Here is a 56,265-nt window from a genome sequence, read left to right on the forward strand (position 1 = left end):
ACAAGAAACCCCGCTCATCGAGCGGGGTTTTTTATTGGCTGCAATTTATTAAATAGTCTGATATTTGACCTGACCTATTCCTTTCATCGGTTTTTATTGCTACTCGCTGTTGCCTTTCAGTTCAACGAATAGCCTGATGTTACGCTTTAACTCTTTCTTCATGTAAAGCAGTTGCTCTGTATGGCTGCTCTGGTGCCGTCATAACCCGTGAATCCCATGATCGTTTATACGTCATGAGCTCTTGCTTGGGCTCTATGCTTCCTGAGTTAGCCGTCCCCTCTTTTTAAGCCGAAACCCCATCGTCCCTGCTTTTCTGTGACTGTGTTAACCGGCTATGACTTTATTCCGAAGAGGGGTTATTGGCGGTACCAACATGCTGGAGCCGTGGTCGCTGCGTTGGGTCGTTGTTGTTTGGGGCAATAAGGAAATGGGAAGGGATGCTCGCAGGAACGCAGAGGTTCGAGGTTGATGGGGGATTTTCTGGTAGTTATTGAGCCTGCAGGAGTGAAGATTAAGGAGGGTGATGAAGGAGGCTGATTTGCTGAGTGCTATGGGGAGTGGCAAATCGCAGGCAAATAAAAAGCCCACGCAACATGGTTGCATGGGCTCGGTATAAATGGCGGAGGAGGTGGGATTTGAACCCACGGATGGTCGCCCATCGCCGGTTTTCAAGACCGGTGCATTCAGCCGCTCTGCCACCCCTCCGCAGCAGTGCGGCGAATATTACCATGCTGATCCGGCTTGTAAATCCCCGTCCGGTTCGATTGCTGGTTAATTGCGCTAAATGACATGAAAAAGTGGCAATCAGAGCGTATCAAGCGCTTTTTTGGCCAGATAACTTGACTTGAAAACAGACTCAACCACTATAGTGGCCTTTATCATATCCTCTGCAAGATAACGTTATGACTATTAAAAATGCCCTGTTTTGCGCGCTGGCTGGTGTGACCCTGCTGGCGACGCCGGTACATGCAAGCGAGCTGACCAAAAGCGATGTCGAACAAATCGTTCGCGACTATCTGGTCAAGAACCCCGAGATCCTAGTCGAGATGTCCAATGCCCTGCGTGCCAAGCAGGAGAGCCAGCAGGCCGAGAGTGACAAGGCGCTGATCAAGGCTCACTCCAAGCAGCTTTATGCCAATCAGGATCCCGAGATGGGGAATCCGAAGGCATCGCTGACCATTGTGGAGTTTTTCGATTACAACTGCGGTTACTGCAAACGGGCCCATCCGCTGGTCAAGCAGCTGATGGCGGAAGACAAAGACATCCGTTACATCTACAAGCAGTTCCCCATTCTGAGCGAGTCCTCCTACTTCGCTGCCCGTGCCGCACTGGCCGTTCAGTTGGGTCAGCCCGACAAGTACCAAGCTTTCCATGAGAAGCTCTATACCCATCAGGGCCCGCTCGCTGATGAAGCACAGGTCAAGCAGTTGGCTGTGGCGGCTGGTGTTGACTGGAGCAAGGTGGAAGCCAAGATCAAGGATGGCAGCATTGACCAGAACCTCGGTACCAACCGTGCGCTGGCTGAAGCGCTCGGTATCTCCGGTACTCCGGCCTTCATCATCGGTGATCAGATCCTGCGCGGTGCCCCCCGTGATCTGGCCAGCCTGAAGGGGTTCATCAAGGACGTGCGTGCCGGCAAGAGCATTCAATAAGCAGTTGTCATGGTCGAGGCCCCTGCGCCCCGGCTATATAAAGAAAGAGGGTCGGTATCACTACCGGCCCTCTTTTTTATTATGTCCTTTGGCACAAGTGGTCGTCGCGAAAGGACCATAACAACGTGCTCAGGACCCGGCCTGCTGGCCTCAGTAACAAGTATTAGCAGAGTCGTTCGGAGTCTATTGATAAATATTTCGCCTCGCAGATGCGTGTCGTGAGCATTGCTTAATTCCGGTCAAGATTTTTTCTGCTGCTTGCCTTAGAATCGCCGCCCGTTGCAGGAGAAACCCCTATGTTAGTTGATATTTTACGGCTGGTTTTTATAGCCGGAGGCATCGTATTCATCTTTATGCTGGTGCAAGCCTGCTGGCGGAAGAAGCAGAGTGGAGCCTTTGAGGCGACCCCCTTCTGGCCGGTGGCGTTGATCGGTGGGGTTGCCAACTTCCTCGATACCCTGGGGGTGGGCAGCTTTGCGGTAAAGACCGCCTGCTACAAGCAGTTCAAGCTGATCGATGATCGAGTGCTGCCGGGTACCCTCAATGGGCAGTGTGTGCTGCCGACCGTGACTCAGTCGCTGATCTTTGTCGGCGCGGTCGCGGTGGATCCGCTGACGCTGATCAGCATGATGATGGCCGCCGCAGCTGGCGCGGCCTGGGGCGCTCGCCATGTGGCCTCATTTGATCGGCAGACCATCCGGTTGGTGATGGCAATCTCCTTGCTGGTCGTCGCAGGGCTTATCTTTGCCGGTCTGCTGGGTCTTTTCCCTGTAGGCGGCGATGCAATGGGACTCAGCGGCTACAAGTTGGCGATCGCCCTGCTCGGCAACTTCATCTTCGGAGTGCTGATGAATGTCGGTATCGGCCTGTTTGCTCCCTGCATGACGCTGGTTTATCTGCTGGGGATGAATCCGCTGGCGGCGTTTCCCATCATGATGGGCTCCACCGCCGTGCTTAGCGTTTTCTCCGCAGGCACCTTTATCCGCAAAGGGGCGTTTGATGCCAAGGCGGTGCTGGCGGTAGCCATCTTCGGCCCCATCGGTGTGGTGCTGGCCGCCATGCTGGTCAAATCCATGGATATGGAGATGCTGAAGTGGCTGGTTGCCTTTATCGTCATCTATACCTCCTGGACCATGTACGCCTCCTGGCGGGCGGCGCGTCGCTCCCCTGTGCAACTGACGGTGGAGAGCGCAGGCTAGCCTGTACCAGTGCCGCTTCGGCCTTGGCTCCCAGAAAGACATAGAGGCCAAGTGCCAGCAGCAAACCCACCGCACACCCCATCACCCCGACCGCAGGCCAGAGCAGCTCGCTCTGGCCGAGCGAACCCTTGAACAGCAGCAACAGTCCCTCGATGGAGACCGCGATCAGAATGGCGGCGATAAAGCGGGTGATGGTGCGGCGAATGGCACTGTGGCGGAAGATATCCTTATGCAGCAGTACCTCCTCTTCCAGAATGGTCTTGCCCAGATCGAACACCGCCAGTGCCAGTGTCAGGAAGATGATGGCGCTAAAGGCGCCGAGCTGGTTCTGCTGCTCGCCGCACAATAGCTGGTAGAGCTGCTCCAGCCCGTGCCAGATCAGGGTGGTGACGATGAGAAACAGCGCCATGCTGAGCACCACATAGACTGCCTTGAACCAGGGCATGGCGCGGCGGCGCTCCCTGTCCCCCATCAACCAGCCAATCAGCTGATTCAGACAGACGGTGATCTCTCGTCCTTGCCCCTGCACGATAAGGTGCAACCGGTTATGGGCGGCCGGTGCCGCAGGCTGGATGCACATCGGCCCCTGATAATGCTCAATGCTGACGACAAAGGGATACCCCTTGAGCGAGACAAGGGGGGCGCTGAGCAGCCCCTGCAGTAGCGGGGTCAACTCCTCCTGATACTCCTGATAGCGCCGCAGCACATCGATGGGGCTCATCTCTGCCATATGGACCTCGGTGACGTGGGCTCTTGTGGTGAATGTGCAAATTGTGGGCCTGCTTTATGACAGGGATGGTAGGGCAAGTTGCACCAGAGGATGACAAATTGGTGAGTGACGAAGAGGGAATGCACCAGAAATGGGCGTATCGATGCCCTGTCTGGTGATGAAGGCACTGCAATAGAAAAGGGCCCATGACGGGCCCTTTGCGACAACCAGCGGCGATTTAGCCAGCCAGCTTGGCGAAGCTGCGCTCGGCGGCAGCCAAGGTATGTTCGATCTCCTTGTCGCCGTGAGCCAGTGACAGGAAGCCCGCCTCGTAGGCGCTCGGCGCCAGATAGACACCCTCTTCCAGCATGAGATGGTAGAAGCGCTTGAAGCGTTCCATATCGCAGCGAGTAACCTGCTCGTAGCGGGTGATTTCGGGCTCGTCGGTGAAGAAGAAGCCGAACATGCCGCCCACATAGTTGATGGCGAGCGGGATACCGTGTTTGGTGGCGGCCGCTTTCAGCCCTTCTGCAACCCGCGCAGTCTTGGCGCTCAGCTGCTCATAGAGACCCGGCTCCAGCAGCAGATCCAGCATGGTCAGACCGGCTGCCATGGCCACCGGGTTACCGGAGAGAGTACCCGCCTGATAGACAGGGCCGGTCGGTGCGATGTGTTGCATCACCTTCTTCTTGCCGCCGAAGGCGCCAACAGGCATGCCAGCACCGATGATCTTGCCGAGGGTGGTGAGATCCGGGTCGATGTTGTAGTGACCCTGAGCACCGCGCAGGGAGACGCGGAAGCCAGTCATCACCTCGTCCAGGATCAGCAGGGCACCGAACTCGTCACAGATGGCGCGCAGCCCTTCCAGGAAGCCGGGGACCGGCGGGATGCAGTTCATGTTGCCTGCGACCGGCTCGACGATGATACAGGCGATTTCGCTGCCGTACTGGGTGAAGGCTTCACGCACCGAATCCAGATCGTTGAAGACGCAGGTCAGGGTGTGTTTGGCGAAATCGGCTGGAACGCCCGGGCTGTTCGGTTGACCCAGAGTCAGGGCGCCGGAACCGGCCTTGACCAGCAGGGAGTCGGCGTGGCCGTGGTAGCAGCCCTCGAATTTGACGATCTTGTCGCGGCCGGTGTAGCCACGGGCCAGCCGGATGGCGCTCATGGTGGCTTCGGTGCCGGAGTTGACCATCCGCACCTGCTCCATGGAGGGGACGATTTGGCGCACTTTCTCGGCCATCAGCACTTCGATCTCGGTCGGCGCACCGTAGCTCAGCCCTTTCTCAACGGCCTTGATGACGGCGGCCTTGATGGCCGGGTGGTTGTGACCCAGCAGCATGGGGCCCCAGGAGCCGATGTAATCCACGTAGGCCTGACCATCCACATCATAGAGATAGGCGCCATCGGCGTGATCGATGAAGCGGGGCGTGCCGCCGACCCCATTGAAGGCGCGGACCGGTGAGTTGACGCCACCCGGAATGGTCTGGCGGGCCTGTTCAAACAGCTGATCTGATTTTGACATGGATCATCCTTAATGGGATTTTGGTCGTCACACAAGGGATTGCAGCCGATTGAGACTCGGCAGGCCGGAGCATCAGGAGTATGCTTTGCGCTCTCGCCACCCGGACTCTCGGTCTGCTCCCGTGACAAAAATTTAACGGGCCGACTATAGCAGAAAGCCCCAGCCCTGGGCAGCCGAGCAACGCGCCGGGTGATCCTGATCTCAGCTAGCTGACGATATGGTTTTTCCAAGTTGGTGTAACAAGATGGCGCAACAAGCTCTCTCCTCTGAAGCCGATACCTCTGCGCGGGGGCCGCTTTCCCGCATTATCCGGCAAGACAAGATGCCCTTGCTGGTTCTGTTGCTGGCTGCGCTGGTCGGCACCCTGGCCGGACTGGTGTGCGGTCTGTTCGAATCTGGTGTCCACTGGCTGGCAGAACAACGTATCGCCTTGCTGGCAGACCGTCCCTGGTGGCAGCTCGGTCTGCTTGGCTTTGGCTTTAGCGCCTTGTTGGGATTTGTCGGCTACTTCCTCACTCATACCTTTGCCCCGGAAGCAGGGGGCTCCGGCATTCCCGAGATCGAGGGGGCGATGGATGATCTGCGCCCGGTACGGTGGTGGCGAGTGTTGCCGGTCAAGTTCTTCGGCGGCATCTGCACCCTGAGCTCCGGCATGGTGCTGGGGAGGGAGGGGCCTTCGGTACAGATCGGCGGCAACCTCGGCAAGATGGTGGCGGATATCTTCCGGCTGCCCAAGGAGCATGGCCACGCCCTGCTGGCCGCCGGTGCGGCGGGCGGTCTGGCAGCTGCCTTCAATGCGCCGCTGGCGGGCATCCTGTTCGTGATGGAGGAGATGCGGCCGCAGTTTCGTTACTCCTTTCTTGCCATCAAGGCGGTGGGGATCTCCGCCATCATGGCGACCCTGATGTTGCAGAACATGAAAGGGCAGGGGGCGGTGATCACCCTGCCCCACTACGATGCGCCAGCCCTCAAGGCGCTCTGGCTGTTCCTCTTTATGGGGGCCACCTTCGGCGTATTGGGCTTTGTTTTCAACAAGCTGGTGCTGGCCTGTCAGGATGGCTATTTGGCGCTGCATCAGAACAAGCGCCACCGTTTCGTGGCCATCGGCATGCTGGTCGCCGGAACGTTTGGTGTGCTGTCGCTGTTTGCCCCCGCGGTGACGGGGGGCGGCACCGAGCTTATTCCCCATCTGATGGGGGACGAGTATGCGATGGCGACCCTGTTCCTTATCTTCTCGGTGCGGCTGGTTGCGACCCTCATCAGCTTCTGCTCCGGTGCCCCGGGCGGGGTGTTTGCGCCAACCCTGGCGTTGGGCACCCTGTTTGGCGTGGTGTTTGGCCATCTGTTTCATGCGGCGTTTCCGGAGCTTGGCATCGAGCCCGGCGCCTTTGCCATCGCCGGAATGGGGGCGCTGTTTGCTGCCACCGTGCGTGCCCCCATCACGGGTATCGTGCTGGTCACCGAGATGACCGACAACTATCAGCTGATCCTGCCGATGATGATCACTACGGTCGGTGCGACTCTGGTTGCCCAGTGGCTGGGTGGCCGGCCCATCTATTCCCAGATCCTGGAGCGAACTTTACGGCTCGCCGCGCGTCAAAAGCGGGGTGATGGCAGCGCCACGGCCAGTTAATTTTTCCCTTTATCGCCTTTGGCCTCGGTCAGGGCGGTATAGTGAAGGGAGAGGCGCTGCCGTAAATGGCGTGATAACGGGATGAGGGGCTATGTCCAATCTATTGAAGTTATTGGTCGTGTTAGCCGTTGGCGGGCTCATTGGTTACTTTGTCGGGAACCGTCAGGAGCTGGCCCAGAGCAGTCTGTTGGTGGTACAGCAGGAGACGCTGGATCGTCAGGGCAAGGCCATCGGCCAGCTCAAGACCGAATTGGGGGTGAAAGATACCCAGCTGGCGACCCAGAAAGCGGCCTTCGAGCAGTTGCAGACCACCCTGAAGAGTCAGGAGGCGCAGGTGCAGGAGCTCAAGCGCCAGCTGGCCTTTTTCGAGCGGATCATGCGTCCCTCCGGCGAACAGGTGGGGGTAGTGATCGACAACCTGACTCTGCAGGAGACCAGCATTCCCGGTCGCTACCACTATCGTCTCGCCCTGACCCAGCCCGCCAAGAAGCGGGAGCTGTTTCGTGGTCAGGTGCAGATCCGGGTCGAGGGGAGTCTGGCTGACAAGCCGAAGACGCTAACCGGCCGCGATCTCGGGATGAAGGTGAGCGAGTGGCGTTATGCCCTGCGTTATTTCCAGCTGCTGGAAGGGAATTGGCAGTTGCCGGAAGGCTTTGTGCCGGATCGGATCCGTGTCACCATCAACAAGGATGGCAGGCAACCGGCGCAAGAGCTGCTGGTTGAGTGGGGCGAGGTGATCAAGCCGCTGGTCGCCGCGCCGCCTGCTCCGGTTCCCGCGGCCGGTTAAACGTGGTGAATACTTGAACTGAATGGTCGGGTATTGGATAATTTCGCGGTTTCCATGTTTGTGGATCTAATGGTTGTGAGGTCAGTAATGAGTGCAGTAGCAGAAGCCCCGCTGCCCATCCAGATGACGGATGCGGCGGCCAATAAGGTGAAGAACCTGATCACCGAGGAAGAGAATCCCGAGCTGAAGCTGCGGGTATACATCACGGGTGGGGGCTGCTCCGGTTTCCAGTATGGCTTTACCTTTGATGAGAAGATCAACGACGGGGACACCGTAGTCGAGAAGAATGGCGTCACCATGGTGATCGATCCCATGAGCCTGCAATATCTGGTAGGCGGCAGTGTGGATTACACCGAGGGTCTGGAAGGTTCACGCTTCACCGTGACAAACCCCAATGCCACCACGACCTGTGGCTGTGGCTCCAGCTTCTCCATCTGATCGGCATATCGGTCTGATGAAACGGCTCTCGGCAACGAGGGCTGTTTTTGTTTGTGGGCTCTGGGAGGACGGTAAAACAGCATCCCCCCTGAAACAACAAAGGCGCCTTGGTGGCGCCTTTGTTGTTTCAGGATGGCTTAGCGGGAGCTTGCCGCCGCGACCAGCGGGATCCGGTTTACTGCCTTGCCCATGTAGGCGAGGGTGATGGTCACAATGATGCAGGTGAAGCTCAGCCACATGTAGGGCAGGTAGTCGAGGGTTGCCACCCCCAGAACCCCGGCCATGAAGATGCCGTTGTCGCTCCAGGGCACCATGCCGCAGGTGAGGGTGCCGCCAAACTCGGCGTTGCGAGAGAGGTTCTTGCGCGCCAGTCCCAGTCGGTCGTAGTTTTTGGCCATGATCTTGGGGGTCAGGATCAGCGACACATACATGGCTGAGCCAAACACGTTGGCCAGAAACGCGGTGCCGATGGTGTGGCTGGTCAGGCTGCCGACGCTATTGATGCGCTTCTCGAAGGCGCTGGCGATCACTTCCAGAATACCGACCTTCTCCAGCAGGCCGCCAAACCCGAGACCGAAGATGATGACCGCGACCGAGCCCAGCATGGACTCCATGCCGCCGCGACCGAGAATGTTGTCGATAAAGTCGATGCCGGAGGTGATGGCAAACGGACTATAAGCCGAGTGCATTGCTTTCACCGGATCCATGCCCTGGAAGGCGATGGCCCAGATCAGGCCCAACAGGGCGCCGAAGCTGATCACCGGGAAGGCGGGCTTGCGATTGGCCAACAGGCCCAGCACCAGTACCACCGGCACGATGGCCAGCGGGGTGATGTTGAACTGGTTGTCGAGGGCCTCCATCACCAGATTGACCTGCTCCAGACTGACGTTGCCCGAATATTGCATGCCCACCACGGTGAACAGCACGGCGGTGATGACATAGGAGAGCAGGCTGATGGGCAGCATCCCCTTGATATGCTCCACCACGTCGACGTTGGACATGGTCGAAGCCAGCACTACTGAGTCGGAGAGCGGAGAGAGCTTGTCACCGAAGTAGACGCCGGAGAGCACGGCACCGGCTACCAGCGGCGCAGGCACGCCGAGGCTGTGGCCGATCCCCATCATGGCGATGCCGGCCGTGGCGGCAGAGCCCCAGGAAGTGCCGGTGGCCAGCGAGGTCAGGGAGCAGATGATCAAGGTTGCCAGCAGGAAGATGGACGGGTGAATCACCTTGAGGCCGAAGTAGATGATGCTGGGGACTATGCCGCCAGCAATCCAGGTGCCGACCAGAGCACCGACGGAGACCAGGATAAGGATGGCCCCCATCCCCTTGGCAACGCCGTCAACGGCAGCCTGCTCCAGGGATTTGTAATCGTGGCCGAGTTTGATGCCAAGCCCCATGATGACGAACCAGGCGATGAACAGCGCCAGCTGGATCGGCAGATCGAGCACGCTGGTGAACGAGAATGCCAGGGCCAGGAAAATGGCCAGACAGGCAAACACCTGTGCCATGCCCGGTAGTCGGATGTGGTTTTGTTGGTTTTGCATAGATACTTCCTAAACTCTTGCTCGCCAAGGTCACTCCCTCTCGTCCTGTGGATACATCGATCCCGAGGAGGCAACCCAAAAAGAGGCCGCAATCTACCACAAACCCGGCGGGTTAAAGCCCCATCAAATTGGCAAAAATGCACATTTGATTGAAAAAATCACAAATTAGTTGATCTCATAACCCGTTTTTGAGCGGCCTGTTGACACAAAGGGCCACATACGAAGCTTGCCTGTGACGCCACTTGCATCCCCAATAGATGCATATGATAATTATTATCAATTGTTGGTGGGGGAAAAAACAATGCGCTGGATATTGCGGGGTATGATGTTGCTGGTGGCGGTGGCCGTACTCGCATGGGGTCAGGATAAAGAGTACGGCACCTGGAGTGCCGGTTTTCTGCTGGCTGCCTGGGTGATGCTGGAGCCCGGATTGCGCCCCGCATTGATCTTGCTGCCAGTGGCCGGGTTGACCGGTATCGTTACCCTGCTCTGGCAGCAGCCCTGGTTATGAGCTTTTGACGGGAGCCTGCTTGATCTTCTGCTGTGCCACCTTGAGCGATTCGACCACCAGCTTTTCCATTTCGGTGCGCTTGGCGTCGGTCAGGAAGTAGATCATGTCGACATTGTGGCGAATATAGTGGGCGGGGAGCTGGTTGAGGGTGAGGCAGCAGAGGTCGGCCATCTGATCGCTGTTGAGCTTTTGCTGCAGCCCCTGTTTCTCAATCTCCTTGAGCACCAGATGTTCGTAAAAGTTGTGAATGTCGGTATCCAGTATCATATGCGTTCCTTGGCATGACGATGAGCGGGGAGTCGTCAAAAGCATAGCCATAACAAGGAGTAAAAACAAAAGGCCCATCACTTTCGTGATGGGCCTTTTGCGTAATTAATGGTGCGAAGAGAGGGACTCGAACCCTCACATCCGTGGGACACTAACACCTGAAGCTAGCGCGTCTACCAATTCCGCCACCTTCGCACACTGATTTTCTCCAGCTGGTTTTTAAATGCGGTTGGAGCGCATTGCTCTGTGTTTACATGTCAGAATCATGGTGCGAAGAGAGGGACTCGAACCCTCACACCCGGGGGGCACTAACACCTGAAGCTAGCGCGTCTACCAATTCCGCCACCTTCGCACATTCGGGTTTCCAGTCTGGATTTACATGCTGTCTGGATAAAGCATGGTGCGAAGAGAGGGACTCGAACCCTCACATCCGTGGGACACTAACACCTGAAGCTAGCGCGTCTACCAATTCCGCCACCTTCGCACATTGTGTTACCAGTTTTGATTTACATGCTGTCTGGAGAAGCATGGTGCGAAGAGAGGGACTCGAACCCTCACACCCGGGGGGCACTAACACCTGAAGCTAGCGCGTCTACCAATTCCGCCACCTTCGCACATTCGGGTTTTCTAGTTGGATTTACATGCTGCTGAATCAGCATGGCAGTATTGGTGCGAAGAGAGGGACTCGAACCCTCACATCCGTGGGACACTAACACCTGAAGCTAGCGCGTCTACCAATTCCGCCACCTTCGCATCACTGCGGAGGGGGATTCTATAGAGTTTTGGGGGAGCGTCAACAGCCAAAGGGGACTTTTTTCGCTGTTGACGCCCAAAGTGGCGCCAAGGGTACAAAACTTCAGCAATCAGCTGACGTTTGGCGTTCAGTAACGGCCCAATGCGCTCTGATACATCCGTTCATACTGGGTGACCGAGTCAGGCCAGTTGAAGCGGGTGCTCATGGCATTGCGCTGCACCTTGGCAAAACGCTCTTTGTCCTGCAGGAAATAGAGCAGGCTGCGGCGCATGGTATCGAGCAGGATGGCGGCAGTCGGATCGTTGAAGCAGAAGCCGGTGGCATGCTCGGGATCGGCATCCCAATCCACCACGGTATCTTTCAGACCACCCACGGCCCGCACCAGTGGCAGGGTGCCATAGGCGAGACTGTACATCTGGTTGAGGCCGCAAGGCTCGAACAGCGAGGGCATCAGGAAAAAGTCGGCACCGGCTTCGACCAGATGAGCCAGCCGATCGTCATAGGTGTTGATGAAGGCGAGCTTGCCCGGATAATCCCGGGCCATGGTTTGCAGTTGCGTGGCGAGCGCAGGATCGCCAGAGCCGACGATCACCACTTGTACCTGATGGTGGAGGAATTTCTCCAGCGCAGGGAGCAGCAGGGGAACGCCCTTTTGCTCGGTCAGGCGGCAAACCATGCCGTAGATGGGCAAGTCCGCCACGGCCAGCCCCGCTTCCTGTTGCAGGCTCTCTTTGCAGATCTGTTTGCCAGCCATGTTGTCGATGCTGTAGGTCGCAGGCAGGAATTCGTCGAACTCCGGATCCCAGTCCTTGTAGTCGCAGCCGTTGAGGATGCCGCAGAGATCCGCCGCCCGCTGCTGGAAGATATGCGCCATGCCGTGGGCGCCGAGGTGAGTCAGCAGCTCCTGGGCATAGTTGGGGCTGACCGCATTGATCTTGTCGGCGTAGAGCACCCCGCATTTGAGCAGATTGACGTGGCCGTAGTCGTAGTTGATGCGGCGTTCGTAGTCGGCGATCTCGGGCATGGCCCAGAACTGCTCGCGGCCAAACACCCCCTGAAACGCCGCGTTGTGAATGCTGATCACGCTGCGGGTCTGCTGGAAGAAGGGGTTGTGGGCGTGACGGGTTTTCAGCAGCAGTGGCAGCAGGCCGGTGTGCCAGTCATTGCAGTGGGCGATATCCGGGGCAAAGCCAAGCTGCTCGCAGGCATGGAGGGCCGCGGCCGAGAAGAAGGCAAAGCGCTCGCCATTATCCGGATAGGCCTGATTGTTCTCGGCGTAGAGCTGGGGACGATCGAAATATTGCGGGCAGTCGAGCAGATAGACGCAGACGTCATCCAGCTCCATCTGGTAGATGCGATAACCGATATCCGGCAGCCCAGGGTGGGTTGGCAACCAGCGTGACGCCACCAGTCTGGCCTCATCCCGTCGCTTTATCGTCTTGTAGAAGGGGAGCATGATCCTGACATCATGTCCCTTCTGGGCCAGGTACATCGGCAGGGCTCTGGCGACATCGGCCAGGCCCCCGGTCTTGACCAGCCCCTCAACTTCCGAGGCAACAAACAGGATTTTCAGTGGGTTAATAGCCAACTCTTGCTCCCTTAGGTACCACCACGATACCGCCTTCGGATACGGTAAATCGCTCTCTATCGTGGTCCAGATTTTCACCGATAACGGTGCCTGGCGCAATTTCAACGTTTTTATCAATGATCGCGCGCCGGATGGAGCAGCCTTCGCCAATCTTCACATCCCCCAGCAACACGGATTCACTGATATGGCTGCACGCGCCGATATTGCAGCGGAAACCAAGGATAGATCGCTGGATCTGGCTGCCCTGAATGAAGCAACCGGCGGAGATCAGCGAGTTGGCGATCTTCACCTTGCACTCGTCGCTGTCGATGAAGGTGGCCGGTGGCAGCGCCGGATAGTGGGTGTGCAGGGGCCACTTGCGGTTATAGAGGGAGAAGGGGGGATTGTCGGCCACCAGGTCCATGTGCGCTTGCCAATAAGAGTCGAGGGTGCCCACATCCCGCCAGTAGACGTGCGGTTTCTCGCCGGGGATGACGTTGGTGCTGTAGTCATAGACATAGACGGGGGCACGTGGATAGAGGCTCGGGATCACATCCTTGCCAAAGTCGTGGCTGGAGTTCTCCTCGGCGGCATCCCGCTTCAACTCGCGGCAGAGCGCATCGGTCTCGAAGATGTAGTTGCCCATGGAGACCAGCGCCTGGGCCGGATCGCCGGGAATGTGCTTGGGCTGCTTCGGCTTTTCCTGAAAGCCGATCATCCGCCCTTCGGTATCGACCTCGATCACCCCGAAGGCGCTGGCCTCTTCGATGGGCATACGAAGTGCCGCGACCGTCATGGCGGCGTTCTTCTGCTTGTGGAAGGTGACCATCTGGCTCACATCCATCTTGTAGATGTGGTCGGAGCCGAAGATGCAGACATGATCCGGTTCGGCCCGCTCGATAAAGCCGAGGTTCTGGTAGATGGCGTCGGCGGTGCCGTCATACCAGCGTTTGCCCATCCGCATCTGGGCCGGGATGGGATCGATAAAGCGGTCGGTGATGCCGACGATATTCCAGCCCTTCTTCATGTGCAGGTAGAGGGACTGGGATTTGAATTGGGTCAGTACATAGATGCGCAGAAAGTCGGCGTTGACGAAGTTGTTGAGGACAAAGTCGATCAGCCGGTAGCTGCCACCAAAGGGGACGGAAGGCTTGCTGCGGGTAGTGGTCAGAGGCTGCAGGCGAGTACCTTCGCCACCAGCCAGGATCATGGTCAATATGCCTGCCATCGTATTTCTCTCCCTGAATGAACAACATGAAAAGGTTTTCAAAACTCGGCATAAAAACACCCCTAAAGGGGTGGTTTTTATCGTGCTCTTAGTACCTTACCAGATCCCGTATGGGGCTCTCTAGCTGTTTTCTTGTACTGCTTACACTTAATTACACTTTGCTCAGATAGACCTTGAATTTGGCATCACTGCTGATCACTTCAGTCCGTTTGAAGTGTGTCTCCAGTATAGGCTGGTAGCGCAAGAAGGCGTTGGCAACAATGGCCAGCGAACCATTTGGCAGCAAAAATTCCGGCGCCTTGGCCAGGAACTGCTCGGTTGCTGCATAGAAGGTTTTGAGACCCGCATGGAATGGCGGGTTGGAGACGATGTGCTGGAAACGGGTGGAGACATCCGAGTAGACATCGGAAGCGGTGACCTTGCCCTGCAGACCGTTGATCGCCAGGGTGCGGCGGCTCGATTCGAGCGCCAGCGCGCTGATATCCACCATGTTGACCTGCAGATCCGGATTGCGCTTGGCCAGCACAGACCCAATCACTCCGGCGCCACAACCGAAATCGAGCAGCTCGCCCTTCATCGGCGGCACGGCGGCCAGCAGCATCTGGGTGCCCAGATCCAGCTCGGCGGCGCTGAAGACGCCGGGCAGCGCCAGCACGGTCAGCTCGGTATCACCGGCCTTGCACTGATAGCGGCCAAACCAGCTATCCAGATCGAACGGGGCGACCGGTTTGCTCAGCTCACCGTGATAGAGCGAGCAGCGGCGGGCCGAATCGCGCTTGATCGGCTTTTCGCCATAGGGGGCCAGCAGCTTGTCGGCGCCATTGATGCCGCCGCGGTTTTCACCGGCGAGGAACAGATCGGCACCCGCTTCCAGCAAGGGGGTCATCATGGCCAGCAGATATTGTGCCTCGGCCTTGGCCTTGGGCATCAGCAGCAACAGGGCATCGAAGCGCGGGGCTCCACCAAGCTGGTGGTCGAACAGGATAGCCTCGCCGAGGGCGGCCTGCTGGCTGCGGTAGTAGCAGTAATCGGTGGTAAAGACGGTCAGGGTCCGGGCCAGGCTCGCCAGCTGGCGGGGGTAGTCATCCTCCAGCGCGCCGCAGACAAGTAGCCGCTTGCCGACAAAGAGGGCTTGGTTTCGTTCCAGCATCTGGCTGACGGCACTGATAGGGCTGCTCATCGGGTCTCTCCACGCAATTTTGGGCGGCCATTATACATAGCCCCTTTCGCCTTGACATTTATGCCGTGTTCCCGAAATATGCCCAGACACCATTTTTTGACCAGAGATGACGAAATGCGGTTCAACGGGTTGAAACGAAAGCACAAAAAAAGCCTGAAATTCGGGCCTGCCGACGTTCGCGCGTAACCTCTCATCCCTGAGAAGCTTCAAACCCCGGTTGCGCACATCGTACCGGGGTTTTTTATTGCCATATGCGCGTCATTTAGGAGAAGGAGATCCCATGTTTCAAGGTTCAATCGTTGCGTTGATCACCCCGTTTCGACAGGGAAAGCTGGATGAAGAGGCGCTGCTGCGTCTGGTTGAGTGGCATATCGAGCAGGGTACTCACGGCATTGTGCCGGTGGGGACCACGGGGGAGAGCCCGACCCTGACCCACGACGAGCACTGCCGGGTGGTGGAGCTGGTGGTCAAACAGGTCGCTGGCCGTATTCCGGTGATTGCCGGAGCGGGCTCCAACAATCCGGTCGAGGCCATCGAGTACACCCTCCATGCAGAGCGGGTGGGCGCAGATGCCACCTTGCATGTGGCCGGTTACTACAACCGCCCCAATCAGGAGGGGCTCTACCACCACTTCAAGGCGGTACACGATGCCACCGCCAAGCCGATCATCGTCTACAACATTCCGCCGCGCGCCATCGTTGACGTGCAACCGGCGACCCTGGCCCGTCTGGCCGAGCTGCCGCGTATTGCCGGGGTGAAAGATGCTACCGGCGATCTGGCGCGCCCCTGGACCGAGCGCCAGCTGATCAAAAAGCCCTTCGCCTGGCTATCCGGTGAAGATGCCACTGCTGTGGCCTACAACATCGGCGGTGGTCAGGGCTGTATCTCGGTGACCGCCAACGTGGCCCCCAAGCTGGTGGCCGAGGTGCAGAACCTCACGCTGGCTGGCAAGTGGCAAGAAGCGCGTGAGCTGCAAGACCAGCTCATTCCGCTCCATCAGGCGATGTTTGCCGAGCCGAGCCCGGCCGGTGCCAAATATGCCGCTTCCCTGCTCGGTTTCTGCAGCGAGGAGTGTCGCCTGCCAGTGATGCCGCTGTCGGAAGCGACCCGCGAGCGCATTCGCAGCGCCATGCAGCAGCTCAACCTGCTGTAGTGCAAAACGGGTGAGCCAAGGCTCACCCGTTTTGTTTTCAGCTTTTGTTTCAGGCCTTTATTTACGACATCGCCCCACTCAGGCTGCGTGATGCAGCCATGCGGCGATGGCCAGCTGCAACTCGACATACACCGGATAGAGGAAGAGATCGGCAAGCTCGGTAGGCCACTCGTTTTGCTCGCCCGACTGGGCTTGCAGATGGGCTTGCAGGTTGGTCAATGCTGGCAGCCAAGGTGCGGGTTGTGGCAGCGCGGCCGCACTGCGGGCGACCAGATCGATCCCCTGGCACAGGGCCGCGAGTGCCTGCTGTTGAATGCCTTTATCCTGAGGATGCTCCAGCCAGAGCTGCTCGTGATGCTGCCAGTGACGCAGCCCCTCGCTTACCCCCGTTATGCCATCCATACCTTCATGCTCGACCAGCGCCTGCAGGGCCAGCGGTTTGCCAAGACCAGCCAGTCGATAGCCACGCTGGGCCTTGGATTGGGCGCCAAGGCGCAGCCCGCCGATCCTGGCGAGGCGCCGGGCCAGCGCAAACAGCGCCGCGGTGTCGCCGGATTTGAGCTCCAGTTCCAGCTCGTTGATGGTGGTGCTGCCCTGACTGCCGACTATCTTTCCCTGATCCCAGGCCAGCTCAATCTCGGCCCCCTCGAAGGCGATCAGCCAATGGCGGCGCAGGAAGTCGGTACGAAACTGAGCGACCAGCTGTTGCTGAATGTGGTCGCGCTCGGTCAGAGTCTGCCAAATCTCATCGGGAAAGGCCGAGAGGGTCGGCAGATCGCCGCTCACGGGGGTGTTGTACTCGGGTCTGGCGTGCAGGCCGCCCACCACCTGACCGCGGCATTTGATGGTCTGTTCAGCGAAGGCGTCGCAGCGGCGAATGCGCAACCCCATATCCAGTTGGCGCAGAGCCAAGGTCGGCGTATCGAAATAGACGTTGCCGAGCTGCTGTTGTGACGATTCTTTAATCTCAAGAGAATTCAGCAGGTTGGATAACTCGGGTTGAATGTCGCTGGCGACAAAAAACTTTATCTCGATCTCAGTTTGCATAGTCATTCCGGGCTGGCAGGCAACTTTGGGGGGCAGGATTCGGGTCGCGGGGATATAATGCCCGCGAGACGACTAGATTAATTCGCGGTTTAATTGAGGGCGCAGTTCGGTTACCATGCGCGCCTCATAAAATCGTATCGAGTGTTTTTTCACCGACACAGGTTTGGCCATGCCAGTAAATACTATTTTGGGGCTTTTTGCCAAGTCCCCCATCAAGCCGCTGCAGAAGCATATCGTCAAGGTTCACCAGTGCTCCCAGCAGTTGGTTCCCTTCTTTGACGCCGTTGCCGAAGACCGTTGGGAAGATGCCGAGAAGATCCGGCAGCAGATCGCCCAACTGGAAAAAGAGGCTGATACCCTCAAGCGTGAAATCCGTCTGAAACTGCCTCGCGGCCTGTTCCTGCCGGTTGCACGTACCGACCTGCTGGAGCTGTTGACCCAGCAAGACAAGATTGCCAACCGTGCCAAGGATATCTCCGGCCGCATGCTTGGCCGTCGCATGGAGTTCCCCGCCGAAATGCGGACGGATTTCATGGCTTACCTCAAACGTTGTATTGATGCGACCGCTCAGGCCGAGAAAGCGATCGGGGAGCTCGACGAGCTGCTCGAGACCGGCTTCAAAGGACGGGAAGTGGAAATGGTTGCCGAGATGATCCACCAGCTGGATCTGATCGAGGACGATACAGACACCATGCAGATCGGACTGCGCCAACAGCTGCAAGCGGTTGAGCACAATTACAATCCGATCGATGTGATGTTCCTTTACAAGATCCTCGAATGGGTAGGTGACCTGGCAGATCAGGCCGAGCGCGTAGGCGCCCGTCTGGAACTGATGCTGGCTCGTTCGTAATCGACTGACTGGGTAAACACTACTAATGGACATTATCGCGAATTACGGCACCACTCTGGTGCTCGTGGCGGCCTTGTTCGGCTTTTTGATGGCTTGGGGTATTGGCGCGAACGACGTTGCCAACGCCATGGGGACATCGGTCGGCACGAAATCCCTGACCATCCGTCAGGCGATCATCATTGCCATGATCTTCGAATTTGCCGGTGCCTATCTGGCCGGTGGCGAAGTGACGGCCACCATCCGTAACGGTATCATCGACAGCAACGCCTTTGCCGATACGCCGGATCTGCTGGTGCTCGGCATGATCGCCTCCCTGCTGGCGGCGGGCGCCTGGTTGATCCTCGCCTCCTACTTCGGCTGGCCCGTCTCCACCACTCACTCAATCATCGGCGCCATCGTCGGTTTCGCTGTGGTGAGCATTGGCCCGGAAGCGGTGCAGTGGAGCAAGTTTGGCGGCATCGTCGGCTCCTGGGTCATCACCCCGGCCATCTCAGGTGTCATCGCCTACTTCATGTTCATCAGCGTGCAGAAGCTTATCTTCAACACCGATGATCCCCTGAACAACGCCAAGCGCTATGTGCCGTTCTACATGTTCCTGACTGCGCTGGTTATCTGTCTGGTGACCATCAAGAAGGGGCTGACCCACGTTGGTCTGCACCTGAGCGATGGCGAGGGCATTCTGCTCTCCATCGCCATCTCCATCGCAGTGGCGTTTGCCGGCTGGATCTACATTCGCGGCCAGAAGTACAACCCGCAGGATGACAGCAAGATGCACTTCGCCAACGTGGAGAAGGTGTTTGGCATCCTGATGGTGATCACCGCCTGTGCCATGGCCTTTGCCCACGGCTCCAACGATGTGGCCAACGCCATCGGCCCGCTCTCTGCGGTGGCCTCTATCGTGGCTTCCGGTGGCGAGATTTCCAGTCAGGCAGCCATTGCCTGGTGGATCCTGCCGCTGGGCGGTATCGGTATCGTGATCGGTCTGGCGACCATGGGCGAGAAAGTGATGGCGACGGTCGGTACCGGCATCACTCACCTGACCCCGAGCCGTGGTTTTGCTGCCCAGCTGGCCACTGCCGCGACCGTGGTGATTGCCTCCGGCACCGGTCTGCCCATCTCCACCACCCAAACCCTGGTCGGTGCTGTGATGGGTGTTGGCCTGGCGCGCGGTATTGCGGCGCTGAACCTGGGGGTACTGCGCAACATCGTGGTCTCCTGGATCATCACCCTGCCTGCCGGTGCCATCCTGGCTATCGCTATCTTCTACGTGCTGCAGGCCTGCTTCTCCTAATCGAAGCGGCATTCAGCAAAAAGCCCGAGTCATCGACTCGGGCTTTTTTATTGTGCGCGGGAGCTGAGTGCTGCTCCCTTTGCATATCAGCCTTAGAGGCTGGCGCAGATCTGCCACAGATCGTACTGGATAGCGGCGGCGGTCACTTCCCGGCCTGCCCCCGGCCCCTGGATCACCAGCGGGTTGGTGCGGTAGCTGTCGCTCTCGATGGCGAAGATGTTGTCGCACGGCAAGAGGTTGGCAAACGGGTGGTGGGGCTCCAGCGACTCCAGTCCGACCCGCGCCTTGCCGTCATGCTCGAAGCGTGCCACGTAGCGCAGCACCTTGCCGAGGCGCTTGGCCCCTTCGAAGGCGGTCTGGATCGGGCCATCCAGCTCTTTCAGTCTGTCCATGAACTGATCGGCGGTCACCTTGCGCAGCGGGACGGGCACCAGATTCTCCAGCTCGATATCGGCGGAGTCGAGCTCAAAGCCAGCTTCCCGCGCCAGAATAAGCAGCTTGCGCCGTACATCCTGACCGGAGAGATCCTCGCGGGGATCCGGCTCGGTCAGGCCGTGTTGCCATGCTTCGTCCACCAGCTCGGAGAAGGGGCGAGTGCCGTCATACTGCTGGAACAGCCAGGAGAGGGTGCCGGAGAAGATGCCGGAGACCCCCTGAATGCGGTCGCCGCTCTGACGCAGCATCTGGATGCTGGACTGGATTGGCAGCCCGGCGCCCACGGTGGCGTTGTAGCGCCACTGCACCTGATGGTCGCGACAGGTCTGCTTGATGCGCTGGTAGAACTCGCTGTCGGCGGCACCGGCAAACTTGTTGGCGGCGATGATATGAATGCCGAGCTGGGCAAAATCCGGATAGTAGCGGCTCACCGTTTCGCTGGCGGTCATGTCCAGCGCAATCAGCGCATCGAAGCCGTGCTGCTCAAGTTGGGAGAGCAGCTCCGGCCAGATCAGCGGTTTGGGATTGAAGTTGTCCTGTACCTTGAGGGGGTTGAGTCCCTCTTCATCCAGCAGACCCCCTTCCGAGCTGAACACCCCGTAGAGGGTGAGCGCCAGATTGAGCTCATGTTCCAGCCGTGCCTTTTCACGGGCGTAGAGGCTCAGCCAGTGGCCGCCGATATTGCCCTTGCCGAACACCACCAGTCCGACCCGGGTCGGGCGGCTGAAGAGGGCGCTGTGCAGGGCGATGAGCAGTGGCTCCAGCACTACCTGACGCAGCACGGCCACCAGACTCAGGCCATCTCGGGCCACCTGTACGAACTCCAGCGGTTGATCTGCCAGCAGCTGATAGAAGCGATGGCACTGTTCTGCGTTGTCGGTGACACCGGCGCCGACCAGCGCTACCAGACTGTACCCCTCTTTCTGAATGAGGCCGGTGAAGCTCCCTTGCAGCTGGAAATCGCGCAGCAGCTCGAAGGCGCCTTGTGCCACCTCGAGGGTGTAGGCGAGGCGCAGGATCCGGCGATCCGGCTGGCGCTGCAGGGTGAGCGGGTTGAGACGGTGACGAGCCAGATGGGCCTCGATGGTGGCCACCGTCTGCTCGTAGTTGGTTTGCGGCAGCACCTTCAGCTCGATGAGGGCGATCTGATCCACCGAGGAGACGATGCGGGCGCCGCCGGAGCGGGGGGCGCGGCGCAGGATATGGGTGCAGCCCTCGTCCGGGTTGTAGCTGCAGCGCAGGGTGAGGCGTTGGCGGCTGTCGGCCACAGGTTGCAGGGTGCGCGAATGCAGCACCGAGGAGCCAAGACGGGCCAGCTCGTTGGCTTCGGCGAGGCTGAGGCGCTCCAGCAGACGCGCTTCTTTCACCCGACGCGGGTCGGCGCTGTAGACCCCGGCCACGTCGCTCCAGATGGTGGTGGATTCGCCGTCCGCCAGCAGCGCCAACAGGCTGGCGCTGTAGTCGGATCCATTGCGGCCGAGCAGCAGGGAGCGCCCCTCCATGTCGGCGGCGATAAAGCCGGTCACCACGATGCGACCGGCATGCTCCGCCAGTCGCGCCTTGAGCAGTTCGCTGGAGAGCGCAGTATCTACCTTGACCAGAGCGCCATCCTCGGCGCGCAGGAAGCTGCGGGCATCGAGCCAGATAGCCTTGTCGCCTCGGCTGGTGAGCAGGGCCGCCAGCAGGCGCGCCGACCACACTTCGCCAAAAGCGAGCAGGCCGTTGCGGGCGAAGCGATCAAACTGTCCCTCCAACGTTTTGGCTATCAGTTGCATGTCGTCGGCCAGCTGCTTGCTCAGATCGAGCTGCAGTTCACCCTCCAGCAGGCCGTCGATCAGGCTCTGCTGATAGGCCTGCAGGGCCGAGATGGCTTCACCGGCGGCTTCGTCCCCCGCTTCGGCCAGCTCCACCAGCTGGATCAGCCGGTTGGTGGTCTTGCCGGCGGCGGAGACCACGATCAGTTCATCCCCGCCCACCTGTTGTTCAACGATGCTGGCGACCCGGCGATAACAGACCGGATCCGCCAGACTGCTGCCACCAAATTTGTGGACGTGACGTCGCTTCAATCCTGCTTCTGCTGCCACCGCGATCTCTCCTTGTTGCTGCTGTTCCATTACTTCGCTACCTGTTCTGCCTGCTGCGCCTGTTCAAAAGCCTGAGCCAGGTCGGCCACCAGGTCTTCACCGTGTTCAATACCGACCGACAACCGCAGTAGCTGGCTGCTGATGCCTGCTGCCTGCTGCGCCGCCGGGGTCATGGCCCTGTGGGTCATGCTGGCCGGATGGGCCACCAGACTCTCCACCCCACCGAGGGACTCGGCCACCGAGAAGAGGGTGAGGGCCGCGAGAAAGGCGCGAATGCCTGTCTCGCTGCAATCGAGTTCAAAACTTAGCATGGCGCCAAAGCCGGACTGTTGACGGCGCGCAATATCGTGGCCCGGATGGCTCGGCAGGCTGGGGTGATAGATGCGTTTCACCAGCGGCTGCTGTTGCAGGAAGGTGAGGATGCGATCGGTGTTCTCCTGATGGGTGCGCAATCTGGGGGCCAGAGTGCGCAGGCCGCGCAGGGTGAGGTAGGAGTCGAACGCCCCGGAGGTGAGCCCCAGACAGTTGGCCCACCACACCAGCGACTCGGCCAGTGCTGCCTCCTTGGCAATCGCCACTCCGCCCACCACGTCTGAGTGACCGTTGATGTACTTGGTGGTGGAGTGCACCACCACGTCAGCTCCAAGTACGAGCGGCTGTTGCAGCAGAGGGGAGAGGAAGGTGTTGTCCACCACCACCTGCGCACCCACCTCGTGGGCGGCGCTGGCAATGGCGCGGATATCCACCACCCGCAGCAACGGGTTGGAGGGGGTCTCGACCCATACCAGTGCAGGCTTTTGCGCCAGCGCGGCGGCCAGAGCGGCCTCGTCTCCCTGATCGACAAATTGCACCCGGTAGTGGCCCTTGGCAGCCAGATACTCGAACAGGCGCCAGGTGCCGCCGTAGCAGTCGTGGGGGGCGATCAGCAGATCCCCCGCCTTGAGCAGTGCTGTGGTGACCAGATGGACGGCCCCCATGCCGGTGCCGGTAACCACGGCGCCTGCGCCCCCTTCCAACGCCGCCAGCGCGTCCGCCAGATTGGTGCGGGTCGGATTGCCGGAGCGGGCATAATCGTATTGACGGGGCTCGCCAAAGTCGGCAAAGGTGTAGTTGCTGGAGAGGTAGATAGGCGGCACCACGGCACCGTGTTGCTGGTCTGTCTCAATCCCGGTGCGAACCGCCAGGGTGGCCTTGTGGGTCATGTTTCTCTCCTTGATCTCTCTGGACGGTGGCCGCTCTTCCTGCCACGCTGCTTTTGCCACACGCAATCGTGCCAATGCTGGCATCATGATGAACCACACTACGCCAGCTTAAAAAGGCCGTCAATACTTCCAGACGTCTAAATGGCTTTGCTGTTGGATTGCCATTAATTTCCTTAAGGGTTAAAATCCGCGCTCACGGCTAAATGAGAACAGGTGAGTCATGGGAACAGAGTGGAACGGCGACTACGTCAGCCCCTACGCGGAACACGGTAAGAAGAGCGAACAGGTCAAGAAGATTACCGTCTCGATCCCGCTCAAGGTGTTGAAAGTGTTGACCGATGAGCGCACCCGCCGTCAGGTGAACAACCTGCGTCATGCGACCAACAGCGAGCTGCTCTGTGAAGCCTTCCTGCACGCTTTCACCGGCCAGCCGCTCCCTTGCGACGAAGACCTGCGCAAGGATCATCCGGACAGCGTCCCTGCCGAAGCGCGCGCCATCATGGAAGCGCTGGGCAAAGAGATCGAAGATTTCGACAAGGAATAACCCCCAATGACGCGGCCCTGGCCGCGTCATTGCTATCTGCCATGTCCCGTTTCAGCCTGCGTCACTATCACCACCACGTCTGTAGTCATAGTCACGACTTTGCCCAGCTGGTGATCCCCCTCGACGGCCCCCTCGAGATCGAGGTGCAGGGCCGGGGGCGCCGGCTTGCCCCCGGTTCTGCTTGCATCATCGCTCCCGGCGAGCGACACGACTACGCCGCCGATCCGGCGCTTTCGTTTCTGGTGCAGGAGAGCGACTGGCTGCCCGGCGATCTGGCAGCCCGCTCCTTTATCGAGCTGGATGAACCCCAGCGTCACTACCTCGCTTTTCTGCACCGCATGGTGGCCGAAGGGCGGCAGGTGGCGGGCATGGAGCAGGTGTGGCTCTCTCTGCTGGCTGAAGGGCAGGGGATGCAGAGCACTGCCACGCCGCGCCTTGCCGCCCGCATCCTCAAGGTGCAACGCCATATCGATGCCAACCTCGCCGCCCCGCTGACCAATCAGCAACTCGCCGCCATCGCCTGCCTTGGCCAGAGCCAGTTCAAGCTCGCCTTTCGCCAGCAGCTGGGGGTGAGCGTCTCCCACTACATTCGCAGTCGGCGCATGGCGCTGGCGCGTACCCTGCTTGCCGGTACACCACTGCCCGTTGGCGAGATTGCCAGCCGCTGCGGTTACCAGAATCAGGGGGCCTTCAGCGAGCGCTTCCTGGCCGAGAGCGGGCTCACTCCGTCCCTCTGGCGCCAACAAAACGGCCGCCTGCCGTAACGAAACGGCTGATCGCCGAAGACGGGATGCTCTCTTTGGGCCATGCTGCGGGTCATGCAAGGTGCACGATAAACAGGGGCCGAAATGGAGACGATTAGCTGGCAGGATTTCGAGATGGTGGAGCTCCGGGTGGGCACCCTGGTGCGGGTCGAGCCGTTCCCCGAGGCACGTAAACCGGCCTACAAGGTGTGGGCGGATTTTGGCCCCGAACTGGGGATTCGCAAGAGCAGTGCCCAGATCACCGCGCTCTACCAGCCAGAGCAGCTGGTGGGCCGCCAGATCATCGCCGTAGTCAACTTCCCGACCAAGCAGATCGGCCCGTTTCAGTCGGAGTTTCTGCTGACCGGTTTCTACCGGCCGGATGGCGCCGTGGTGATGGCTATCCCCGAGCGGGCGGTGGAGAACGGCGCCAAGCTGGGCTGAATTCATACCCGAACAGAGACAAGAGAGGCGACCCCAGGGTCGCCTCTCTTTTTTGTTTTCTGCTGCGAGTCGTTACTTCAACAGGCTGAAGATCAGCGCCGATACTGCCAGCGAGCCGGTCAGCAGGATAAAGCCGTTGGTCCAGCCGTGACGGAAGCGGGCCAGCGCCTCCACCTTGTAGATGGCAATGACCGGCATGATAAACAGGATCATGGCGATGACCGGGCCGGAGAGGGTTTCCATCAGCCCCAGAATGCCCGGGTTGATGACGGCGGCACCCCAGATAGAGAAGAACATCAGGGCGATGCCGACCTTGTCCGCCTTGGCCTGCGGCAGGCCGGTGGGCTTGGCGATCAGGCTTTTGAGGCTTTCGCGGGCACCGAGGAAGTGGCCGAGGAAGGAGGAGCTGATGGCGATAAAGGCGATGAGCGGCCCCAGAGTCACGATCACCGGGTTGTCGGTGATGTTGGCGAGATAGGAGAGCACAGAGACGTTCTGGGCCTTGGCTTCGGCCAGCTGGGCTGGCGAGAGGCTCAGCACGCAGGAGAAGACGAAGAACAGCACGAAGCCCACCAGCATCACTGTGGTGTTGCGCAGGATCAGGCCGCTCTTGGCTTCTGCCTGTTCGCCATATTCACGACGCTGCACGTTGGCAAAACCGGAGATGGCGGCGGCGTGGCTGAAGGCGAACACGGTCACTGGCAGCGCCAGCCAGACAGTATTGAGGAAGCTGACCCCTTCAAACGCCGTCACTTCCGGCCATTGCCACTGAGGGATCAGATAGCAGGAGAGGGCCGCCAGAATGGCCGCCAGCGGATAGACCATAAAGGCGAAGGCGCGCAGCATCGCTTTCTCACCCGCCAGCATCACGGCGATCATGGCGAATACCAGTACGCCGGAGAGCATCACCCGATCCGGGGTTGCCATGCCGAGCTGGTTGACCATAAAGCTCTCCACCGTGTTGGTCAGCCCGACCCCGTAGATGAGCAGGATCGGGAAGATGGAGAGGAAATAGAGCGCCGAGATGAGGCGACCGGCCATCTTGCCGAAATGCTCCTCCGCGACTTCGGTGAAGTCGGCGTGGGGGCGTGACGAGGAGAGCACGAAGCGCGCCAGCCCGCGGTGGGCGAGGAAGGTCATGGGGCCTGCCAGTACCGCGACGATGACGAGAGGCCAGATGCCGCCCAGACCCAGATTGATGGGCAGGAACAGGATACCGGCGCCAACGGCGGTGCCAAACAGGCTGATAACCCAGTGGGTGTCGTGACGGCGCCAGCGGGTGGTGCTGGCAGTGGTGGAGCAGGAACCGGATAGCTCCTTGGTAGCCTCTACAGATAAACTCATTACTAATTCACTTTTTGTTAGTGTTTTAATCTGAGTTTATTGTGGTTTATCGGGATTTAATTCTCAAAAGGCGAGACTGAAACATATCACTGCCATTGCGGGGTTTAGCCAGCGAGATTGGGAATGGAATCTGGGTCACAGAATGCAACAAAACTGACAATGGTGATTTTTGTGAAATATAAAACCAAAATTTGATCTTCGCTCGTTTTTTTATTTTGACTAATCAGGTGTTTTCAGAATTACGTGAAAAATCGCACCATTTCTCGCCGACCGACTGTGATGTTTCACTGTCATTTTGCCGCTTTGCCAGCGTATAACGCTGTTCAAGAGCGCCTTGACCAGCGGATCACTCCGGCCATTACCCGGGGTAACTTCTCTGAAAAAGCAGGCGGCCATCGGGCCGCCTGCTTGTCTGGTGTGATGATATCGCTATCGGCCTAGTGGGCCAGAATGTTGCCCCAGGCGAGATCCGGATCCCCCATCACGATAAAGTCCGGGTTCTCCAGCGACTCGGTTTCGTTGTAGCTGAGTGGCTGCAACGCCAGGCTGAGGATGCGGCCACCAGCCGCCTCGACGATGCACTGGGCGGCGGCAGTGTCCCACTCGCCGGTGGGGCCGAGCCGCACGTAGCAATCGGCCGCCCCTTCCGCCACCAGACAGGATTTGAGGGAGCTGGAGCCGAGCGGGATCAGCTCGTAGTTGATGGCCGGGTTGAGACGGCGGGTGAGCTTCTCCAGCTTCTGGCGGCGGCTGATGGCCACCACCAGCGAGTCAGGCTGGTCATGCTCGTGGTGCATGGCGCTGATGGGCAACACCTCGCCATTCACCTCCTTGAAGGCGCCGTAGCCGCGCACCGCCCAGTAGAGCACGTTGGACTCGGGAGCATAGATGACCCCGAGCACCGGCACATTGTCCCGCACCAGGGCGATCAGGGTGGCGAAGTCGCCGCTGCCCGCGATAAATTCGCCAGTGCCGTCGAGGGGATCCACCAGCCAGTATTGCCGCCAGTTGGATCGCTGGCTGAAGGGGATGTCGGCCGCCTCTTCGGTCAGCACCGGCACATGGGGGGTGAGCGCCGAGAGCGCCTGTTTGAGGTAGGCATCGGCAGCAAGATCGGCACTGGTGACCGGGGTCGCATCCTCCTTCAGCTGACGCTCGAACTGACCGCCGTGATAGATGTCGTGAAGGATCCTTCCGGCTTCGCGGGCAATCTCCTTGACCCCCGGCACCCAGGCCAACAACTCCTGCATCTCGTTATCCTCTGTCTGTTAACTGCCCGTCTGCGGGCTACTTTGCCTGCTCCGCCAGCCACTTCTGGGCCAGGAGCAGGGCACTGATGCTGCGCGACTCGGTGAAGTCGGGTCGTGCCAGCAATTCGTCTATCCGGTTTAGCGGCCAGGGGATCACCTCCAGCGGTTCGGGCTCGTCGCCGATCCGCTGCTCGGGGAAGAGATCCCGGGCCAGCAGGATATCCATCCGGCTGGAGAAGTAACCGGGCGCCAGCGACACCTGCTTGAGCAAGGTCAGGCTGTTGGCGCCAAAGCCCGCCTCTTCCATCAATTCCCGGTTACCCGCCTCGAAGGCATCTTCGCCCGGGTCGATCAGCCCTTTGGGAAAGCCCAGCTCGTAGGAGTGGGTGCCGGCGGCATACTCGCGCACCAGCAGCAGGGTGTGGGCATCGAACAGCGGCACCACCATGACGGCGCCCCGGTTGCCGCCGCGCATCCGCTCGTAGACCCGCTCTTCGCCATTGGAGAATTTGAGGTGTAGCGATTCCACCTTGAACAGTCGGCTCTCGGCCACGATATCGGCCTTGAGGATCTCCGGCTTGCTCTTGGGGTGATCCAGTTGGTCGGCTGAGATGTGCTCGGGTTTGCTCTTGTGGGGGTCGCTCATCGGACGCTGGCTGCTCGTTAAAAAATCGTGCTTCAAGAGTAAACGACTCTCACACCGAACACCACGGGCCAGGGATGGCAAAGGGGGAGGAAAAATCCGTTATACTGCCGCCCCGTTTTCCGAGATCCGCGATCAAGAGGCCCGATGCCACACTCCTGCTCCACCACCTTGCCTTGGCACCAGATAGACACCGTCTTGCTCGATATGGATGGCACCCTGATCGATCTGCATTTTGACAACCACCTCTGGCAGCAGTTGGTGCCGGAGCGTTACGCCGAGCGGCTCGGGCTGCCACTGGATGAAGCCAAAGCTCAGATCGACGTCCACTATCACGCCGTCAACGGCACCCTCAACTGGTATTGCGTAGATTACTGGAGCGAGACCCTGGGGCTCGATATTCGTGCCCTCAAGCAGGAGCTGCTGGCGAAGATCCAGTGGCGTCCCCACGCCATCCCCTTTCTGGCCGCGCTGCGCGCCGCGGGCAAGCAGCTGGTGCTTCTCACCAATGCCCACCCCGCCAGCCTGTCGGTGAAGGATGCGCAGCTCGGTCTTGCCGAGCATCTGGATCTGATGGTGAGTACCCACGAGCTGGGCTGGTCGAAGGAGAGCCAGCACTGCTGGCAGGCACTGGCCGAGCGGCTGGCGTTCGATCCGGCCCGTACCCTGTTTGTGGATGACAGCGAGCGGATCCTGCGGGCTGCCGCCGACTATGGCATCGGCTATCAGCTGGCGATCCAGAATCCGGATAGCTGCAAGCCGGAGCAGAGCATCACCGCTTTTCCGGCGATCCGCGACTATGCCGAGTTGCTGCCGTTGGCAATCTGAAGCAGTTCAAACAAGAGAGGGCTGCATCATGCAGCCCTCTTTCTTTGATTTGAATTTTGGTTATCTGACGCCTGATGGCGAAAAATCACAGCTCCCGAAACGGGCGCCGCTTCTCCTCTTCGATGACGATCGCCTCCAGATTGGCGATCCGCTCCTGTAGCTCCCGGATGACCAGATCCTGCTTGCCGAGGCGATCCGTGATGCGAGCATCCCCCATCTGATAGCGGGCCCGCTTGCCGAGATATCCGAACAATAGGCTGATAAATACGATCAGGACTATGCCTGTCCACATGGTCATGTCACGACTCCTTGTCGATATCAATATGGTCGTCATAAACGGCGAAAACGCTGATGAGATCTGCTCTGTTTTCTCACAGCCGCCGGGCGGCCGCAATGGGTCCCGTTTCGCCTTTGTGATGCAGTTGGCTATTGCTGCCGGAGCGGGCGGTCAAGCCACAATTTTGTTACTCGGGTGGCTATTGCTGCCAGAGGGGGCGGCCAAGCCAGAGTCCCCACAGGGTGAGGTGCAGCAGCACGATAAACCAGAAGACCAGCCGGTAGCTGCGCTTCTGGGTCTTGTGCCGCAGCCACTGGCGGGCAACCAGCGCCCCCGGCCAGCCGCCGCACAGCTCCAGCAGATGGAGCCTCGATTCGGGAATGCGCCACTCGCCCCGCACCGCCTGCCGCTTGTCCCAGGCGTAGGCTGCCACCGTCAGCAGACTCATGGTCAGCAGTGCGGCCAGCGGCCACCACTGCTGTTCGCCTAGGCCGAGCCAGAGAGCGGCGCCCAGTGGCAGCAGCGCCAGCGCCATCATTGGGCCAACTCCCAGCAGCGCTCCTCATCCTGCTTGAGGGTGCGGATCACCCTGGCCGGATTGCCCACCGCCACCGAGTCGGCCGGGATGTCGCGGGTGACCACGGCGCCGGCGCCAATGATAGAGCGAGGCCCTATGGTGACGCCGGGGCAGATGATGGCACCACCGCCGATCCAGCAGTCATCGCCGATCCGCACCGGCTTGTTGTAGGCGGTCCAGTTGCGTCGCTCCAGATAGTTCATGGTGTGGGTGGCGGTGTAGATCTGCACGTTGGGGGCCAGCAGCACATGGCTGCCGATGTGCACTTCACCCACGTCGAGAACGGTGATGTTGAAGTTGAAGAAGGTCTTCTCGCCGATATGAATGTTGCGACCAAACTCGCAGGTGAACGGCGTGCTGATCCAGCAGGAGTCGGGGCAGTGGCCAAAGAGCTCGCGGCAGATCTGCTGGCGCAGAGGGCCATCGCCTGCAGGTGAACCATTGAGCCGGGCCAGCAGCGCCTGACCGCGGATCCGGTCGTTGGCTATCTCCTCGCTCTGGCTATCCAGTGCCCCGCCTGCCAGTACCTTGTCCCAGTCGCTCGCCATTGCTACCTCCCCATGCAGCAAGAGCAGGCAGTATACGTGACTGTCAGGGGCGCCGTCAGTCTGTCACTTGTTGCAGGTGATCCCCGTCAACCTGCTGGCCAGACGAGGGGCAGGATCAGCAGGGCCGAGACGAAGTAGGGGAGCAGCACCCGCAGCCCCAGACTGCGACCGCCGATGCCGAGGGCCAGCAACCCCTTCACCAGCGAGTTGATCAAACCGGCGAGCAGGATGCCGCGGGCCGCCACCTCCAGCGCCAGCTCCTTGTGGGAGAGCTGGGAGAGCGACAAGGTGATGGCGTCCACGTCGGTGATCCCCGAGACCAGCGACAGCAGATAGACCCCCGAGTTGCCTACCTTGTCTTGCAGCAGAGTTGCCATAAAGCCGATCAGCGCCAGCAGCAGGCCGAATTTGATGGCGGTGGCCAGATCGAGCGGGTTGCTGGTTTCCGGCTGCACCGGGCCGTCTGTCAGCTCCTCGCGCTGGCGCCAGAACCAGAAGGCAAAGCCGTAGACAGTGGTGGCCAGCAGCAACAGGGGGGCGACGAGGCGCATCGCCAGCTCGCTGTGAATGAGCAGCACCAGCACCAGCAGCCGCAGCCACATGGTGGCCCCTGCCAGCAGGATGCCGGTGGCCAGCAGTCGCTCCAGCCCTCCTTGTTCCTTGTTGAGGCGGGCGAACTGCAGGGTGAGGGCGGTGGAGGAGGCCAATCCCGCCAGTATGCTGGTGAGCACCAGCCCGGCGCGAGTGCCGAGCAGACGAACCGCGAAGTGGCCACAAAACGAGATGCCGGCGATCACCACCACCATCAACCAGATCTTGAAGGGGTTGAAGGCGTCGAGGGGGCCCATCTCCTCGTTGGGCAGTACCGGCAGCAGTACCAGCGAGATGAGCAGAAAGCGCAGGGTGGCGTGGAATTCGGTTTCGCTGAGAAACAGCATCCCCTGCTGGATCTGTCCCTTCAAGCCCATCAACAGGGCGGCCAGCACGGCGCAGGCGACCGCCTCGCTCGGGCTCAGCAGTACCGACATCAGCCCCAGCAAATAGGTGAGCAGCATGGCTACCGAGCTGGTGAGACCAAACTCCCCTTGCCAGCGCTGGGCCAGCCAGACCGAGAGGCCGCAGCCGATCACCACCGCCAGCAGGCCGAGCAGCGGCAGCCAGGGGCCCAGGGTGGGCAGCAGCAAACCGCATACCCCGCCGAGCAGGCCGATAAGGCCGTAGGTACGCATCCCGGCGATGCGCTGGTTGTCCCCCAGCTGACGCACCTGCCAGCCCCGTTCCAGTCCGATGATGAGGCCGATGGCCAGCGAGACCAGGGCACCGTTGACCGGTTCTGCATTGATCCACATAACGACTTCCTTTTCGTCATCTGCCTGCCTTGTTCCCATGATGGCACAGCGAGCAAGGGGCCAGAGGGGCATGGCTCACAGAGTCTGCGTCTGGCTCCCGGTGCGGGTGGCTGAGCTGATATGAGCAAAAGAGATAAGCAAAGAGTTATTTCTTTCTTCTGGGCATAACAACTCCACGGCATGCTGTTCTCAACCCAACAAGATATGGAGAATCACCATGAAACTGCGAATGACCGCCCTGACCCTGCTCTCTCTGCTGGCATTTGGTCAGGCCAATGCCGCCGAGATCCGCCTGCTCAACGTCTCTTACGATCCGACCCGCGAGCTGTTTCAGGAGTACAACGCCGCGTTTGCCAAGGAGTGGAAGGCCAAAACCGGTGACGACGTGGTGGTGAGCCAGTCTCACGGTGGCTCCGGCAAGCAGGCCCGCGCTGTGGTGGATGGACTGGAGGCCGACGTGGTATCGCTGGCGCTGGCCTACGATGTCAACGCCATCGCCAAGGCGGGGCTGACCGCTGCCGACTGGCAGAGTCGCCTCGGCAACAACGCCTCGCCCTATACATCCACCATCGTCTTCCTGGTGCGCAAGGGCAATCCCAAGCAGATCAAGGATTGGGATGATCTGGTGCGCAAGGATGTCGCCATCGTGACTCCCAACCCCAAGACCTCCGGCGGGGCACGCTGGAACTATCTGGCCGCCTGGGGCTATGCCCTGAAGAAGAGCGGCAGTGAAGAGGGGGCCAAGCAGTTTGTCGGCGATCTCTTCAAGAACGTGAAGGTGCTGGACTCAGGCGCCCGCGGTGCCACCACTAGCTTTACCGAGCGCGGTCTCGGTGACGTGCTGCTGGCGTGGGAGAACGAAGCCCTGCTGGTGCTTGGTCAGGCGGGTGCCAGCGACAAGTTCGAGCTGGTGGTGCCTTCGGTCTCCATTCTGGCGGAGCCGCCGGTCGCGGTGGTGGACAAGGTGGCCAAGAAGCACGGTACCGAAGCGGTGGCCAAGGCCTATCTCGATTATCTCTACTCTGACGAGGGGCAACATATCGTCGCCAAACATCACTATCGCCCCAGCAACCCGGAGATCCTGAAGGAGACGGCAGCCCAGTTCCCGCAGCTTGCCCTCTTTACCGTCAAGGATCTGGAAGGAGATTGGGAGAAAGCCCAGAAGAAACACTTCGCCCAGGGTGGTTTGTTTGACCAGATCTATCAGCCGGGTCGTTGATAGCTTCGTTATCCATCACTGAACTGGCCCCTGTGCCAGCCGATAGGAGCACCAAGATGAACAAGATCCTCCTGGTTCCCGGTCTGCACAACAGTGGGCCGGATCACTGGCAGAGTCGCTGGCACGATCATTTTCCCCAATGGCAGCGGATGACCGGGCTACCGTGGGACAAGCCGGACCTCAGGGTCTGGAGTGCCAAGCTGGCGAGCAAGCTGAAACGTCGCCGCAGCCGGGTTCATCTGGTGGCCCACTCTTTCGGCGCCCTGACCGCCATCGCGGCGGCCCGCTTGCAGCCGAAGAAGGTGGCCTCGATCTTTCTGGTGGCGCCCGCCGATCCCGCCCGTTTTGGTATTGCGGATGAGGCCTTGGCCGGGCCGCTGCAGGTGTCGGCCCAGCTGGTGGCCAGCCGCAACGATCCCTGGATGAGCTTCGAGCGAGCCGAATACTGGAGCCGCCAGTGGCAGGTACCGCTGTTCGATGCCGGTGAGGCGGGCCATATCAATGCCCAGTCCGGTCATGGGGACTGGCATCAAGGGCTGCATTTGCTGGGGGCTCTCTATCGCCGTGGTGAGCTGGTGGTGGCACCGGTCAAGACCGCATCGCCCCGGCCGGTCGTACTGGGCTTTCGCTAGGTATCTGTGAAGTGGTTGGAGGGTTGGCGAGCGCGCTGTTCGCTGGCTACTCCATGCCCCCGTTCTTTGAATGCTCCGCTCCGTATTGCTCCATTTCTTAGGTCTTTTATTTATATAAAAGACCTTTTTTATTTGGAGTGCGCCAAGAGCCTTGTGACTCTGCGGTTAGACAAAAAAGTGATTAGCAAAGTCGCAATTGATGTTTGTTGCCGATGAGGGGAGTGCGCAGAATCACCATATCGAAAATTCTTCATAACAGATGGATGTGTTATGCGATTTGGTTCTTACTCTGTCCTGCCCGGTTTTGGCCCCACCTTGGGGTTCAGCCTGCTCTATCTGGGCCTGCTGGTGCTGTTGCCGCTCTCGGCCCTGGTGCTGTTTGCGATCAACAACCTGACCGCCGCCGAGTTCTGGCAGGTGATCGGTTCACCCCGGGTGCTCGCCTCCTTTCGCCTGAGCTTCGGTGCGGCCTTTGTCGCGGCGCTGCTCAACAGCCTGTTCGGCCTGATCCTGGCCTGGATCCTGGTGCGCTACACCTTCCCCGGTCGTCGACTGGTGGATGCGTTGATCGACCTGCCATTCGCCATGCCGACCGCCGTTTCCGGCATCGCCCTGTGCGCCATCTTCGCCCCCAACGGCTGGATCGGCCAGTTGCTGGCGCCGCTCGGCATCCAGCTCGCCTACAACCCTATCGGGGTGGTCATCGCACTCACCTTTATCGGATTGCCGTTTGTGGTGCGTACCCTGCAGCCGGTGCTGCGGGAGGCTGAAACCGAGCAAGAGGAGGCCGCCGCCAGCCTCGGCGCCGATCGCTGGCAGACCTTTCTGCGGGTGCTCTGGCCGACCCTGGTGCCTGCCCTGCTCACCGGTTTCGCGCTGGCGTTTGCCCGCGGGGTGGGGGAGTACGGCTCCGTCATCTTTATCGCCGGCAACCTGCCGATGGTCTCGGAAATCGCGCCGCTGATGATCATGAGCCACCTGGAGGAGTATGACTACGCCGGTGCCTCCGCCATCGCAGTGGTGATGCTGCTGATCTCATTCATTTTGTTACTGCTAATCAACAAGTTGCAGGCCTGGAGCTGGTCTCGCATCGGAGGGAGCCGGATATGAGTTCATCTGCTATCGCCATTGAGGCGGCCTCTGTAGAGGCGACCCCCGCTCGCAAGGCACCGGTCGTGATCCGTGAACCCCAGTGGGTCAAGTGGCTGCTCATCACGGTCGGTTTGGGCTGGTTTGCCGCCCTGTTGCTGCTGCCGTTGGCCACCGTCTTTATTCAGGCGCTGACGCCGGGGCTGGCTTTTTTCTGGCACGCCATCAGCGAGCCGGATGCCCTGAGCGCCCTCGGTCTCACCGCGTTGGTGACCCTCTGTGCGGTTCCACTCAATCTGCTGTTCGGGATTGCGGCGGCCTGGGCTATCGCCCGTTTCCGCTTCCCCGGTCGGCAGCTGCTCATCACCATCATCGATCTGCCCTTCTCGGTGTCGCCGGTGATCGCCGGTCTGATGCTGGTGTTGATGTTCGGCAGCCGCTGCTGGTTTGGTGACTGGCTGAGCGAGCACGACATCAAGATCATCTTCGCCACCCCGGGGATCATCCTGGCCACCACCTTCATTACCGTGCCCTTCGTGGTGCGCGAGCTGCTGCCCCAGATGGAGGCGCGCGGCCCGGAAGAGGAAGAAGCCGCCATCATGCTGGGGGCGAGCGGTCTGCAGATGTTCTGGCGCGTCACCCTGCCCGGCATTCGCTGGAGCCTGATGTATGGCCTGCTGCTCTGTACCGCCCGCGCGGTCGGGGAGTTTGGCGCCGTGTCGGTGGTCTCCGGCCATATTCGCGGCCAGACCAATACCCTGCCGCTGCATATCGAGATCCTCTACAACGAGTACCAGACCGGCGCCGCCTTTGCAGTGGCAAGCCTCTTGGCTCTGTTCGGGATCTTTACCCTACTCGGGGAAACCCTGTTGGCCCGGCTGCGTGCCCAGCCCACCAAATCTCACTGATCACCGTTTTAAAGAGGCAGCCATGAGCATTCAGGTTCAACAACTCAACAAGCATTTCAATCAGTACGCGGCGCTGGCAGACATCAACCTCGACTTTCATGACGGTGAGCTGGTGGCGCTGCTCGGCCCCTCCGGTTGCGGCAAGACCACCCTGCTGCGGATCATCGCCGGGCTGGAGCAGGCCGACTCTGGCCACGTCATCATCCGTGGCGAGGATGCCTCGGATCTCCATGTGCGCGAGCGCAACGTCGGCTTCGTGTTCCAGCACTATGCCCTGTTTCGCCATATGACGGTGTTTGAGAACGTGGCGTTTGGTCTTAGAGTCAAACCGCGCAGCGAGCGCCCGGCCGAGGCGGCCATTCGCGCCCGGGTCAAGGAGCTGCTGGATCTGGTGCAGCTCAGCCATGTGGCCGAGCGCTATCCGACCCAGCTCTCCGGCGGTCAGCGTCAGCGGGTCGCGCTGGCTCGCGCGCTGGCGGTGCAGCCCAAGGTACTGCTCTTGGACGAGCCCTTCGGTGCCCTCGATGCGCAGGTGCGCAAGGAGCTGCGTCGCTGGCTGCGCGAGCTGCACGACGAGCTGCACGTCACCAGTCTGTTCGTGACTCACGATCAGGAAGAGGCGCTGGAGGTAGCGGATCGGGTGGTGCTGATGAATGCCGGACGGGTCGAGCAGATCGGCACCCCGGCCGAGGTCTACGACCAGCCCGCCAGCTCCTTCGTCCACAGCTTCCTCGGCAGTGTGAACCAGTTCCGCGGTCGGGTGGCGGAGCAGGGATTCGGTGTCGGCGAGCAGCTGCTCGGCGGGCCGTCGGCTTCCCATCTGGCTCACGGCAGTGCCGCCATCGCCTATGTCCGCCCCCATGAACTGGAGATCTTGCCAGCCGATGCACCGGGCGGGATCCGTGCCACCATCACCCGTCTATTGCCCATGGGGCCACGCATTCGGGTGGAGCTGCGTGGCGATGGCGAAACGAAAGGGGCCCACTATGAGGCGGAGCTGAGCAAGGAGGCGGCCAAGCAGTTTGCCCCGGGACAGGGGGTGAAGCTGGTGGCCAGACAGGCGCAGTTCTATCCCGACTATCAGATTTGATGCTGTGTTGCGGGCGGTGTGGCCGCCCGGTTCAGGCTGTCAGCCGGGCATGATCCGGCCAAATAACAAAAATGAGAGGGGCGAGCAGATTGTGTCGCCCACTCTTCGCAGGAGGCGACAAGGTGAATTTCCAGCAGTTACGTATTATCCGGGAGGCAGCGCGGCGGGATTACAACCTGACCGAGGTAGCCAATGCCCTTTTTACCTCGCAATCCGGGGTGAGTCGCCATATCCGCGAGCTGGAAGAGGAGCTCGGTATCGAGCTCTTTATCCGCTACGGTAAGCGGCTGCTCGGTATGACCGAGCCTGGCAAGGAGCTGCTGGTGATTGCCGAGCGCATTCTCAATGACGCCAACAACATCCGCAAACTGGCCAGCACCTTTGCCAACCGCGACTCGGGCCGCTTGCTGGTGGCGACCACCCATACCCAGGCCCGCTATGCCCTGCCGCGGGTGGTGAAGGCGTTTCGCGAGCAGTTTCCGCTGGTGCAGCTGGAGCTGCGTCAGGGCAGCCCGGAGGAGATAGTGCGGCTGGTGCAGACCGGCGAGGTGGATATCGGCATCAGCAGCGAGCAGCTCGACAAGAGCGAAGGGGTGGTGGCATTCCCCTACTACCGCTGGCACCACAATATCGTGGTGCCCGAGCAACATCCGTTGGCAGGCGAGCGGGATCTGACGCTGGCGGCGCTGGCCAACTGGCCCATCGTCACCTATCAAGCCGGGTTGACCGGGCGGGTGCGGGTGGATGAAGCCTTTGCTGCGGCTGGCATCGAGCCGCAGATCCTGCTGACGGCGCAGGACTCCGATGTCATCAAGACCTATGTCGAGCTGGAGATGGGGGTCGGCATACTGGCCGACATGGCGTTCGACACCCAGCGCGATCAGGGGCTGGTGCAGCTCGATGGCAGCCATCTGTTTGCCCCCCACACCGCCTGGATTGGCCTCAAGCAGGGGCAGTTCCAGCACAACTTTGCCTGGCAGTTTATCCAGCTCTGCAACCCCGAGCTGGCGCTGGCGGATATACAGGCCCGCGCCATGGGCAGCGAGCCCGCCATCGACTTCCAGATTTGAGTTCGGAAGAGAAGAGAGAAGGGGAGCCAATGGCTCCCCTTCTTCATTGCTGGCAGATGAGATTGCCAGCGAAAACAGACGGCTTCATATGAATTTTTTCACTTAGGTTTGCCAGTTAATTTTGTTTGTTATCCGGTACTTGGGTTGCAGGATGGAATAAGTGACTGACCAAAGTCGATCCATTCAGGATAAAGCATGCCGTATAGCTACCTATCACATCTGCGTTGCAGCAAGAGTGGCGAGATCCATGAGGCTGACCAGCCCTGGCAACTGAGCCGGGCAGGTGCGCCACTGCTGGCCAGCTACGATCTCGATGCGCTGACGCGAGCATGGCACCCGGCGGCATTGCTGGGGCGCCCGGCCAGCCTGTGGCGTTATCACGAGTTGCTGCCGGTACGGGATCCCGCCCACGTTGTGACGCTGGGGGAGGGATTCACCCCACTGCTACGGCTGCCTACGCTGGGCAAGCAGATCGGTATTCCGGATCTCTGGATGAAGGATGAGAGCGTCATCCCCACCGGATCTTTCAAGGCTCGTGGTGCAGCGGTGGGCATCTCCCGCGCGCGTGAACTCGGCGTCACTCACTTCGCCATGCCGACCAACGGCAACGCCGGCGCTGCATGGGCGCTCTACGGTGCCCGTGCCGGACTGCGCAGCACCATCGTTATGCCGCAGGCAGCCCCCGCCATCACTCGACTGGAGACCTCTCTCGCCGGTTCCCGTCTATATCTGGTGGATGGCCTTATCAGCGACGCCGGTCGTCAGGTGGCGCAGGCGGTAGCGGAGCAATCCCTGTTTGACGCCTCAACCCTGAAGGAGCCCTACCGGATTGAGGGCAAGAAGACCATGGGGCTGGAGATTGCCGAACAGCTGGGCTGGACCCTGCCGGATGTGATCATCTATCCGACCGGTGGCGGGGTCGGCCTCATCGGTATCTACAAGGCGCTGCGCGAGCTGCAGGAGCTGGGCTGGGTCAAGGGCGCGTTGCCCAGACTGGTCGCGGTACAGGCGAGTGGCTGCGCGCCCATTGTGCAGGCGTGGCAACAGAGAGCCACCGAATCGAGCTTCTGGCCCGACTCCCAAACGCTGGCGTTCGGCATCAATGTACCCAAGGCACTGGGAGATTTTCTGGTGCTGGACGCCCTCTATCGCACCGAGGGTTGCGCCATCGCGGTGGATGACAAGGCCATCCAGAGCGAGATCCGCCAGCTTGCCTCTCGCGAAGGCAGTTTTGTCTGCCCTGAGGGGGCCGCCGCGTTTGCTGCTGCTCGTCAACTGCGCGAGGCTGGCTGGATCCGTGGGGGAGAGCAGGTCGTGGTGCTCAATACCGGTACCGGCATCAAGTACCCGGATGCGATCACTGTCCTGCCCCAGCGTCTGCAGCGTGACGGGAGGATCCCGGCATGAATCTGGATCTGCCCTTCATCCTCACGACGCTGCCCGCCTTCGGTAAGGCGGTCTGGGTCACCTTGCAGCTGGGAACCATAGTGATCCTCACTTCGCTGGCGGTCGCCCTGCTCAACGTCGCTCTGTTGAGCCTGCACAAGCGGCCGCTCAGCGCCCTGATCCGCGGATATGTCGAGCTGGCCCGCAACACGCCGCTGCTGATCCAGCTCTTCTTCCTCTATTTCGGGCTGCCTGCGCTCGGCTTGTCGCTCTCCGGGTTTACCACCGCGGTGATTGCCATGACCTTCCTCGGCGGTGGTTATCTGACCGAGGCGCTGCGGGCAGGCATTCAGGCGGTGCCCGCCAGTCAGCTGGAGGCTGGCAGGGCTATCGGCCTCTCCCGCTGGCAACTGCTGCGCCACGTGCAGTTGCCCCAGGCCTGGCTCGCCAGCCTGCCGGCGCTGTTTGCCAACTTCATCTTTCTGCTCCAAGAGACAACCGTGGCTTCGGCGGTGGCAGTGCCAGAGCTGCTCTACACCACCAAGAATTACATCGCCCTCTACTACAAGACCTACGAGATGCTGGCGGTGCTGACCTTGATGTGCGTGCTGATCTTTCTGCCGCTCTCCCTCGCTCTGCGCGTCGTTGAAAGGAGGCTGCAACATGGTCAGTTCGGTCACTGAATCGCTAATGCAGGCGAGGATCCCGATGTGGGCACTTATCTTCCAGCTGCCGCAGTCATTCGCCACCGAGGCGCAGGAAAGGAGGGCTCAATATGGTCAATTCCGTTACTGAGCAGCTGACGCAGGCGTTGCCACTGCTGGCGGTGGGCGCAGGCCAGACCCTCGCCATCTCGCTACTGGCCATCCTGTTTGCCACCCTCGGCGGTATCGCTTACGGCGTGTTGGCACAACAGGGCGGCCGGTTGGTGCGGGGTCTGCTGCGGCTTTATCTCGAGCTGTTTCGGGTAGTGCCTGTGCTGGTGTGGCTCTATCTCTTTTTCTTCGGGTTGTCGATCTTTTTCGGCCTCGATATTCCGGCCTTCTGGTGCGCCGTGCTGGTACTCGCCCTCTGGGGCGCCAGCGAGGTGGGAGAGGTGGTGCGCGGTGGCCTCAACTCCCTCGCCCGTGGTCAGCAGGAGGCCGGGTTGGCGCTCGGGCTCTCGACCTGGCAGCTCTATCGCCATGTGTTGCTGCCGCAGGCGTTGCAGCGGCTGACACCGCCGACCATCAACATCTACACCCGCATCATCAAGACCAGTTCGCTGGCGGTGCTGATCGGGGTGGTGGAGGTGATCAAGGTGGGCCAGCAGATCATCGAGCGCACCTATGGCTCGCTGCTTATTTACGGTCTGCTGTTTCTGTTCTTTTTTCTGGTCTGCTATCCGCTCTCGCTCGCCTCGCGCCGGCTGGAGCAACAATGGGGTAATGCGGTATGACACCTCTGCTTGAACTCGGTTCTGTCAGTAAACAGTTCGGCCCGAATCTGGTGCTGGATCGGATCAGCCTCAGCGTGCGCGCCGGGGAGGTGATCGTCATCCTGGGGCCAAGTGGTTGTGGCAAGAGCACCTTGCTGCGCACTCTCAACGGGCTCGAGCCCATTCAGGGGGGCGAGATCCGCTTCGATGGTGTGTTGCTGGACGGCGCTACCGACTGGCAGCGGGTGCGCCAGCGGATCGGCATGGTGTTCCAGAGCTATCACCTCTTCCCCAACCTGACGGTGCTGGAAAACGTGCTGCTTGGCCCCCTGCAGGTGCAAAAGCGGGAGCGGGCAGAGGCGCTGCTGCAAGCCGAGCAGCTGCTGACCCGCATCGGCCTGTGGGATCGGCGCCATGACTATCCGCGCCAGCTCTCCGGCGGCCAGCAGCAGCGTATCGCCATCGTGCGGGCGCTGTGCATGAACCCGCAGGTGATGCTGTTTGACGAGGTAACCGCCGCCCTCGACCCCGAGATGGTGCAGGAGGTGCTGGAGGTGATCCGCGATCTCGCTGGCAGCGGCATGACCCTGCTTATCGTCACCCACGAGCTGGCCTTCGCCCGGGCGGTGGCGGATCGCATCGTCTTCATGGATGGTGGCCACATTCTGGAGCAGGCCGCGCCCCACCAATTTTTCGACAATCCCAGGAGCCAGCGTGCGCGCCAGTTCCTCGCCAAGTTTTCTTATACAAATGTCATCAAACGAAAGGAGTCAGCATGAAAAAAATCACCTCGGTTCTGCTTAGTGCCTTATTGGGACTGGCTATCGCCAGCGGCGCTGCCCATGCGGCAGACGGTTCCCTCGACAAGATCAAGGCACGGGACAAGCTCATCGTCGGCGTATTCACCGACAAACCGCCGTTTGGCTACGTGGACGAGAAGGGGAACTACGTCGGTTTTGACACCGATCTCGGCCGCCGCTTCGCCAAGGATCTGCTGGGGGACGAGAACAAGATCAAGTTCGTGGCGGTGGAGCCAGCCAGTCGCATCCCCTTCCTGCAGAGCGACAAGGTGGATCTGATCCTCGCCAATATGACGGTGACCCCGGAGCGGCGCGAGGTGGTGGATTTCACCAACCCGAACCTGCGAGTGGCGGTACAGGTGCTGGTGCCGGAAGGGAGCCCGGCCAAGAAGCTCGATGATCTGGCCAGCAAGACCCTGATCGTGACCACCGGCACCACGGCCGACATCTGGCTGACCCGCAACCACCCGGAGTGGAAGGTCCTCAAGTTCGAGAAGAACACCGAATCTTTGCAGGCGCTGGCGCAGGGCCGTGGTGACGCCTATGCCCAGGACAACCTGGTACTGTTCAGCTGGGCCAAGGAGAACCCGGGCTATCGGGTACTGCCCGAAAAACTGGGCTCGGAAGATCCCATCGCCCCGGCGGTGAAGAAGGGCAATATCGAGCTGCGTGACTGGGTCAACGACCGTCTCGCCAAGCTGGGTGAGGAGAAGTACCTGCTGAAACTCTATGACCAGTATGTGCGTGACAAGCTGAGCCCTGATACCGATCCGAATGATGTGATCGTCGAAGGAGGAAAATGGCAGGGTTAATGGACAAACCCTGTTTTGAAGAGTGTGTTGAGTGTGTGAAGTAAGTGAAGAGTGAGGTCTTGGTTCCGTTGGTATGCAAACCGCAAGGTTTGATTTTTCTGGGCGTCCCCTGCTAGAGAGGACGCCCTTTTTTATTTGTCCAAGCGTGGGTTAGTGCACTTCATCCCACGCCATCTGCCAGTGGGAGCCGATGCCCGGCTCGTACTGGGTGGCGGTGGTAGTCCACTGCTGGCAGTAGCCGCTGTAGGGGAAGGGCTTGCACTGATAGACCCTGCCATTTTTCGGCTGCTGCACCTTGGTGCCGGCGGCATAGGATTTGAGCGAGTTCGGGAAGACGAAGTCGTATTCGCCGCTGCTCTGCTCCTTGAACATCAGATCCATGGTCTGCTGGATGGTCTCGCCGCCCGCTTTCGGGGTGGCCTTGATCACCAGCTGGTGGTGACCTGCCTTGAGCCCTTCCAGCGCCATGGTGAAGGTGTGACTGCTGTCCCTGATGTCGGCACTGCTTTCACCCTTGGCGACGCCGCCGTGGTCATAGAGGGTGTTGGTGACGGCCAGATCGCCCTGTGCGGTGACGGTGAAATCGAGGGTTGCCTTGCCGTTGTCCAGCACATAGTCGCTGGCCAGACCGCTGACGCTGATGCTGTCCACTACCGGCGGCTGCAGCTGTTGCAGATCAATCTCGACTCGCTCCAGTTTGCTGTTTCGCTTCAGATAGACGGGGTTCATGCCGTAAATCGGATTGAACTGGCCATCGGCTCCTTGCTGGCCGGCGCGGATCAGGCTCTGCTCGGCGTTGATCTTGCTGGCGAGGGCATGAGCCCAGTTGTTCTTCTGGCCCTGCTCGGCAGTGGTGATGGTCAGCACGGTCTGCAGATCGGGGCGCTCGCCGTTGGCATCGAATACCCGGGTCATCGCCTTGTCACCCACTGCGAGGTCGATGGAGGGGTAGATGGTGCCTGCCTGGCTCCACTCCAGCGGCGGCTGGCTGCCATCTTTGAACTTGGCATCGATGATGTTGTAGAAGCTGTTGCTGGTGTCGCCCACTTCCCACACGCCGAGGATCACCTGATAACCGGTGCGCTCCGGCAGGATACAGTTATGGGTCACCTGCTTGGGCGGCTGCACCATATTGCCGTCGATGACGCAGAAGGGGGTCAGGTCGAACGAGGCGCGGGTGAGCGGCTGGTTGGGGTTCCAGTCCTGCTTGGTGAGGTAGTAGCGCCAGTTGCGGGTGACGTGGTTGGCAGTGAAGGTCCAGCTGATGGCGAAGGGGCCGGGCTGTACTTCACGCTTGGTCCAGCGGTCGCTGGTCTGGATGTTCAGCTCGCTCCAGCGGGGGCTGCCCGCCGAGGCGATTTGACCATCCTGTGGGCCGCTCTGCGGGAAGCCTGATGGGCCCTCCACGCTCTGTGGTTCCCACTGCACGCCACCACACTGGCTGTTGCCGCCGGTTTTGCACAGATAGTTGCGGCTCTCTGGCTGGCTGATGTAGCCATGCGCCAGAGCGCTGCCGCTGGCCAGCAGAGCCAGCACCGCTGCGATGTGATTAAGTTGGATTTTTGCTGCCATACATTCCTCTGTTCGATAGATGTGGGCAGTCAGTTGGCCGGGGAGTTCCCCGATGCACACTTGCGTGTGGCAACCCCGCTATCCTGGACAAAACGTCTGTAGACCGGAGGCTTTGCGTCCCGACCTTTCGGTCAGTTTGCCAAATGACTAGATGGTTAGTGATGGGCCAAATGTTCAGCCATCACCATTGTGCACTGCATTGATTAATTATTTGAAGTTAAATGTTTCAATGCACCGTTCAACGGCACATGGATCATTCTAACTGACTGTTTTTAAATTGTTCTCTAATTTGTGAATGGCGCCGATTAACGTTGAATATGCCGATAAGATGCATGCTGATTGCGTGTTGGCGGCGTAAAAAAACCTGCCAGCTTGGCTGGCAGGTCGGGTGACAAGGCGACACGGGTTGACGCCCTCAATGACGGGGGCGCTGTTCTCCGGAGGGGGGAGACAGGGGCGCCATCATCGGCGCAGTGGAGGACTCCTTACTCAGTTTGAACACCGCAAGCCGCTCATCCAGGCTGCGGGAGAGACCGGCCAGCAGCTCGCTCTCCTGCGCCAGTTGCGAGGCGGACTGTGACATCTCCAGCGCCGAGTCGTTGATGCCGCTGACATTGCGGTTCATATCCTCGGCCACCATGCTCTGCTGCTCGGCGGCGGTAGCGATCTGGGTCGCCATGTCGCTTACATGCTGGATGTGGTTGACGATCAGGGTGAGATCCTGCCCCGCCTGCTGGGACTGGTTGACGCTGCTCTCTGCCAGTTTGCGGCTGGTATCCATGGCGTTGGCGGCGGTGACGGCCCGTTGCTGCAGCTGGGCAATGGTGCTCTGGATCTCTTCGGTGGATTGGCGAGTGCGGCTGGCCAGCTGGCGCACCTCGTCGGCCACCACGGCAAAACCGCGGCCCTGCTCACCGGCACGGGCTGCCTCGATGGCGGCGTTGAGGGCCAGCAGGTTGGTCTGCTCCGAAATGGCGCTGATGACGGCGGTCACTTCGCTGATCTGCATTACTCCCTCCTTGAGCTGGTTGACCTGCTGGGTGGCCTGCTCCACCTCGGTGGCCAGCGCCTTGATGCCGTGCACGCTGGCATGAACATCACGGTTGCCGAGACCTGCTTCACCGGTCGCTTCCTGGGTATCCCGCGCGGTATTTTCGGCGTGTCCGGCCACATCGGAGATGGTGGCGCTCATCTCGTTCATGGCGGTAGCGAGCTGGGCCAGCTGATCCCGCTGGCTGGTGACCGCCTGATTGGTCTGCTCGGCAGAGGCGGCGATGCGCAGGGCGGCATCTGCCACGTTGCGGGCCCCCTGGCTGGCTTCCAGCAGGGCGTGACGGATGGCATCGAGACTCTGGTTGGTGCAGCGGGCGACCACTCCCAACTCATCCTTGCCCTGTACCGGGATGCTTACCACCAGATCCCCCTTGGCGACTCGCTGCATGGCGTGGTTGATCTGGCTGAGGGGGGAGACGATGGAATGGGTGATGCGCCAGCCCAGCAGCCCCATCAGCAGGATCACGATGGCGGTGGCGGTCCCCATCTTCATGTACTGGGCCCAGATGGTCTGCTGAATATCTTGCAGCAGCATGCCGGAACCGAGGATCCAGCCCCAGGGCTGATAGCCGGAGACCATGGATAGCTTGTCGGCGGTCTCACCCGACGGGCCGACCCACACATATTGCAGAGTGCCCTGTTTGCCCCCTTTGGCGATATCCACCATCTGATACCAGAACTGCCCGGCGGTGGCGGCGCCCCCTTCACCCATCTTCTGGCCGACCAGTTCGGGACGGATGGGGTGAACCACCATGGTGCGGTTCTCGTCGATGACGAACAGGTAGTTGTTGCCATCAAAGCGGGTGTTGGTCAGCAGCTTGCGCGCTTCCTGCTGGGCCTGCTCTGCTGGCAGGGTGCTGGCCAGAAACTGGATCTGGCTCATGGCCTGCTCCAGTACCGCATTGAGCCGCGCCTCTCGCTCGCTCATCAGATTGCGCTGGAGCGCGTTGGCCGAGATAAGCAGCAGCGAGACAAAACCGACAAACGCCAGTGCGAGCAGCAAGATCAATTTGCGGCTCACAGTAATATCACCGAGCTTGAACATGACTAAACCCTCATTTCCCTGTTGATTTTATGTGGCTCTGTACTGCGGCAGCCAGTTCGTAAGAGTTAACAACTCATTTACTTTCAGTCTCTTGCCGAGCTTTCTCAAATGAGCGTTTTAACATCAGTATAGTCAGCAGACAGCAACCCCCACTTTTTGGTAGCGTGTTGATGCGCATCCCTGCGCAATTTGTGCCAAAGAGTGTGAATGGTTTGGCATTTCTTCAAAAAAAGGAGTGGGCCCCGCTGCGGGTGACCCCATAACAAGAGGGAATTTATGAGTTCCATTGCTAGGAATTACTTCAACCAGCTCAACGCCGACTACCTGCAGGTGCACAGGCGCAAGGAGGATCTCTTCTGGTCCACCTATATGGGCACCAGCGACGATCAGGCCGGTTTCACCGCAGCCGAGCAGGCCTACAAGGCCTTTTGTGCCAATCCGGCCCGTCTGCCCGAATTGCGGGAGATGTTGGTGCAGGCCGACGAGGATGATCTCAAGCGCGGTCTGCAAGGCTGGATCGCCTTCTTCGAGTGCAACGTGATTGAAGTGCCCGCTGCGGCTGCCCTGATGGATGAGCTGGTGGCAGCCGAGGCGGCGCTGTTTGCCCGCCGCAAGGGGCTGAAACTGATCCTGCTGGATGAGCAGGGCCAGCAGGTCGCTGGCAGCCTGCCTGCCGCCAGCACCTCCCTTGCCGCCAGCCCTAACGAGGCGGTGCGCCAGAGCGCGCTCGCCATGTTCCACACCCTGGAGCAGTGGGTGGTCGGCAACGGTTTTCTCGAGGTGGTGGCGATCCGCAACCGCTTTGCCCGCGCCATGGGCTATCGCGACTACTTCGACTACAAGGTACGCAAGAACGAGCAGATGAGCCCGGAGCAGCTGTTTGCCATCCTCGACGACTTTATTGCCCGCACCGACGCCCGGTTGCAGCAGAGTCTGGAAGAGCTGAAGGTTGCCAAGGGGGAGGCGGCCCTGCTGCCCCACAACCTGCGTTACAGCGTGAGCGGTGATGTGACCCGCCAGCTAGATCCTTATGTGCCCTTCTCGCGGGCACTGCGAGATTGGGTCGAGAGCTTCCGCCGGCTCGGCATCCAGTATCGCGGGGCGACCCTGACCCTGGATTTGCTGACCCGGGAGGGGAAATACGAGAACGGCTTCTGCCACGGCCCGGTACCGAGCTTCTTCCAACAGGGGGAGTGGGTGCCAGCTGTGGTCAACTTCACCAGCCTGGCCGATCCGGCGCAGGTGGGCAGCGGCTGGAGTGGCCTCAACACCCTGTTCCACGAGGGGGGCCACGCCGCGCATTTTGCCAATGTCACCGGCAATGCCCCCTGCTTCTCACAGGAGTTTCCGCCCACCTCCATGGCCTATGCTGAGACCCAGTCGATGTTCTGTGACAGCCTGCTGGACGATGCCGACTGGCTCAAGCGCTACGCCAGAAATGCGGCGGGAGAGGCTGTTCCCGATGCCCTCATCAAGGAGATGATCGAAGCGCGTCAGCCGTTTCGTGCCTTCAACGAGCGCCAGATCGCGCTGGTGGCCTACTTCGAACGGGATCTCTACGCCATGGATGAGGCCGAACGCACTCCCGAGGCAGTGCTGGCGCTGGCCCGTCAGTGGGAATGCAAGATTGTCGGGGTCGAGAGCCCGCGTCCGCTGCTGGCCATTCCGCACCTCCTTAATCAGGAGTCGGCCTGCGCCTATCACGGCTACCTGCTGGCGCTGATGGCGGTGGAGCAGACCCGCGCCTTTTTCCTCAAACGTGATGGCTACCTCACCGACAACCCGCGTATCGGGCCGGATTTGGCCGCCCACTACTGGGGGCCGGGCAACGGCATGACTCACGATGAGACCCTGCGTAGCCTGACTGGCGAGGGATTCAGCGCGGTGCCGCTGGCCGAGGCATGCAACCTGAGCGCAGACGAAGCGTGGCAACAGGCTAAGGCCTGCATGGCCGCCGCGCAGCAGCGTCCTGCAACTGGCGAGGGAAGCCCGCTCGACGCCCATATCCGGGTGGTACACGGCGCCGAGCTTATCGCCGACAACAGCGAGTCGGAAACCCGCATGCTGGCCGACTTCGAGGCGTGGATCGTTGATCATTACCGACGAGCGTCAGCCGCGTAAACCACAGTGCTCCCGGTGAGCATGCCGAGAGCACGGCGCCTTATGGCTATCCCTTGTTACAGCTGTAGTGGGGGATACCTCACTAGGGATGGGTACGACACCAGGTGTCGCTTTGGCAATAGTGTCCGCGATTTTTACATCAAATATGTATTCATATGAAGATGAGCGTGAACAGTGAGCGGCAAGGTAATAGATTCGGTGATTCACGCTGTTATGTCTGTTTTGTTAATAGTGTTTTTTGCACTCACCTTTGTGCATAAAGATTGATCTATTCATCTTTTTGAGAACCATTCCCATCTTGTCGGATTGACTAAATTGTCCACAGCTGCAAAATCGCCCACCTTGCCACTCCCGATGTGAATCGGGTTCGGAAAGCCTCAGATCTCCGCCCGGAGATGGCTGGGCCGCACATAGGAAAGGTGTGGCCGCTGCCCGCCTTTCACCCTCGAAATCAGCACACAAGTCAGGAAGCCCTCTTGCTCATCAGGCAGGAGCGGACGGGTGTGTATATCCGTATGGTCGTGCAGGGACGATATGACCAGCGTTTGTTATGGGTGGTATGTTGCGAATGAATCGCATCTTTTTGATGTTGGCGCTGTTGCCCCTGCTGGTGTGTGCCAGTGAGGTGGACAGAGTGCGTGAAGCCTGGGTCATCAAGGCCCGAGCGGGAGAGCTGGATGCGGCAGCGCACGGGCTGGATGCTCTCTATCGACAAAGTGGTGATGGCAAGGTGCTCGATGATCTGATCGCCGTGCAGCTGTGGCGGGGTGATCGCAAGGGGGCGCTGGCCGCCTGTGAGCCGTGCGAGCTCAGCCCCATCAGCAACAGTACGCTGGAAGGGGTGGCCCGTGCCGCCCGCGACGAGAAGCGCTACTCCGAGGCGATCAGCTATTACCGCATCCTGCAGGGACGCGATCCCGCCAACCGCAATGGCTGGCTCGGGCTGTTTCTCACTGCCAGTGATCAGGGCAACCGCGAGCTGGCCCGCCACGCTGCGGGTGAATATGAGGCCAACTTTGGCCGCGATCAGGCGATCCTCGAAGCCAGCATCTATGCAGCCCGTCAGGGTGAGGATCCCATGGGCGAGCTGCTGGCCCGCCAGCAGTGGCTGGAGCTGGAGCCGGATAACCACGAACAGGTGCTGGCACTCTATCGGGTAGCCGTGAGCCTGGGGGCGGGGCCTGCGGCAGCAGACCTGATGGGCCGTTACCCCAAGCTGTTCAAACCGGTCGACCGGCTCTGGCTCGACTACTACCAGGCGGTCAATTTGTTGCGGATATCGGCCCAGACCGAGGATCCGGTGTTGGCCCGTCGCTCCCTGACTCGCACGTTGGCGTTGCAAGACAGGATCCTGGCCCGTGCACCACACGATCATGTGCTCTACCTCAGTGCCCGCCGCGATGTGGTGGTGACGCTGGTAGCCCTCGGTGATTTTGCCCGGGCCGAGCAGGAGTCCGCCGCGCTGCAGGTCGAGGGGCCATTGCCTGACTATGTGCTGGAGGCGCGCGCCGATGCACTGGCCGGGTTGGGACGGGTGGATGAGGCCTCCGTGATTTACCAGCAACTGGCGACGCCGGCACGGGCCAAAGACAAGCGGCTGCTGGAGAAGCGCTTCTACGCCTATTCGGATGGCGAGCGCTATGGTGCGGCACAGGGTCTGCTGGCCGGTTGGCAGGAGCCACCGACTCGCTGGGATTTCACCGGCAACATGCGGATGGCCAACGACGACTACGAGAAGGTATTGCAGCTGAAAACCTTGCTGCAGGCCTGGCGTGGTCAGGCGGGCGCCGCAGAGGCTCAGTTGGAAGCGTGGCTGCAAACCGCGCCAGCCAATCCCTGGCTCTGGCTGCAACTGGGGGATATCCGCCGCTGGCGGGGCCATCCCGACGGGGCCGAGCAGGCGTATCGGCAGGCCGTGCGCTGGCTGCCAGCAGGGCGCACCGTGCTGGCCGAGCCCGGTCGCCTCAATGCCCGGCTCGACAAGGGCGACTGGCAGGGCACGCCGCAGGCCGTGCGTACCCTTGGCAACCTGACCCGGGATCGTCAGGAGTTACAGCAGCGGCTGGCTCTGGAGCAGGCACCACAATTTGTCACCGACCTGACCCATGGCCGCAACGAAGGGGGCTCGGTGCAGGCCAGCCGTGACTGGAGCTACGACAGCCGCCTCTACAGCGCTCGCAGCGATGGCGGTGATCGGCTGTTTGTCCGTCGTCAGGGCAGCTTTGGCGAGTTCGACCAGCAGCCCGAACGCGCTGCCTATACCGGGCTGGGGGCCGAGATCTTTTTCTACCCGCTGCAGCTGACGCTGGAGGGGGGCACGGGCAGCGAGCTTAACCACAAAGGCTATCTATGGAGTCGCCTCGACTGGCGGCTGGATGATCACTGGACGCTGGGCACGGCCATCAACCTCAACAGTGCCGACACCCCGCTGCGGGCATTGGCGCGCGGCAACTACGCCGATCAATACCAGCTCGATCTGGGCTGGCGTCAGGATGAGACCCGCGAGGGGGCGCTGCGGCTGGAGCGGATGGATATCAGCGATGGCAACCGGCGGCTGACCGCCTCCGGCTGGCTGCGTCAGGATCTCTGGCGTCGGGATCGCTGGTGGTTCGATACCACCTTGCGCGGCGCCACCTCCCGCAACGAGGCGTTGGAGGTCGACTACTTCAACCCCCTGCAGGATCGCAATCTGGAGCTGGAGCTGGCGGGGCGCTACCGGCTGCCGCTGGATGGGCGTCGCTCCCTGCTGCAGAGCCTGACCATGAGTGGTAACCACTACTGGCAGCAGGGCTATGGCAGCGATCAGGGGTGGCAGCTCAGCTATCGCCACGACTGGATCCTCTCTCCCGCTCTCAGCCTGGGCTATGGCCTGGGCCGCCGTCAGGCCATCTATGACGGCAACCCCGAGTTCGGAAATTTCATCTTCGCCAATCTGCAATGGAGTTTCATGTGATGAGACGCTGGCTTGCTCCTTTCGTTTTGCTGCTTGCACTGCTGCCTTCGCTGACGCAGGCGGCCCGGCAACCCGATGACTATGTGGTGCTCTGCTACCACGATATCGTCGATCTGAAATTGACCCCCAACCTCAAGCTCTATCCCCAGACCATCCGGCGCGACACCCTGATCCGCCACTTCAACTGGATCAAGCAGCAGGGCTATCACCCGGTCAGCTTCCAGCAGATCCTGGATGCCAAAGCGGGCAAGGCACCGCTGCCGGAGAAGGCGATCCTGCTCAGCTTCGATGACGGCTACGAGAGCTTCTACCGGCTGGTCTATCCGCTGCTCAAGCTCTACAACTATCCGGCGGTCTTTGCGTTGGTGGGCAGCTGGCTGGATGTTGCCGATGACAAGATGGTCCCCTACGGCAATGACAAGCTACCACGCAGCTACTTCGTCGGCTGGCCTCAGATCCGCGAGATGCAGGACTCCGGACTGGTGGAGCTGGCCTCCCACACTTTCACCTCCCACTACGGGCTGCTCGCCAACCCGCAGGGCAACGTGCAGCCGGCGGTGACCACCGCAGGCTGGAGCCAGAATGGCTACGAGAGCATGGCCGACTATCGGGCCCGGATAAAAGCGGACTTCGACGCATCAGCCAGCCAGCTCAGGGAGCAGACCGGTCGGGCACCACGGATCCTGGTCTGGCCCTACGGCGCCTTCAACCAGACGGCGCTGGAGCTGGCCAGTGCGGCGGGGATGCCCTACACCTTCACCCTGGCGGAAGGGCTCAACAAGCTGAGTGACTCGGGCAGCACGGTGCGCCGTTATCTGCTGGAGGAGGACACCAGCCTCGAAACCCTGGATGAGATCATGGGGGGCAATACCTGGGAGCGGCAGGTGGAGCGCTTGGTGCACGTGGATCTGGACTATGTCTACGACAAGGATCCGCAGCAGATGAACAAGAACATCGACATGCTGCTGGATCGGATCAAGGGTTACGGCATCACCACCGTCTATCTGCAGGCCTATGCCGATGACAACGGCGACGGGGTGGCGGAGGCGCTCTATTTCCCCAACCGTCATATGCCGGTCAAGGCGGATCTCTTCAACCGGGTGTCCTGGCAGCTCAAGACCCGTGCCGGGGTCAAGGTGTTCGCCTGGATGCCGGTGATGGCCTACGACATGGGGCCGAACCACGCCTATGTCACCGACAGCCGTACCGGCGCCCCCGCCAAGGGGCAGTATCTGCGCCTCTCGCCCTGGGATCCTGCCAGTCGCCAGCTGCTGCTGGATATCTATGAGGATCTCGGTTTTTACACCAAGTTCGATGGTCTGCTGTTCCATGACGATGCGTTCCTCAGCGACTACGAGGGGCCGATGTCGCTGGCTCGCACTCCGGATGCGCTGCAGGCGCAGGGGGAGCAGAAGACCGATCTGCTGATCGACTTCACCATGGCGCTGCGTGATGCAGCCGCTCGTTACCGGCAAGGGGGCGCCGACGGTCTCAAGACTGCCCGCAACATCTATGCGGCGCTGGTGACCGAGCCGCAATCCCAGCAGTGGTTTGCCCAGAGCATGGCGGCGTTTGCCAAGGCCTATGACTACACCGCTGTGATGGCGATGCCCTATATGGAGCAGGCACAAAACCCCGATGAGTGGCTGGCCAGGCTGGCGGAGGATTCACTGGCACAGGTGCCGGCCAATCGGCTGGTGTTCGAACTGCAGAGCCGCAACTGGCGCACTGACCAGCCTATCCCCGATGCCGAGCTGGTGCGCTGGATGCAGATCATCCAGCGCAAGGGGGTGACCAACTTTGGTTACTACCCGGATGATTTTCACAACAACCAGCCGGATCCGGCGGTGCTCAAGCCGGTCTTCTCGGTGCAGACCCAGCCTCAGCCGACCCAGCTGCCGGCGACGCCGGTCGCAGTCAGTGCCGCTAAAGCCACCCCAGGGGAGGCGATGCGGTGAAGGATCTTCTGGAAGGGATAGCCATCTTTACGTTGGCCTATCCCAGTCTGATGGCCATGGTGTGGGTTTGTGGTGGTCTCTATTACTACTTCCAGTGGGAGCGAAGGGATATCGCGCTGGCCAAGCGGGGGCTGGAGCTCCCCTATTACCCCAGAGTGACCCTGATGGTGCCCTGCTACAACGAGGGGGCCAACGTCGAGGAGACCATCGGCCACCTGCTGCGCCAGCGCTATCCCGATTTCGAGGTGCTGGCCATCAACGATGGCAGCAAGGACGACACAGGCGCGCGGCTGGATCGACTGGCGCAGCAGGATCCGCGCCTGACCGTGCTCCACCAGCACAACCAGGGCAAGGCGATGGCGCTCAACAACGGGCTGGCGGTGGCCAGCGGGGAGATCCTGGTCGGCATCGATGGGGATGCGGTGCTCGACTATGACGCGGTGCGCTGGATGGTGAAGCACTTCATCGAGAGCCCGAGGGTCGGGGCGGTCACCGGCAACCCGCGGGTGCGCACCCGCTCCACTATCATCGGCAAGATCCAGACCGGCGAGTTCAGCTCCATCATCGGCCTCATCAAGCGGGCCCAGCGGATCTACGGCACTGTCTTTACCGTCTCCGGGGTGGTGGTGGCCTTTCGCAAGCAGGCGGTCGAGGCGGTCGGTGGCTGGAGCAATGACATGGTGACCGAGGATATCGACATCAGCTGGAAGCTGCAGCTGGCTGGCTGGCTCATCCACTATCAGCCGCAGGCGCTCTGCTGGGTGCTGATGCCGGAGACGGTACGCGGTCTCTACAAGCAGCGGTTGCGCTGGGCGGAGGGGGGGGCCGAGGTCTTTCTGCGCTACGGCTTGCAGGCGATGCGCTGGCGCAACCGCCGCTTCTGGCTGCTGCTGCTGGAGTATCTCTCCAGCGTTGCCTGGTGCTACAGCATGTTGCTGCTGGCGCTGATCTGGCTGATTGAGCCTGACGTGAGCGGACTGGCGGTGGGTCATCTGTTCCAGTGGACCGGGGTGATGATGACCGCGATTTGTCTGGTGCAGTTCGGGGTCAGCATCTTTATCGACAACCACTACGACAAGAGCATGGCCCGCAGCTTTATCTGGTGCGTCTGGTATCCGCTCATCTACTGGCTGCTCAATCTGGTGACCGTAGTGGTGGCTGTGCCCAAGGCGATCCTGCGTCGCCGTGGCCAGTTGGCCGTGTGGGAGAGTCCTGACCGAGGAGAGTCGTTCCGTGACAAAACATAAGCTGGCGAACGAGATGATCATCAGCAACGGCACCCGGCGCAGTTGGAAGTACCGGCTGCGGGATCTGTTGCTTCTGCTGGTGACCTGGAGTGGCTGGTTGTTTCTGGCGCTGCAACCCTGGCTCAACTATCTGGAGACGGAAGAGAATCAGAGCTTTATCGGCTCGCTGGATGCCGTCGAGGTGGGGCAACTGTTTCTGGCCCTGCTGTTCGGCATCTTCCTGCTGATCCACTCCTGGGCGAAATACAACAAGCTGCTGCACCGGCTGGTGGGCAAACGAACGGCCTCGAAAGTGCCGTAATCATGAGGGGCCAGTCGGCCCCTCTTTTGTTTCCGTTTGTCACACATTGCCACACAAGCTTCCCCCTCTGGCAAAGTCTTGTGACCGGACGGGTGTGCAATGGAGCCATCAGCAGGGAGATGAGGCCCTGCCGCGATGGAACCAGGGAGCATGTTATGACGAACAAATGGATGTGGTGGCTGTTGCCGCTGCTGGTGGTCGGGGTCTGGTGGCTCGGTTATGCGGGGGATGCCAATGGGGTGTGGCCCTGGCGCCATGAGATGTTGCTGCTGACGGGTTTGCTGGGGATGACCTATATGGCGATTTCGTTGTTGCTGGCATTGCGCCTGCCGCAGCTGGAGGTGTGGTGTGGCGGTCTGGACCGGATGTTGCGATGGCACCGCCAAACGGCCATCGGCGGTGCATTGGCGCTCACTGCGCATTGGCTGGTGGTGGAGGTGCCCAAGTGGGCAGTCTCGGCGGGTTGGCTGAGTCGTCCCGCCCGGCGTGGGGCCAGTGCAGCTGGAGCTGGTGCAGGTAATGGCATCTCGCTCCATGCCCTTGGCAATACCCTGGGTGAGTGGAGTTTCTATCTGCTGATCGCGCTGGTGGTGTTGAGCTTGCTGGCGCTGGTGAGTTATGGCCGTTTTCGGCTGATCCACCGGCTGGCGCCGATCATCTATCTGGCTGGTTGGGGACACGGGCTCTGCCTGCTGCCTCAGATTGGGGCCATGACGCCGGTTGGGGGATCGATCTGGTTGATCGGCGGGATCGGCGCTATCGGGGCCCTCTACTCCCTGTTGGGACAAGTGGGAACGCGGGATCGCCATCCGGGCCGTGTCATTGCGGTGCGGGCGCTGGCGGATCACACCTGCGAGCTGACCATGCAGCTGGAGCGGTCGCTCGCCCATTACCGCCCGGGCCAGTTTGCCTTCTTCGAATTTGATGTCAAGGAGGGGCCGCATCCCTTTACCCTGGTGCGGGTGTCAGCGGATCGGCGCCAGCTGGTGATCGCGGTGCGGGCGCTCGGGGATCATACCCGTCAGCTGGTGGCAGAGGCGCGCGTCGGGGATGGGGTGGTGGTGACCGGGCCCTATGGCGCCTTTGTCGCCCCGCAAGGGGGAGGTAGAGCCCTCTGGCTGGGGGCCGGGATAGGTATCACGCCGTTCGTCGCCTGGCTGGAGGGGCTGGCTGCCCGTGGGGAGCGCAGCGAGGGGATCACCCTGATCCAGTGCGCACCGGATCTGGCGGGGGCCGTTTACCACCTGCGGTTGGCCGAGCTCTGTCATCGCACCGGCGTGCGCTATCAGCTGCATCTGGACAAGGTGGCCGGGCGGCTGGATCTGGCCCGCATCGCGCAGGATGCACCTGCGCAGGTGTGGTTTTGCGGGCCGGAGGGGATGGCAGATGCCCTGACCCGGCTGTTGCCGGGCGGGCATCTGCATCGCGAGCTGTTTCGCTTTCGTTGAGCTCGATGGGTGCCGTTATATGGCGTTGGCGGGCAGCTGCTTGAGGGCGGCCTGTACTGCGGCTTCCAGTTGCGGGTCGCGCCCGGCCACCATGTCGGCGGGTGTGAGGGGCACCTGCAGATCCGGGAGCAGCTCCTGATTCTCGTAGAAGGTGCCGTCCGGTTTGCGCAGCCCCAGGGTCGGAATGCCGTAAGAGAGGCCCGGGATCAGCCGGGAGTCGTGGCTGTAGACCATGGTGCCGGTGCCGGGCACCGGATCGCCGACGATGGGGCCGACCTTGAGGGCACGGTAGTACTCGGGGAAGGCGGAGCCTTCCGAGTAGCTGCCAGCGTTCACCAGCACCACCGAAGGCTTGGTCCACTGGCGAGTGGCGGCGTCGGTTTCACCCTTGCCCTGACGGGGCCAGCTGCTGGCCATCCCCTTGGTGCTGCCGCTGCCGGTCAGAAACTCCACCAGGGTATTGGCGAGATAGCCACCGCTGTTGAAGCGGACATCGACGATCAGCGCATCGCGATTGCGCTGTCTGCCGAGGGCATCC

Annotated in this window: 50 protein-coding genes, 6 tRNA genes and 1 riboswitch (1 of these 57 only partly in view); of the genes, 30 read left to right on the top strand and 26 right to left on the bottom strand. The window is 60.7% G+C overall.

Features of this window, described 5'->3' with window-relative positions:
• Nucleotides 1-617: 617 nt before the first annotated feature.
• Nucleotides 618-705: transfer RNA gene (locus tag VF684_RS15425), tRNA-Ser, on the bottom strand.
• 197 nt (nt 706-902) lie between these two features.
• Between VF684_RS15425 and VF684_RS15430 the strand changes: the two genes are divergently transcribed.
• Together VF684_RS15430 and VF684_RS15435 are read left to right on the top strand one after the other, a co-directional pair.
• Nucleotides 903-1,652, top strand: a complete 750-nt coding sequence (locus VF684_RS15430; protein ID WP_042084194.1) for a DsbA family protein — start codon at nt 903-905, stop codon at nt 1,650-1,652.
• A 296-nt stretch (nt 1,653-1,948) separates the two neighbouring features.
• The gene (locus VF684_RS15435; RefSeq protein WP_201998905.1) at nt 1,949-2,851 is read left to right on the top strand and encodes a sulfite exporter TauE/SafE family protein; all 903 of its coding nucleotides are present in this window, start codon (nt 1,949-1,951) and stop codon (nt 2,849-2,851) included.
• Here the strand turns inward: VF684_RS15435 and VF684_RS15440 are convergent.
• The gene (locus VF684_RS15440; RefSeq protein ID WP_201998904.1) at nt 2,766-3,581 is read right to left on the bottom strand and encodes a hypothetical protein; all 816 of its coding nucleotides are present in this window, start codon (nt 3,579-3,581) and stop codon (nt 2,766-2,768) included. The two genes, VF684_RS15435 and VF684_RS15440, sit on opposite strands and share 86 nt — an antisense overlap.
• A gap of 217 nt (nt 3,582-3,798) precedes the next feature.
• Entirely contained in the window at nt 3,799-5,085 is a 1,287-nt protein-coding gene (hemL, locus tag VF684_RS15445) for a glutamate-1-semialdehyde 2,1-aminomutase (RefSeq protein WP_069554498.1), read from the bottom strand.
• 244 nt (nt 5,086-5,329) lie between these two features.
• On the opposite strand from hemL, the gene clcA reads away from it, so the two are divergent.
• From clcA to erpA, 3 genes are all read left to right on the top strand, one after another.
• The gene (gene clcA, locus VF684_RS15450) at nt 5,330-6,718 is read left to right on the top strand and encodes a H(+)/Cl(-) exchange transporter ClcA (RefSeq protein ID WP_376899115.1); all 1,389 of its coding nucleotides are present in this window, start codon (nt 5,330-5,332) and stop codon (nt 6,716-6,718) included.
• 91 nt (nt 6,719-6,809) lie between these two features.
• Nucleotides 6,810-7,505 carry a DUF6776 family protein gene (locus VF684_RS15455; RefSeq protein WP_139439848.1) on the top strand — a complete coding sequence of 232 codons (696 nt, stop codon included), beginning with the start codon at nt 6,810-6,812 and terminating at the stop codon, nt 7,503-7,505.
• Nucleotides 7,506-7,592: 87 nt separating this feature from the next.
• Nucleotides 7,593-7,943, top strand: a complete 351-nt coding sequence (gene erpA / locus VF684_RS15460; RefSeq protein WP_005340225.1) for an iron-sulfur cluster insertion protein ErpA — start codon at nt 7,593-7,595, stop codon at nt 7,941-7,943.
• Nucleotides 7,944-8,080: 137 nt separating this feature from the next.
• Here the strand turns inward: erpA and nhaC are convergent, their stop codons facing one another.
• Nucleotides 8,081-9,490 carry a Na+/H+ antiporter NhaC gene (gene nhaC, locus VF684_RS15465; RefSeq protein WP_005357819.1) on the bottom strand — a complete coding sequence of 470 codons (1,410 nt, stop codon included), beginning with the start codon at nt 9,488-9,490 and terminating at the stop codon, nt 8,081-8,083.
• Between the two features lie 301 nt (nt 9,491-9,791).
• Here nhaC and VF684_RS15470 point away from each other — a divergent pair, with 301 nt between their 5' ends.
• On the top strand, nt 9,792-10,001 hold the full coding sequence (locus VF684_RS15470) for a hypothetical protein (RefSeq protein ID WP_005357820.1): 210 nt from the start codon (nt 9,792-9,794) through the stop codon (nt 9,999-10,001).
• On the opposite strand, the gene VF684_RS15475 is transcribed toward VF684_RS15470, so the two are convergent.
• The 9 genes from VF684_RS15475 to rsmC all read right to left on the bottom strand — a co-directional run bounded on the left by VF684_RS15475 (nt 9,996) and on the right by rsmC (nt 14,997).
• Entirely contained in the window at nt 9,996-10,268 is a 273-nt protein-coding gene (locus tag VF684_RS15475) for a late competence development ComFB family protein (RefSeq protein WP_005343036.1), read from the bottom strand. The two genes, VF684_RS15470 and VF684_RS15475, sit on opposite strands and share 6 nt — an antisense overlap.
• Nucleotides 10,269-10,377: 109 nt before the next feature.
• A tRNA-Leu gene (locus tag VF684_RS15480) sits at nt 10,378-10,463 on the bottom strand.
• Between the two features lie 71 nt (nt 10,464-10,534).
• Nucleotides 10,535-10,620 (bottom strand) — tRNA-Leu (locus VF684_RS15485).
• A gap of 46 nt (nt 10,621-10,666) precedes the next feature.
• A tRNA-Leu gene (locus VF684_RS15490) sits at nt 10,667-10,752 on the bottom strand.
• A gap of 44 nt (nt 10,753-10,796) precedes the next feature.
• Nucleotides 10,797-10,882, bottom strand: a tRNA-Leu gene (locus tag VF684_RS15495).
• 53 nt (nt 10,883-10,935) lie between these two features.
• Nucleotides 10,936-11,021 (bottom strand) — tRNA-Leu (locus VF684_RS15500).
• Nucleotides 11,022-11,149: 128 nt separating this feature from the next.
• The gene (gene glgA, locus VF684_RS15505; protein WP_139429970.1) at nt 11,150-12,610 is read right to left on the bottom strand and encodes a glycogen synthase GlgA; all 1,461 of its coding nucleotides are present in this window, start codon (nt 12,608-12,610) and stop codon (nt 11,150-11,152) included.
• Nucleotides 12,600-13,817 carry a glucose-1-phosphate adenylyltransferase gene (gene glgC, locus VF684_RS15510; RefSeq protein ID WP_139439847.1) on the bottom strand — a complete coding sequence of 406 codons (1,218 nt, stop codon included), beginning with the start codon at nt 13,815-13,817 and terminating at the stop codon, nt 12,600-12,602. Before glgC ends, glgA begins: the two co-directional genes overlap by 11 nt.
• Nucleotides 13,818-13,968: 151 nt before the next feature.
• Nucleotides 13,969-14,997, bottom strand: a complete 1,029-nt coding sequence (gene rsmC / locus VF684_RS15515; protein ID WP_139439846.1) for a 16S rRNA (guanine(1207)-N(2))-methyltransferase RsmC — start codon at nt 14,995-14,997, stop codon at nt 13,969-13,971.
• Nucleotides 14,998-15,277: 280 nt separating this feature from the next.
• On the opposite strand from rsmC, the gene dapA reads away from it, so the two are divergent.
• A complete protein-coding gene (gene dapA / locus VF684_RS15520; protein ID WP_005357833.1) occupies nt 15,278-16,150 on the top strand; it encodes a 4-hydroxy-tetrahydrodipicolinate synthase in 873 nt (290 codons plus the stop codon).
• 78 nt (nt 16,151-16,228) lie between these two features.
• On the opposite strand, the gene VF684_RS15525 is transcribed toward dapA, so the two are convergent.
• The gene (locus VF684_RS15525; protein WP_139441235.1) at nt 16,229-17,197 is read right to left on the bottom strand and encodes a CYTH domain-containing protein; all 969 of its coding nucleotides are present in this window, start codon (nt 17,195-17,197) and stop codon (nt 16,229-16,231) included.
• Between the two features lie 169 nt (nt 17,198-17,366).
• Between VF684_RS15525 and VF684_RS15530 the strand changes: the two genes are divergently transcribed.
• A complete protein-coding gene (locus tag VF684_RS15530) occupies nt 17,367-18,047 on the top strand; it encodes a TIGR00153 family protein (protein WP_005340244.1) in 681 nt (226 codons plus the stop codon).
• A gap of 25 nt (nt 18,048-18,072) precedes the next feature.
• Nucleotides 18,073-19,338 carry an inorganic phosphate transporter gene (locus VF684_RS15535; RefSeq protein ID WP_042053268.1) on the top strand — a complete coding sequence of 422 codons (1,266 nt, stop codon included), beginning with the start codon at nt 18,073-18,075 and terminating at the stop codon, nt 19,336-19,338.
• A 92-nt stretch (nt 19,339-19,430) separates the two neighbouring features.
• On the opposite strand, the gene VF684_RS15540 is transcribed toward VF684_RS15535, so the two are convergent.
• Together VF684_RS15540 and metB are read right to left on the bottom strand one after the other, a co-directional pair.
• Nucleotides 19,431-21,887 (bottom strand): bifunctional aspartate kinase/homoserine dehydrogenase II, encoded by a 2,457-nt coding sequence (locus VF684_RS15540; protein WP_201998738.1) that lies wholly within the window; start codon nt 21,885-21,887, stop codon nt 19,431-19,433.
• On the bottom strand, nt 21,887-23,059 hold the full coding sequence (metB, locus tag VF684_RS15545; protein WP_201914308.1) for a cystathionine gamma-synthase: 1,173 nt from the start codon (nt 23,057-23,059) through the stop codon (nt 21,887-21,889). Before metB ends, VF684_RS15540 begins: the two co-directional genes overlap by 1 nt.
• Nucleotides 23,060-23,279: 220 nt before the next feature.
• Here metB and metJ point away from each other — a divergent pair, with 220 nt between their 5' ends.
• From metJ to VF684_RS15560, 3 genes are all read left to right on the top strand, one after another.
• On the top strand, nt 23,280-23,603 hold the full coding sequence (metJ, locus tag VF684_RS15550; protein ID WP_005343046.1) for a met regulon transcriptional regulator MetJ: 324 nt from the start codon (nt 23,280-23,282) through the stop codon (nt 23,601-23,603).
• Between the two features lie 41 nt (nt 23,604-23,644).
• Nucleotides 23,645-24,367 (top strand): AraC family transcriptional regulator, encoded by a 723-nt coding sequence (locus VF684_RS15555; protein ID WP_139441233.1) that lies wholly within the window; start codon nt 23,645-23,647, stop codon nt 24,365-24,367.
• A gap of 84 nt (nt 24,368-24,451) precedes the next feature.
• The gene (locus tag VF684_RS15560; protein WP_040067328.1) at nt 24,452-24,790 is read left to right on the top strand and encodes a tRNA-binding protein; all 339 of its coding nucleotides are present in this window, start codon (nt 24,452-24,454) and stop codon (nt 24,788-24,790) included.
• A gap of 72 nt (nt 24,791-24,862) precedes the next feature.
• Here VF684_RS15560 and VF684_RS15565 read toward each other — a convergent pair whose 3' ends face one another.
• The 3 genes from VF684_RS15565 to nudE all read right to left on the bottom strand — a co-directional run bounded on the left by VF684_RS15565 (nt 24,863) and on the right by nudE (nt 28,030).
• Complete coding sequence (locus VF684_RS15565) at nt 24,863-26,134, bottom strand: aromatic amino acid transport family protein (protein WP_043850037.1); 1,272 nt, start codon at nt 26,132-26,134, stop codon at nt 24,863-24,865.
• Nucleotides 26,135-26,571: 437 nt separating this feature from the next.
• The gene (cysQ, locus tag VF684_RS15570) at nt 26,572-27,384 is read right to left on the bottom strand and encodes a 3'(2'),5'-bisphosphate nucleotidase CysQ (RefSeq protein WP_005343054.1); all 813 of its coding nucleotides are present in this window, start codon (nt 27,382-27,384) and stop codon (nt 26,572-26,574) included.
• A 37-nt stretch (nt 27,385-27,421) separates the two neighbouring features.
• Nucleotides 27,422-28,030, bottom strand: a complete 609-nt coding sequence (gene nudE, locus VF684_RS15575; RefSeq protein ID WP_064338850.1) for an ADP compounds hydrolase NudE — start codon at nt 28,028-28,030, stop codon at nt 27,422-27,424.
• 144 nt (nt 28,031-28,174) lie between these two features.
• Between nudE and yrfG the strand changes: the two genes are divergently transcribed.
• Nucleotides 28,175-28,855: a GMP/IMP nucleotidase gene (gene yrfG, locus VF684_RS15580; protein WP_128834890.1), complete on the top strand. Its 681-nt coding sequence runs from the start codon at nt 28,175-28,177 to the stop codon at nt 28,853-28,855.
• A gap of 85 nt (nt 28,856-28,940) precedes the next feature.
• Here yrfG and VF684_RS15585 read toward each other — a convergent pair whose 3' ends face one another.
• The 4 genes from VF684_RS15585 to VF684_RS15600 form a co-directional block, all read right to left on the bottom strand.
• The gene (locus VF684_RS15585) at nt 28,941-29,153 is read right to left on the bottom strand and encodes a hypothetical protein (RefSeq protein WP_128834891.1); all 213 of its coding nucleotides are present in this window, start codon (nt 29,151-29,153) and stop codon (nt 28,941-28,943) included.
• Nucleotides 29,154-29,331: 178 nt separating this feature from the next.
• Nucleotides 29,332-29,670 carry a DUF1294 domain-containing protein gene (locus VF684_RS15590; RefSeq protein WP_128834893.1) on the bottom strand — a complete coding sequence of 113 codons (339 nt, stop codon included), beginning with the start codon at nt 29,668-29,670 and terminating at the stop codon, nt 29,332-29,334.
• Nucleotides 29,667-30,257: a sugar O-acetyltransferase gene (locus VF684_RS15595; RefSeq protein ID WP_201914292.1), complete on the bottom strand. Its 591-nt coding sequence runs from the start codon at nt 30,255-30,257 to the stop codon at nt 29,667-29,669. Before VF684_RS15595 ends, VF684_RS15590 begins: the two co-directional genes overlap by 4 nt.
• A gap of 86 nt (nt 30,258-30,343) precedes the next feature.
• Complete coding sequence (locus VF684_RS15600) at nt 30,344-31,606, bottom strand: MgtC/SapB family protein (RefSeq protein WP_201914290.1); 1,263 nt, start codon at nt 31,604-31,606, stop codon at nt 30,344-30,346.
• 217 nt (nt 31,607-31,823) lie between these two features.
• Between VF684_RS15600 and VF684_RS15605 the strand changes: the two genes are divergently transcribed.
• The 11 genes from VF684_RS15605 (at nt 31,824) to VF684_RS15655 (ending at nt 42,029) form a co-directional block, all read left to right on the top strand.
• Nucleotides 31,824-32,825, top strand: a complete 1,002-nt coding sequence (locus VF684_RS15605; RefSeq protein WP_201914287.1) for a sulfate ABC transporter substrate-binding protein — start codon at nt 31,824-31,826, stop codon at nt 32,823-32,825.
• Between the two features lie 56 nt (nt 32,826-32,881).
• The gene (locus tag VF684_RS15610; protein ID WP_376899105.1) at nt 32,882-33,457 is read left to right on the top strand and encodes an RBBP9/YdeN family alpha/beta hydrolase; all 576 of its coding nucleotides are present in this window, start codon (nt 32,882-32,884) and stop codon (nt 33,455-33,457) included.
• A 270-nt stretch (nt 33,458-33,727) separates the two neighbouring features.
• Nucleotides 33,728-34,567, top strand: coding sequence for a sulfate ABC transporter permease subunit CysT (gene cysT / locus VF684_RS15615; protein WP_040067348.1), 840 nt, complete (start codon nt 33,728-33,730; stop codon nt 34,565-34,567).
• Nucleotides 34,564-35,454 (top strand): sulfate ABC transporter permease subunit CysW, encoded by an 891-nt coding sequence (gene cysW, locus VF684_RS15620; protein WP_376899103.1) that lies wholly within the window; start codon nt 34,564-34,566, stop codon nt 35,452-35,454. The genes cysT and cysW overlap by 4 nt, the downstream gene beginning before the upstream one ends.
• 22 nt (nt 35,455-35,476) lie before the next feature.
• Nucleotides 35,477-36,544, top strand: a complete 1,068-nt coding sequence (locus VF684_RS15625) for a sulfate/molybdate ABC transporter ATP-binding protein (protein WP_139441229.1) — start codon at nt 35,477-35,479, stop codon at nt 36,542-36,544.
• A 122-nt stretch (nt 36,545-36,666) separates the two neighbouring features.
• Nucleotides 36,667-37,614, top strand: coding sequence for an HTH-type transcriptional regulator Cbl (gene cbl / locus VF684_RS15630; protein WP_139441228.1), 948 nt, complete (start codon nt 36,667-36,669; stop codon nt 37,612-37,614).
• 195 nt (nt 37,615-37,809) lie between these two features.
• Entirely contained in the window at nt 37,810-39,021 is a 1,212-nt protein-coding gene (locus tag VF684_RS15635) for a threonine synthase (protein WP_139441227.1), read from the top strand.
• Nucleotides 39,018-39,683 carry an amino acid ABC transporter permease gene (locus VF684_RS15640; protein WP_376899100.1) on the top strand — a complete coding sequence of 222 codons (666 nt, stop codon included), beginning with the start codon at nt 39,018-39,020 and terminating at the stop codon, nt 39,681-39,683. Before VF684_RS15635 ends, VF684_RS15640 begins: the two co-directional genes overlap by 4 nt.
• 92 nt (nt 39,684-39,775) lie before the next feature.
• A complete protein-coding gene (locus VF684_RS15645; RefSeq protein WP_139441226.1) occupies nt 39,776-40,438 on the top strand; it encodes an amino acid ABC transporter permease in 663 nt (220 codons plus the stop codon).
• Nucleotides 40,435-41,196: an amino acid ABC transporter ATP-binding protein gene (locus VF684_RS15650; protein ID WP_111901050.1), complete on the top strand. Its 762-nt coding sequence runs from the start codon at nt 40,435-40,437 to the stop codon at nt 41,194-41,196. Before VF684_RS15645 ends, VF684_RS15650 begins: the two co-directional genes overlap by 4 nt.
• Complete coding sequence (locus VF684_RS15655; protein ID WP_139442147.1) at nt 41,193-42,029, top strand: transporter substrate-binding domain-containing protein; 837 nt, start codon at nt 41,193-41,195, stop codon at nt 42,027-42,029. Before VF684_RS15650 ends, VF684_RS15655 begins: the two co-directional genes overlap by 4 nt.
• Before the next feature lie 150 nt (nt 42,030-42,179).
• Here the strand turns inward: VF684_RS15655 and gbpA are convergent, their stop codons facing one another.
• On the bottom strand, nt 42,180-43,601 hold the full coding sequence (gene gbpA, locus VF684_RS15660) for an N-acetylglucosamine-binding protein GbpA (RefSeq protein WP_257725046.1): 1,422 nt from the start codon (nt 43,599-43,601) through the stop codon (nt 42,180-42,182).
• 65 nt (nt 43,602-43,666) lie between these two features.
• A riboswitch (cyclic di-GMP riboswitch) is annotated at nt 43,667-43,752 on the bottom strand.
• A 264-nt stretch (nt 43,753-44,016) separates the two neighbouring features.
• Nucleotides 44,017-45,699 (bottom strand): methyl-accepting chemotaxis protein, encoded by a 1,683-nt coding sequence (locus VF684_RS15665; RefSeq protein WP_139441924.1) that lies wholly within the window; start codon nt 45,697-45,699, stop codon nt 44,017-44,019.
• A gap of 276 nt (nt 45,700-45,975) precedes the next feature.
• On the opposite strand from VF684_RS15665, the gene VF684_RS15670 reads away from it, so the two are divergent.
• The 6 genes from VF684_RS15670 (at nt 45,976) to VF684_RS15695 (ending at nt 55,727) form a co-directional block, all read left to right on the top strand.
• Nucleotides 45,976-47,820 carry a M3 family metallopeptidase gene (locus VF684_RS15670; protein WP_279476374.1) on the top strand — a complete coding sequence of 615 codons (1,845 nt, stop codon included), beginning with the start codon at nt 45,976-45,978 and terminating at the stop codon, nt 47,818-47,820.
• A 568-nt stretch (nt 47,821-48,388) separates the two neighbouring features.
• Complete coding sequence (pgaA, locus tag VF684_RS15675; RefSeq protein ID WP_376899096.1) at nt 48,389-50,773, top strand: poly-beta-1,6 N-acetyl-D-glucosamine export porin PgaA; 2,385 nt, start codon at nt 48,389-48,391, stop codon at nt 50,771-50,773.
• Nucleotides 50,773-52,731, top strand: a complete 1,959-nt coding sequence (gene pgaB, locus VF684_RS15680; RefSeq protein ID WP_376899094.1) for a poly-beta-1,6-N-acetyl-D-glucosamine N-deacetylase PgaB — start codon at nt 50,773-50,775, stop codon at nt 52,729-52,731. Before pgaA ends, pgaB begins: the two co-directional genes overlap by 1 nt.
• Nucleotides 52,728-53,978: a poly-beta-1,6-N-acetyl-D-glucosamine synthase gene (gene pgaC / locus VF684_RS15685; protein ID WP_376899092.1), complete on the top strand. Its 1,251-nt coding sequence runs from the start codon at nt 52,728-52,730 to the stop codon at nt 53,976-53,978. The genes pgaB and pgaC overlap by 4 nt, the downstream gene beginning before the upstream one ends.
• Complete coding sequence (locus VF684_RS15690; RefSeq protein WP_376899090.1) at nt 53,965-54,279, top strand: hypothetical protein; 315 nt, start codon at nt 53,965-53,967, stop codon at nt 54,277-54,279. The genes pgaC and VF684_RS15690 overlap by 14 nt, the downstream gene beginning before the upstream one ends.
• 155 nt (nt 54,280-54,434) lie before the next feature.
• Entirely contained in the window at nt 54,435-55,727 is a 1,293-nt protein-coding gene (locus VF684_RS15695) for a ferredoxin reductase family protein (protein ID WP_376899088.1), read from the top strand.
• A gap of 15 nt (nt 55,728-55,742) precedes the next feature.
• On the opposite strand, the gene VF684_RS15700 is transcribed toward VF684_RS15695, so the two are convergent.
• Nucleotides 55,743-56,265 carry the 3' end of a S41 family peptidase gene (locus VF684_RS15700; RefSeq protein ID WP_376899086.1) on the bottom strand. The gene runs 2,645 nt beyond the window's last position, so 523 of the gene's 3,168 nt are visible here — the last part of the coding sequence; its start codon lies beyond the right edge, outside the window; the stop codon is at nt 55,743-55,745.

The sequence above is a fragment of the Aeromonas sp. Lyrl_2 genome, from assembly GCF_051948815.1.
Classification (GTDB): domain Bacteria; phylum Pseudomonadota; class Gammaproteobacteria; order Enterobacterales; family Aeromonadaceae; genus Aeromonas; species Aeromonas veronii.

What these genes read in the sequence shown, in the direction of transcription:
- VF684_RS15430 (WP_042084194.1), top strand. Translation starts at nt 903, where the DNA reads ATGACTATTAAAAATGCCCTGTTTTGCGCGCTGGCTGGTGTGACCCTG.
- VF684_RS15435 (WP_201998905.1), top strand. Translation starts at nt 1,949, where the DNA reads ATGTTAGTTGATATTTTACGGCTGGTTTTTATAGCCGGAGGCATCGTA.
- VF684_RS15440 (WP_201998904.1), bottom strand. Translation starts at nt 3,581, where the DNA reads ATGGCAGAGATGAGCCCCATCGATGTGCTGCGGCGCTATCAGGAGTAT.
- hemL (WP_069554498.1), bottom strand. Translation starts at nt 5,085, where the DNA reads ATGTCAAAATCAGATCAGCTGTTTGAACAGGCCCGCCAGACCATTCCG.
- clcA (WP_376899115.1), top strand. Translation starts at nt 5,330, where the DNA reads ATGGCGCAACAAGCTCTCTCCTCTGAAGCCGATACCTCTGCGCGGGGG.
- VF684_RS15455 (WP_139439848.1), top strand. Translation starts at nt 6,810, where the DNA reads ATGTCCAATCTATTGAAGTTATTGGTCGTGTTAGCCGTTGGCGGGCTC.
- erpA (WP_005340225.1), top strand. Translation starts at nt 7,593, where the DNA reads ATGAGTGCAGTAGCAGAAGCCCCGCTGCCCATCCAGATGACGGATGCG.
- nhaC (WP_005357819.1), bottom strand. Translation starts at nt 9,490, where the DNA reads ATGCAAAACCAACAAAACCACATCCGACTACCGGGCATGGCACAGGTG.
- VF684_RS15470 (WP_005357820.1), top strand. Translation starts at nt 9,792, where the DNA reads ATGCGCTGGATATTGCGGGGTATGATGTTGCTGGTGGCGGTGGCCGTA.
- VF684_RS15475 (WP_005343036.1), bottom strand. Translation starts at nt 10,268, where the DNA reads ATGATACTGGATACCGACATTCACAACTTTTACGAACATCTGGTGCTC.
- glgC (WP_139439847.1), bottom strand. Translation starts at nt 13,817, where the DNA reads ATGGCAGGCATATTGACCATGATCCTGGCTGGTGGCGAAGGTACTCGC.
- rsmC (WP_139439846.1), bottom strand. Translation starts at nt 14,997, where the DNA reads ATGAGCAGCCCTATCAGTGCCGTCAGCCAGATGCTGGAACGAAACCAA.
- dapA (WP_005357833.1), top strand. Translation starts at nt 15,278, where the DNA reads ATGTTTCAAGGTTCAATCGTTGCGTTGATCACCCCGTTTCGACAGGGA.
- VF684_RS15525 (WP_139441235.1), bottom strand. Translation starts at nt 17,197, where the DNA reads ATGCAAACTGAGATCGAGATAAAGTTTTTTGTCGCCAGCGACATTCAA.
- VF684_RS15530 (WP_005340244.1), top strand. Translation starts at nt 17,367, where the DNA reads ATGCCAGTAAATACTATTTTGGGGCTTTTTGCCAAGTCCCCCATCAAG.
- VF684_RS15535 (WP_042053268.1), top strand. Translation starts at nt 18,073, where the DNA reads ATGGACATTATCGCGAATTACGGCACCACTCTGGTGCTCGTGGCGGCC.
- VF684_RS15540 (WP_201998738.1), bottom strand. Translation starts at nt 21,887, where the DNA reads ATGGAACAGCAGCAACAAGGAGAGATCGCGGTGGCAGCAGAAGCAGGA.
- metB (WP_201914308.1), bottom strand. Translation starts at nt 23,059, where the DNA reads ATGACCCACAAGGCCACCCTGGCGGTTCGCACCGGGATTGAGACAGAC.
- metJ (WP_005343046.1), top strand. Translation starts at nt 23,280, where the DNA reads ATGGGAACAGAGTGGAACGGCGACTACGTCAGCCCCTACGCGGAACAC.
- VF684_RS15555 (WP_139441233.1), top strand. Translation starts at nt 23,645, where the DNA reads ATGTCCCGTTTCAGCCTGCGTCACTATCACCACCACGTCTGTAGTCAT.
- VF684_RS15560 (WP_040067328.1), top strand. Translation starts at nt 24,452, where the DNA reads ATGGAGACGATTAGCTGGCAGGATTTCGAGATGGTGGAGCTCCGGGTG.
- VF684_RS15565 (WP_043850037.1), bottom strand. Translation starts at nt 26,134, where the DNA reads ATGAGTTTATCTGTAGAGGCTACCAAGGAGCTATCCGGTTCCTGCTCC.
- cysQ (WP_005343054.1), bottom strand. Translation starts at nt 27,384, where the DNA reads ATGCAGGAGTTGTTGGCCTGGGTGCCGGGGGTCAAGGAGATTGCCCGC.
- nudE (WP_064338850.1), bottom strand. Translation starts at nt 28,030, where the DNA reads ATGAGCGACCCCCACAAGAGCAAACCCGAGCACATCTCAGCCGACCAA.
- yrfG (WP_128834890.1), top strand. Translation starts at nt 28,175, where the DNA reads ATGCCACACTCCTGCTCCACCACCTTGCCTTGGCACCAGATAGACACC.
- VF684_RS15585 (WP_128834891.1), bottom strand. Translation starts at nt 29,153, where the DNA reads ATGACCATGTGGACAGGCATAGTCCTGATCGTATTTATCAGCCTATTG.
- VF684_RS15590 (WP_128834893.1), bottom strand. Translation starts at nt 29,670, where the DNA reads ATGATGGCGCTGGCGCTGCTGCCACTGGGCGCCGCTCTCTGGCTCGGC.
- VF684_RS15595 (WP_201914292.1), bottom strand. Translation starts at nt 30,257, where the DNA reads ATGGCGAGCGACTGGGACAAGGTACTGGCAGGCGGGGCACTGGATAGC.
- VF684_RS15600 (WP_201914290.1), bottom strand. Translation starts at nt 31,606, where the DNA reads ATGTGGATCAATGCAGAACCGGTCAACGGTGCCCTGGTCTCGCTGGCC.
- VF684_RS15605 (WP_201914287.1), top strand. Translation starts at nt 31,824, where the DNA reads ATGAAACTGCGAATGACCGCCCTGACCCTGCTCTCTCTGCTGGCATTT.
- VF684_RS15610 (WP_376899105.1), top strand. Translation starts at nt 32,882, where the DNA reads ATGAACAAGATCCTCCTGGTTCCCGGTCTGCACAACAGTGGGCCGGAT.
- cysT (WP_040067348.1), top strand. Translation starts at nt 33,728, where the DNA reads ATGCGATTTGGTTCTTACTCTGTCCTGCCCGGTTTTGGCCCCACCTTG.
- cysW (WP_376899103.1), top strand. Translation starts at nt 34,564, where the DNA reads ATGAGTTCATCTGCTATCGCCATTGAGGCGGCCTCTGTAGAGGCGACC.
- VF684_RS15625 (WP_139441229.1), top strand. Translation starts at nt 35,477, where the DNA reads ATGAGCATTCAGGTTCAACAACTCAACAAGCATTTCAATCAGTACGCG.
- VF684_RS15635 (WP_139441227.1), top strand. Translation starts at nt 37,810, where the DNA reads ATGCCGTATAGCTACCTATCACATCTGCGTTGCAGCAAGAGTGGCGAG.
- VF684_RS15640 (WP_376899100.1), top strand. Translation starts at nt 39,018, where the DNA reads ATGAATCTGGATCTGCCCTTCATCCTCACGACGCTGCCCGCCTTCGGT.
- VF684_RS15645 (WP_139441226.1), top strand. Translation starts at nt 39,776, where the DNA reads ATGGTCAATTCCGTTACTGAGCAGCTGACGCAGGCGTTGCCACTGCTG.
- VF684_RS15650 (WP_111901050.1), top strand. Translation starts at nt 40,435, where the DNA reads ATGACACCTCTGCTTGAACTCGGTTCTGTCAGTAAACAGTTCGGCCCG.
- VF684_RS15655 (WP_139442147.1), top strand. Translation starts at nt 41,193, where the DNA reads ATGAAAAAAATCACCTCGGTTCTGCTTAGTGCCTTATTGGGACTGGCT.
- gbpA (WP_257725046.1), bottom strand. Translation starts at nt 43,601, where the DNA reads ATGGCAGCAAAAATCCAACTTAATCACATCGCAGCGGTGCTGGCTCTG.
- VF684_RS15665 (WP_139441924.1), bottom strand. Translation starts at nt 45,699, where the DNA reads ATGTTCAAGCTCGGTGATATTACTGTGAGCCGCAAATTGATCTTGCTG.
- VF684_RS15670 (WP_279476374.1), top strand. Translation starts at nt 45,976, where the DNA reads ATGAGTTCCATTGCTAGGAATTACTTCAACCAGCTCAACGCCGACTAC.
- pgaA (WP_376899096.1), top strand. Translation starts at nt 48,389, where the DNA reads ATGAATCGCATCTTTTTGATGTTGGCGCTGTTGCCCCTGCTGGTGTGT.
- pgaB (WP_376899094.1), top strand. Translation starts at nt 50,773, where the DNA reads ATGAGACGCTGGCTTGCTCCTTTCGTTTTGCTGCTTGCACTGCTGCCT.
- VF684_RS15695 (WP_376899088.1), top strand. Translation starts at nt 54,435, where the DNA reads ATGACGAACAAATGGATGTGGTGGCTGTTGCCGCTGCTGGTGGTCGGG.